This window comes from Lentzea sp. NBRC 105346 (genome assembly GCF_030269605.1).
GTDB lineage: Bacteria > Actinomycetota > Actinomycetes > Mycobacteriales > Pseudonocardiaceae > Lentzea.
In genome coordinates, this window is record NZ_BSTQ01000002.1 from 575,925 (window position 1) to 633,595 (window position 57,671).

A 57,671-nucleotide genomic window follows, 5' to 3' on the forward strand; every position below is an offset into this window, starting at 1 on the left:
CTGGCCGACGAGCCGGTCCGCGTCCGGTGCCGCGCGCCGCCACTGCCGGCACAGCGAGGGATCCGGCTCGACGGCGATCATCAGGTCGGCGGCCGGCGCGAACAGTTCGATCGACTGCTGACCCGACACCGCGACGCCGACGGGCACCCGGTGCTCGGGCAGGTCCCACAGCTTCGCCGAGTCGACCCGGAAGTGCGTGCCCACGAAGTCGACGTGCCCGCCGTCGAACAGCCGGGCGATGATCTCCAGCGCCTCGCCGAGCATCTCGTGCCGGACGTTCACCGGCGGCCACCCACGGCCGACGACGTGCTCGTTGAGGTTCTCGCCCGCACCCAGCCCGAGCGTGAACCTGTTGTCCGACAACAGTTGCACGGTCGCGGCCTGCTGTGCGACCACGGTCGGGTGGTAGCGCATCGTCGGGCACGTCACGTACGTCATCAGCCCGACCCGTTCGGTCGCCCGCGCCACCGCGCCGAGCGTCGCCCACGCGTTCGGCGAGTGCCCCTGCTCGGTCAGCCACGGGAAGTAGTGGTCGCTCATGACCTCGAAGTCGAAGCCGGCCTCCTCCGCGCGCACCGCGTGCTCCACCAGCTCACGCGGTCCGGCCTGTTCGGTCATCAGGGTGTAGCCGATCACTTCAACGCCTCCTCGATACAGTCACGGCGACCAGTGCGCCGAACAGCAGGCCGCCGAGCACGTCCGTGGGCCAGTGGACCCGTGTCCGCAGGCGGCTGTAGGCCACCAGGAGCACCAACGGCGTCACGAACGCGCCCGCCGGCCGGTCCTCCATCGCGACCGCGGTGCCGAACGCGGCCGCCACGACCGCGTGTTTCGACGGGAACGAAGGCGAGTGCGGATGCTCGGGCGTCGCCCGGCGCGCGGGCATGCCCGCGGCAGGCGGCCGGCGGCGGCCGACGACCCGGCTCAGCAGGTGGCCGAGCGGCATTGCCACGGCGCCCGCGACGAGACCGCTTCTGGCGGCCTTCTTCTTGCCGAACCACGCGAGCAGTCCGGCGACCGGTAACCACAGCGCGCCTCCGCGGGCCACGACGCCGGTCGCGACCACGATCGCGGGCGGCCGTTCGGCGGGCAGCGCTTCGCTGTCCTCCATGGACAGCTCGTCCACGTCGTTCATGGTCTTCGAGTACCCAGAAGTGCCGTTAAGGCCACCTTGACTGCGTTGAGCGCAGTAAAGGTGGCCTTAACGGCACTCACGGCCAGGAGGGTTCCTCGGCGTGGGCGACCACCAGTTCGCGGAGCTCGGCGCCCCAGGGCTGGCGCAGCGCGAACAGGATCGCGTCGGCCACCCGTTCCGGCGGATTCAGCTTGGCGGTATCACCCGGCTTGTACTGCTCGGCCCGATCGTCGAAGAAACTCGTCCGCATTCCGCCGGGGATCACGAGCGTGACCCCGACCCGGCCGGCGGTCTCCACCGCCAGCGCCCGCGTGAAGCCGACGACGCCGAACTTCGAGGCGCAGTACGCCGTCGCGTCGCTCACGGCACGCAACCCGAGGGTCGACGCGACGGTCACCACCCGTCCGCGGTCGAGGAACGGCAACGCGGCCCGCACCACCGCGGCCGTGCCGAGCAGGTTCACCCGCACGACCTGTTCCCACTCCTCGGCGGGCACGTCGGCGAGCGTTCCGCACCGGTCGATCCCGGCCGCGGTCACCACGGCGTCCAAGCCGTCCCCGGCCAGGGTTCGCACCGCGCGTTCGGCCGCGCGCCCGTCGGCCAGGTCGACCAACTCGAACTTCCCCACCCGCGGCGCCACCTTGTCCAGCACCAGCGGCGTGCCGCCGGCCTCGTGCACCGCCTCGGCCACGGCCGCCCCCAGCCCGGACGCACCCCCGGTGACCAGCACCCTCATCAGCCCCTCCTCGCCAGGATCTCGGTCGTCGAACGGCCGGAGTGGTACGGCACGACGACCGTCCGGCCACCCCAGCGGCGCACCACCGGCGCCTCGGACAGCAGTTCGGCGGAGTAGTCACCGCCCTTCACCCACACGTCCGGGCGCAGCTCGCCCAGCACGCGTTGCGGGGTGTCCTCGCAGAACACCACCACGTCGTCCACGCACGCCAGGGCGCGCAACACCTCCGCGCGGTCGGCCTGCCCGTTCACCGGGCGACTCGGCCCCTTCAACCGGCGCACCGACGCGTCGGAGTTGAGGCACACCACCAGGCAGTCGCCCAGGGCGCGGGCGGCCTGCAGCATGCGGACGTGCCCGCTGTGCAGGACGTCGAAACAACCTCCGGTAGCGACCACGGTTCCACCCCGCGCGCGCACTGCGTCCACAGTGGACTGTTGCGCGGCACGCATCCCCGACACGCCACCGTCCGCCAGGAACCGCGCGGCCGCCCGCACGGCGTCAGCCACCGCCTCGTCGGCCGCGGCACCCGCACCCAGGCGGGCCGCCACCGTCACGGCGAACCGGTCGCCCGCACCGCACGGGTCCGGCGCGGACACCGCGGGCGCGGGCACGGCCACCGGCGTCCCTCCACAGTGGAGCAACGCACCCCCGGCGCCGAGCGTCACCACGACCGCTTTCGCCCGCCACGTCCGCAGCAGCTCGTCCGCCGCCTCGAACGGGTCGGCCCGGCCGCTGAACGCCGTGGCCTCCGCACGGTTCGGCGTGACCAGACGCGCACCTTCCACCGGTGCGGGACCACGCGGGTGCGGGTCCCACACCACCGGCACCCGGCGCAGCACCTGGCGCAACCGCTCGTCCCGGAGGAGTCCGCGCCCGTAGTCCGACGCCAGCACGAGGTCCGCGGACAGCACCGCGTCGAGCATCTCGTCGGTCACCTCGGGCAGCCCAGGGCCGCCACCGCGGTCGAGCCGCGCCAGCGACGTCCCGCCGCAGCGCAGCCGGGTCTTCACCGAGGTCGGTGCGGTGGAAGTGCCATACACACCAGGGATATCGGCCAACAGCGAGCGGATCCGTTCGCCGTCGGCGTCGTCGGCGATCGCGCTGACGAGCGTCACGTCCAGGCCGTCGCCGCGGGCCATCGTCGCCGCCAGGGCCGCGCCGCCGGGCCGGGCGTGCTCGGCCGACACGTCGAGCACGGGCGCGGGCGCGTCCGGGCAGAGCCGGTCGGCGGTGCCCACTACGTCGACATCCAGCAACGCGTCCCCCACCACGACGAGCTTCCACCCGTTCGGGGGGCGCGAAGGTAGGACTCGGGGGGCGGGAACGTAGGACTCGCGGCTCGTCATGAGGCGTTCCTCGCCGTCAGAGGCAGGGCGGCCTCGAAGGCCTCGCACACCGCGTGCACCGCCACCAGCTGCGCCTCCTGGACGTTGCACGGTTCGCCGGGCAGGGCCAGCACGTCGTCGGCCAAGTCCGCCAGCGGGTTGGGCAGCGGGCCGGTCATCGCCCACACGTGCGCACCGGCCAGCCGGGCCGCCTGCGCTGCTTTCAGGAGGTTCTCGCTGCGGCCGCTCGTCGACAGCAGCATCACGACGTCGCGGGGTCTCGCGTGCGCCGCGATCTGGCGCGCGAACACCTGGGCGTAGCCGTAGTCGTTGGCGATCGCCGTGACGCTGGAGGTCTCGGCGCACAGGGCGATCGCGGCGAACGGGGCCCGGTCGTCGCGGTAACGGCCGACCAGCTCGGCGGTCAGGTGCTGGGCTTCGGCGGCGGATCCGCCGTTGCCCGCGGCGAGCAACCGGCCGCCATCGACGAGGCGGCGGGCCAGCGTCGCACCCCAGCGGGTGATGCGAGGTGCCTGGGCTCGGAGTGCGGAAAGGGTGTGGTCGAGGCCATTGAGGTGGGTTTCGACCGTCATCGCGCCACCGCCAGGTTCTCCTCGGCGCAGACCCGTTCGTAGAGCAGCTCGGTTCGCTTGGCGACCTCGGCCCACGTGTACCGGGCGGAGATCCGGTCCTCCCCCGCGACCGCGAAGGCATGCCGCAGCGACGCGTCGGTCAGGAGCTTCCGCAGCTTGCGCACCAGCCGTTTCACGTCCCGGGGCGGCGTCAGCAACCCGGTCACCCCGTCGACGACCGTGTCGGTCAACCCGCCGACCGCCGACGCGACAACCGGCACACCGCACGCCATGGCCTCCAGCGGCACGATGCCGAACGGTTCGTACCACGGCACGCAGGCCACCACGTCGGCCGAGCGCAACAACCGGGGCATGTCCGGCCGGGCGACCTGGCCGATCAGGTGGACGCGGTCCCGCACCCCGCACTCCGCGGCCAGCCCGGCCAACCGGCCCGCCTCCGGGTCGGCCGAGAGGTCCGGCGGGCCGCCGGCGATCACGAGTTCGGTGCCGGGTAACGACGGCAGCGCGGCGATGAGATCCGCGAAACCCTTGCGCGGCACCAGTCTGCCGACGGACACGATGCGATGCCGCGCGCCCCGCGCGGCCACGGGACCGACCGAGTGGAACAGGTCGGGATCCACGCCACACGGCACAACGGCGATGCGCGTCCGCGGCAACCCCATGCGGCCCAGCTCCTCCACCTCGTCCGCACAGGTGGCCGCGATGAGCGACGCCTTGCGGCCTACCAGCCGCTCGATGGCGATGCGGTCACGCGGGCTGGTGTCCTGGTCGCCCTGGTAGCGGCGCTTCACCGTGCCCAGCGCGTGATAGGTCTGCACGACCGGGACGCCGGTGCGTTGCGCCGCCAGCACCGAGGCGAGACCGGACATCCAGAAGTGCGAATGAGCGACGTCCGGCGGCCGCGCCGCCCATTCACCCGCCAGGAACTGGGCGAACTCGCCCATGTGCGGCAGCAGTTCGTCCTTCGGCAGGGGTTCAGCGGGTCCGGCGGGCACGTGCACGACCTCGTAGCCCTCCGGGGCGGTAACTCGGTCGGGCAGGCCGGGATCATCTCGGCGCGTGTAGACGGTCACCTCGTGCTGTCTGCGCACCAGGGCGGCTGACAACGAAGCCACATGCACGTTCTGCCCACCGGCGTCGACGCCGCCCAGTCCCGCCAGCGGGCTCGCGTGCTCGGACACCATCGAGATCCTCATGCCGTCACCTCCGTGAGCAACCCGTCCCAGCCACGCAGGAACGAATCGAGTCCGTATCGGGCCAGCGCGAACTCGCGGGCCCGTTTTCCCTTCTCCCGCGCGAGTGCCGGGTCGGCGATCAGCTCCTCGGCCGCCCGCACCAGTTCGGTCACGTCCGTCGACACCGCGCCCGCTTCGGGCGGCACGGCGCGCACCGCCTCCGTGCACGCCAGCGCGACCACCGGCATGCCGAGGTGCATCGCCTCGATCAGCGACAGGCCCAGCGACGTCCAGCGCGCCGGGTGCACGTAGACCCGCCGGCGCGCGAGTTCCCGATGCAACGTCGGGAGATCGTGGTCGCCCAGCCCGCCGATCGCCTCGGTCTTCATGCCGAACACGTCGATCGGCTCGAACCGCGGCAACAGGTCCGTGCCGACCACGCGGCCACGCCGCACCGGGTCGTTGATCACGGCCGCCGCGCGCGGCAGTTCGCCGGTGTAGAGCGGGCCCGGGTCGACCACGCCGTGCTCGATCACGACCGTCCGGGTCGTCCCGCAGTCCCACATCAGGTCGTTGAAGTGCGTGACGTGCACCAGGGTTCCGTCCCAGTCGGCCATCGGATGTCGTTGTCCGGGCGCGCTGGGCGTGTTGTGCTCCAGGTAGATGACGGGAAGGCCGCTGACCACCTGGTCCGGGTGCTGCGCCACCATCACATCAGCGTCCACTTCGGACAGACACACTTCGTCAGCCCGCCAAGGGCGCCCGGCCAGTCCGATGCCGTCCGGCGGGCCCGGGATCAGGTAGTCGTGCCCGCCCTGGACGAACGAGTGCGTCCACGAACCGTGGACGTGCCACAGCAGAATCCTCACGCCGTCACCTCCGCAACGGCCGTGACGACCTGGGCGGGTTCGACCAGATCCAGGCACGGGTGTCCGGGAACAGGACAGTCACGCGCACGGGAGTCTCGGCACGGCGCGTTCTGGTCACCGAGCAGCACATGCCGCCCGTGCGGCGCCCACCGCGCGGCCGGGACGACCGGTGAGAACAGCGACACGACCGGCGTGCCGACCGCGGCCGCGAGGTGCGCGGGCCCGGTGTTGCCGACGACGACGGCCTCGGCGGCGGCGAGCACGCCGGCCAGCTCGCGGAACGTCGTGCGGCCGCCGAGGTCGATCCCGCACGCCCCGGCGACGTGCCCGGTCAGCTCGGTCTCGCCCGGCCCGCCGGTCACCACGACCCGGTGGCCGGCCGCGGTCAGCGCGACGACCGCCTTGGCCCAGCGGTCCTCCGACCACGTCCGCGACGGAGCCGTCGCGCCGGGGTGGACGACCACGTACCGGCCGTTCACCGGGGACGCGGGTGGTGTCTTGACAGCGAGACGCCCGTCGTCGCCGGCGGGCAGCTCGAATCCCACGGCCTGTGCGACCTGTAATGCCCGTTGTGCTTCCGGGATGTCCGGATCGTCCGTGAGCCGGACGTCCAGCAGGGAACCGGGATAGTCGATCGACCGCGCCGCGATCCGCGGAACACCGGCGAGCCGCAGCACCAGCGCGAGCGGCAGCGGGCTCTGGTGGAACGACGTGAGCACCAATGCCACGTCGGCCCGAATTCCGCGCAACCACGCGGTCACGGCGTCGACGTCGCGCACCTCGGGCGCCGGGTTGGCGATCCACGGGCATTCCCACTCGAGGACACGGCCGACGCCGGGCAGCAGCTCAGCGGCCTGCACACCGGCCGGACCGCACAGCAGGACCACCTCACCGGCCGCTGCGGCCGCGCGGATCGCAGGGCCGGCCAGCAGGACGTCGCCGTCACTGTCGAGTCGGGCAACCAAGGTCCTCACCGCAACAACCCCAACGCCGCGCGCAGGTCGGGTGCGGTGTGCCGGGCCCGGCCGACCTCCTCGGGCAACGTTTCGGCCGTCGGCACCAGGACGGCGGACGCTCCCGCAGCATGTGCCGCCACCAGGTCGGCTTCGATGTCGCCGACCACCACGGTGCGTTCCGGCGCCACGCCCAGAGCGGCACAGGCCGCGTGCACCAGGCCCGGCGCGGGTTTGCGGCACGCACACCCGTCTTCGGGAAGATGGGGGCAGATTTGCCAAGTGCCGAACCGGCCGAGCAGTTCCTCGACGCGCATGTTGACGGCGTCGACCTGGGCTCGGGTGAGCACACCCCGGCCGATGCCGGACTGGTTGCTCACCACACCCGTGCGAACTCCGTGTCCGCGCAGGTCGCGCAGCACCTCGCCGGCGCCGGGCATCGGTTCGACGAGTGCCGGGTCACCGTTGTAGGGCACATTTTTGATCAACGTGCCGTCGCGGTCGAACAGCACCGCGTGCGGGGGTCGGTCCATAGAGGAGATCTAGCCGTGAGAAACGGCTTGAAACACTTCTCGGAGAATCGCTTCGCAGCGTGACGCCTCGGTGTGGTTTCCACCTGCACTGATGGGTACCCGACCGCCATGACCGCCATCGACGTGCACAGCCCGCTGGATGGTCAGCTCATCGGCTGGCTACCGACCGCGACCGACTCCGACGTCTCCGCTGCCGTGGCCGCCGCTCGCGCGGCGCAACCGGGATGGGCGGCCACCCCCGCCGCGGAACGGGGCGGCGTGTTGCGCGCGGCGGCCGAGGAGCTGCGAGAACGCGCGGGTGACCTGGCGACCGTGGTGGAGAACGAGACGGGCCGTCCGTTCGCGTCCGCACGAGACGGCGTTATGGCCGGTGTGTCCACCTTGTTGCAGTATGCGGAGCTCGGCCCGCTCCACTGTGGACGATCGCTGCAGGGCTCCGCGATCGACTTCATGATCCCCGAACCCCGTGGTGTCGTCGTCGCGCTGACGCCGTGGAACGACCCGGTCGCGGTGGCGTGCGGACTGCTGGGCGCCGCACTGGTCACCGGCAACGCCGTGGTGCACAAGCCGAGCGAACGCTGCCCGCACACCGGTCTGCTGCTGGACACCGTGCTGCGCCCGCACTTCCCGGACGGCGTGCTGCAGACGTTGCTCGGCGACGGCGGCGTCGGTGAGTCGCTGGCACGCCAGGACGTCGACGTCGTCGCACACGTCGGGAGCACCGCCACGGGCCGCGCGATCGCGCGGGCGTCGAACGCCAAGCTGTTGCTGGAGAACGGTGGCAACGACCCGCTGCTCGTCGACGCCGGCGTGGATCCGTCGTGGGCGGCGGAGCAGGCGGCGCTCGGCGCGTTCACCAACGCGGGCCAGCTCTGCACGTCGGTGGAACGGATCTACGTGCACTCCGATGTCGCCGAGGCGTTCGTGGAGGCCCTGTGCGATCGCGCCCGCGAGTGGAACGACGACCCGCAGCCGCTGGTGGACCTGCGCCATCGCGACCTCGTCCAGGCCCATGTCGCCGATGCCCGGGAGAAAGGCGCGAAAGCGCTGGTGGGCGGCGAGGTTCCGGACGGGCGGGGCGCGTTCTACCCCGCGACGGTGCTCACCGGATGTACGCCGGAGATGCGTGTGATGTGCGAGGAGACCTTCGGCCCGGTGGCCCCGGTACGCGTGGTCTCCTCGTTTGACGAAGGTCTGACCGAAGCCTGTTCGGGCGAGTACGGACTTGCCGCCACGGTGCTGACCGGGTCGATGGAGCACGCGCAACGGGCGTGGCGCGCGCTGCCCGTCGGGACCGTGAAGATCAACGCGGTGTTCGGTGGCGCTCCCGGCGGTGCCGCCCAGCCGCGCGGCGCGTCCGGCACGGGGTTCGGCTACGGGCCCGAGCTGCTCGACGAGATGACGACCGTCAAGGTCGTGCACCTAGGCCCGTTGTGAAGTGCCCTGAAGGGCACCCTCAGGACGTCTGATGCCCTGAGGGTGCCCTTCAGGGCACTTTCCGGCCCGTTGTGACCAACCGGAATCCGGCCTCGGTGACCTTGTCCGCGGGCACCACGTTACGAGTGTCCACAATGGCCGGATCCGGCATTCCCGCGGCGAGCGCGGGCCAGTCCAGCTCCGCGAACTCCGGCCATTCGGTCAGCACGACGAGCACCTGCGCGTCCCGTGCCGCCGCTTCCGCCGAGTCCAGCACCGTGACCGGACCGACGTCGGCGTCCACACACGGGTCGTAGCCGGTCAGGGTCGCTCCCTCGGCGGCCAGCAGGTCCGCCACCGCGAGCGCCGGCGAGTCGCGCAGGTCGTCGGTTCCCGCCTTGAACGTCAGGCCCAGCAGTCCGATCCGGGCGCCGGCCAGCGTTCCCGCCACTGCGCGCACCTTCGCCACCACGCGGTGCAGCTGGTGGCTGTTGGTGCTGATCGCGGCGCGCAACACCGGGAAGTCGACGAGCGCGGCGTCCGCGGTGGAGAGCAGCGCGCGGGTGTCCTTCGGCAGGCAGGAACCGCCCCAGCCAGGTCCCGGCGCGAGACAGGAGGAGCCGATCCGCTCGTCGAGGCACATGCCCTCGGTGACGCCGTCGATGTCCGCGCCGACCTCCTCGCACAGCTCGGCGAGCGTGTTGACGTACGACAGCTTGAGCGCGAGGAAGCAGTTGCTCGCGTACTTCACCAGCTCGGCGCTGGCGTTGTCGGTGATCACCACGGGCGCCCCGGTCGCCGCGTAGAGCCTGGCCACCCGCCGGGCGACCGGCTCGTCCGCCGCGCCGACCACGACCCGTTGCGGGCGCAGGAAGTCCTCGACGGCGAACCCCTTTCGCAGGAACTCGGGGTTCGACACCACACCGGGGTAGCGCGCGGTCGTACCGACCGGCACGGTCGACTTCACCACCAGCACGGCGTCCGAGTCCCCGGCCTCGTGCAGCACCGCCGACACCGCCGAGAGGTCGGCGCGGCCGTCGGGCCCGCACGGCGTGGGCACGCACACGAACACCAAGTCCACATCGGACAGTGCGGCGCGGTTGCCGGTGACGAACCGCAGGCGACCGGCCCGCCGGCCCTCGACGACCAGGTCGCGCAGCCCCGGTTCGTGCGCGCCGATCTCGGCCGCGTTCAGGGCCCGGACCTTGTCCGCGTCGACGTCCGCGCAGATCACGTCATGTCCGAGGTGCGCGAAGCACGCCGCCGTCGTCAGGCCGACGTAGCCCGCGCCGATGACACCGATTCGCGGCACAGCACACCTCCCACGGCTTCGAGGACCTCGTCCACGGTGATCTCCAGCAGGCCCGGATCCGGCGATCTGGCGAACGTGTCGCCGGTGCGGCCGTGCCACAGCACCCGGTGCGGGCCCGAGAGGGGACCCCACAGCTTCGGTGACACCGGCCCGAACAACACGACCGACGGCGTGCCGTAAGCGGTCGCGACGTGCGCTACCCCGGTGTCACCGCAGATGACGAGCCGTGCCGTCGCCACGAGGTCGAGCAGCTCCGCCAGGCTTCCGACGAACGGGTCCCGCACGATCCTCCGCGCGAGCGGCACCTCGCCGGGGCTCGCGGTCACGACCACGTTCGGCAGCTCGCGCGCCACCGCCGCGAACCGGTCGGCGGGCCAGCGCCGCGACCCGTGGCTCGCGCCGGGGTGAATGACGATGCGGTCGGTCCGGGCGCCGACCGCGGGCAAACACAGGTCTTCGGGGTCGCACCGGATGCCGTATCCCTCCAGCAGGTCGCACCAGCGCAGCACCTCGTGCCGGTTCTCGCGCCAGACGTCGTAGGTGATGAGCCTGCGCGGCCCGGTCGCGAGCAGCCGCGCGACGCTCTGCGGGCCCCGGCCGTGCAGGTTCACGGCAAGGCCCGGCCGGTCGAAGTCGATGGGCGCCAGCGCCTCCGTGGGCAGCAGCCGGTCGACGGCGTCGATCCGTTCGACGACGTCCGCCAGCCAGGCGGGCGCGGCTAGCGTGATCTCCGCGTCCGGGAACGCCCGGCGCAGCCCGCGCAACGCGGGCACGGCCGTCAGCAGGTCGCCGAGGCCCAGCGCGCGCAACACCAGGATCCTCATCGCCGCACCCCCCGGAACCGCAGCTCGCCCCGGATCCGGTGCGCGCACGCCGCGGGCGGGATCGCGACGCTGGTGACCAGCATCCGCGCCAGCTCGTCGCGCGTCCGCGGGCCGGGCTCGATCCGTTCCGCCGCGAACCACGCGGTCAGCAACGCCCACACCAGCCCGAACCCGATCGCCTCACGCCGCCGGAACACTCCACAAAGGACTGCCAGTAACGCGGCTGTCGTCGTCACCGCGTGGATACGCAGTCTCCCCCGGTGCCCGCCGATGCGGTCCCGCCAGCCCGGACCCGCCAGGCGGCGCAGCAACGCGTCGTCGGCGTTGCCCCGCTGCTGGCGCAGGCTGGCCAGGAACCCGGCCTCGCGCACGGGGTGCGTCGTCACCCGTGAGCCGGCACAGATCCGGTACCCCAGGTCGCATACGCGCAGGGCCAGCTCCGCGTCCTCGCGGTAGGCCCTGGGAAAACGTTCGTCGAACCCGCCGGTCCGGCCGAGAACCTTCCGGCGGTAGGCCATGTCGGCGGTGATCCACCTGGCGGAGGCCAGCCCCGCGGTGCCGCGTTCCCAGTCGGTCGGGCGCCGATCCGTGGGCAGCGGCACGACGATCCGCGCCTGGCTCGCCACCACGTCGGGGCCCAGCCCGTCCAGGTCCTCCGCCAGCCGTGCCTTCCAGTCGTCCGGTGGCACCACGTCGTCGTCCAGGAACGCCACCCACTCGCTGCGAGCGGCGAGCCACCCGGTGTTGCGGGCGGCCGCCGGTCCGCGACCACCCGAGCGCAGCACGCGGGCCTTGACCCCCAACGGTTCCGGATGCGGGCGGTCGTCGACGACGATCACCTCGTCCGGCGGTGGGCCCTCGCCGCGCGCCAGGGCGTCCAGCACGACGTGCAGACTCGGGCGGCCAACGGTCGGGATCACCACGGTATAACTCATCGGCGCACCACGAACGGCCCGATGGCGAGCAGGTCGACCGGCGCGGAACCGAAGCACTCCAACGCATCGCGGGGAGAGTCGACCATCGGCCGGCCCGCGGTGTTCAGGCTCGTGTTCACCACGACCGGCACCCCGGTGCGCACGTCGAACTCGCGCAGCATCCGTTCCAGCAGCGGGTCGTCCGCCACGGTCTGCACGCGCGCGGTGCCGTCCACGTGCACGACGGCCGGGATCCGCTCTCGCCACTCCGGACGGACATCGTGCACGAAAAGCATGTAGGGGCTGGGAATCGGGCCGCGCGTGAACAGGTCCGCGGCGCGCTCCTCCAGCACCATCGGCGCGATGGGCCGGAACTGTTCGCGCCCCTTCACATCGTTGAGCCGGGTCAGGTTCTCCGGATAGCAAGGGTTCGCCAGCAGCGACCGCCGGCCCAGCGCCCGCGGACCGTACTCGCTGCGCCCCTGGAACCAGGCCACGATCTTGTTCCCGGCCAGCGCCTCCGCCACCTCGACGGCGACGTCGGCCGGTTTCTCGTACGGCACCGCGGCGGTCCGCAGCACGGACTCGATCTCGTCGTCGGAGAAGCCCCGCCCGAGGTCGGGACCGGGCATCGGGCTCACCGGTTCCTGTTGCACGGCAACGTGCAACGCGGCCCCCAATGCGGTGCCCGCATCGCCCGCGGCCGGCTGGACCCATACCTCGTCGAACGGCCCCTCGGCGAAGATCCGCGTGTTCGCGACGCAGTTCAGCGCCACGCCGCCGGCGAGCGTGAGGCGCCGCTCCCCCGTGGTCCGGTGCAGCCACCGCACGAGGTTCAGCAGTACCTCCTCGACGCGGACCTGCACGCTGGCCGCGAGCTCGGCGTGTTCACGGGTCATCTCGTCTTCGGGCGCGCGCTGCTTGGCGAGGGTGTTCCAGTCGATCGGCCGCACCTGGAACCCGCCGTTCCCGTCGGCGAAGATGTGCTGACGCATCAGTTCCAGGTGCACCGGCTCGGCGTGCGAGGCGAGCGCCATCACCTTGTACTCGTCGCTGGACCGCAGGAACCCGAGGTGCTCGGTCAGCTCCTCGTACAGCAGCCCGAGCGAGTGCGGCAGGCGTTGCGTCGCGAACGTGGTCAGTGACTGGTCGACGTACCGTCCGGCGAGGTACGACCCGCACTCACCGCGCCCGTCCGCGACGAGCACCGCGCAGGTCCCGCCGAACGGCGCGGCGAGCCCGGTCGACGCCGCGTGCGCGACGTGGTGCGGCACGTACCTGAAGATCTCCGGATCGAGGCCGGGCAACGCGCTGGCGAGGAACTGCGGCGCGCGCATGGCATACATCGTGCGCACGGCCTCCCACGGCGCGTAGTCGTCATCGACGAGCGAGGGGTCGTAGGAATAGGCGACGGCGTCGAGGTCGCCGGGGGTGAGCCCGGCGTGTTCCAGGCACCATCGCGCGGACAGTTCGGGTAACTCCCACGTGGAGAATGGCACGGGACGTTTGCCGTGCTTGCGCCGGGAGAACCGTTCCTCCTCGGCGGCCGCGACGACGCGTCCGTCCACCACGAGCGCCGCAGCCGGATCGTGGAACACCGCATTGATACCGAGAACCCGCATGGACAGCGGCTACCCGGCGAAGTGCCCGGCAAACGAGCGGCGCAGCCCTTCGTCCAACGAGATCACCGGCTCCCACCCCAGCACCCGGCGTGCCAGCCGGATGTCCGGCCTGCGTCGTTTCGGGTCGTCCGTCATGGACGGCAGGTGCCGGATCGGCGATGAGCTGCCGGTGAAGTCGACGATCTTGCGGGCCACCTCCAGCACGGTGACCTCGTGCGGGTTGCCGAGGTTGATCGGGCCGGGATGATCGCTGCGCGCCATCGCGAGCAGTCCGCGGACGAGGTCGTCGACGTGGCACAGCGATCGCGTCTGGCTCCCGTCGCCGTGCACGGTCAGCGGTTCGCCGGTCAACGCCTGCCGCAGGAACGTCGGGATCATCCGACCGTCGTCCGTCCGCATCCGCGGCCCGTAGGTGTTGAAGATCCGCACGATTCCGGTGTCCGTACCGTGTTCGGTGCGGAACGCCGTGGTCATCGCCTCGCCGAACCGTTTCGCCTCGTCGTAGACGCTGCGCGGGCCGATCGGGTTCACGTTGCCCCAGTACGTCTCGCGCTGCGGATGCTCCAGCGGATCCCCGTACACCTCGCTCGTGGACGCGACGACGACGCGCGCTCCCTTGCGCCGCGCCAGTTCCAGTGCGTGGTAGGTGCCGAAACCGCCCGTGCGCAACGTGTCCACGGGCATTCGCAGGTAGTCGACGGGTGACGCGGGACAGGCCAGGTGCAGCACCAGGTCCACGGAGCCGAGCACGTCTATCGGCCGGGACACGTCCGCCGTCACCAGCCCCACGCCATCCGGCAGATTGTCGCGCACGCCGGTGCGGAAGTCGTCCACGCACACGACCCGCTCGCCGTCACGCAACAACGCCTCGCACACGTGCGATCCGAGAAAGCCCGCTCCACCGGTGACCACAACCCGCTCCATACCGGTTGAGCTACCCGGCGACCCGAAGTTTGAACACGCTGGTTCGTGGGAAGACGGATCTTGAGGCCGAGGGAGGACATCATGGCGGTAACTGGGGTGCGCACGCTGATCCCGGCACGGATCGACCGGCTCCCGTGGTCGAGTTTCCACACCAGGATGGTCGTGGCGCTGGGGGTCGCCTGGATCCTCGACGGCCTCGAGATCACGGTGGCCAGCGCGGTCGCCGACACCCTGACCAAGCCCGAGACCCTCGCCATGTCCTCGGCCGCGGTCGGGCTCCTGGCCACGGTGTATCTGGTCGGCGAGGTCGTCGGCGCGTTGTACTTCGGCAACCTGTCGGACCGCCTCGGCCGGCGCAACCTGTTCATGCTGACACTGGCCGTCTACCTGGTCGGCAGCGGCCTGACGGCGTTGACCCTCGGCAACGGTCCCGGCTGGGTCATCTTTCTCTACCTGACCAGGTTCATCGCGGGCATGGGCATCGGCGGCGAGTACGCGGCGATCAACTCCGCGATCGACGAGCTGATCCCGGCCCGCTACCGCGGCCGCGTCGACATCGCGGTCAACGGGACCTATTGGGCGGGAGCGGTCCTCGGCACGCTCGGCTCGTTCATCCTGCTCAACAAGATGGACCTCTCCCTGGGCTGGCGGCTCGGGTTCCTAATCGGTCCCGTGCTCGGTCTAGTGATCCTCCTAGTGCGACGCAACCTGCCGGAGAGCCCGCGGTGGCAGATCATGCACGGCCGCAACGACGAGGCCGAGAAGTCGATCTCCCAGATCGAGCGCGAGGTCGAGGACGCCGGCGTCACGCTGCCGCCCGTCGACGAACGCAAGGCCATCGAGGTCGCGCCCGCGGAGCAGATCGGTTACGTGGCACTGGCCAGGGTGTTGTTCCGCGAGTACCCGTCCCGCGCGATCCTGGGCGCCTCGCTGATGATCAGCCAGTCGTTCCTCTACAACGCGATCTTCTTCACCTACACGCTCGTGCTGGGCAAGTTCTACGGCGTCTCCTCCGAGGCCACCCCGCTGTACCTGATCGCGTTCGCACTCGGCAACCTGATCGGCCCGTTCACCATCGGGCACCTGTTCGACACCATCGGCCGGCGCGCCATGCTGTTCAGCACCTACGTCATCTCCGGGGTGCTGCTCGGGCTCACGGCCGTCCTTTTCTACGCAGGTGCGCTCAACGCGGTCACGCAGACCATCGCCTGGTGCGTCATCTTCTTCTTCGCGTCCGCCGGCGCCAGCGCCGCCTACCTGACCGTCAGCGAGATCTTCCCGCTGGAGGTGCGGGCCAAGGCCATCGCGGTGTTCTTCGCGATCGCCCAGTGCTTCGGCGCGCTCGGTCCGGTGATCTACGGGGCGCTTATTGGGACGGGCGATCACCCGGTTCGGCTTTTCGTCGGTTACCTTTTGGGGGCGGCCGTCATGATCGCCGGTGGACTGGTGGCCCGGTTCCTCGCCGTGGACGCCGAAGGCAAGTCACTCGAGGACATCGCACTTCCGCTGTCCGCAACCGGGCGGCAGGGACGCACGCGGGCGGAGGGATCGGCCTCGCCGTTCTCGACGTGATCTCCGGCCTATCGAGACACCGGGTTTCGGCGTGACTCGTAACTGCGGATAGCACGGATGTCTGTCACCCCTTGATCGGTAACTCTGTGAGCGAATCACGGTGCGACCGAGAAGGTGACTCGTATGTCCGATGTGGACAACCGTCGGCTGCCCCTCTCCGCTGCACAGCGCGGTATCTGGTTCGCCCAGCAGCTGGATCCGGCGAACCCGACCTACGACAACGCGCAGTACCTGGACATCCGCGGCCCGGTGAACATCGGGCTGCTGCGGGAGGCGGTCCGCCGGACGGTGCTCGAGGTCGACTCCTGCCACTGCCGGTTCACCGAGGACGCCGACGGGGTGTGGCAGACCGTCGTGCGCGACCACGACTGGGCTCCCGAGATCGTCCACACCGAGGAACCCCACGCGTGGATGCGCGAGCAGCTCACCGAGACCTTCGACCTGGCCGGCGGGCCATTGATCAGCTTCGCCATCCTGCCGGTCGACGCCGGTCGCACGTTGCTCTACCTGCGCACCCACCACCTGGTCACGGACGGGTTCGGCGGCGCGCTGCTCGTCCGTCGCATCACGGAGATCTACACGGCGCTGGAGAACGGCACAGACTACCCGCCGACCGAGTCCGGGTCCCTGCAGCGGGTCCTGGAGGACGACGCCGCCTACCAGAGCTCGGAACAGTACACAAAGGACCGCGAGTTCTGGCGCAACGAGCTCCGCGACCTGCCGGAGTTCACCGGACGGCATGCCCCCGCGTCACACACCTTCCTCCGCCACACCCATCACCTGGCGGCCGAGACGGCGGCGTCACTGCGCCGACTCGCCCGTGAGTGCCGGGTGGGGTTGTCCGCGGTGCTGATCGCCGCACTCGGGGTCCAGCTGCACCGAGCCACCGGCGAGACGGACCTGATGATCGGGCTGCCCGTCCCGGCCCGCAAGGGCTCGGCGGTGCGCGACACCATCCTCATGATGGCGAACGAACTGCCGTTGCGGCTGCGCGCCCGGCCCGAGACCACCGTGCGCGAGCTCGCCGCCCACGCCGCCGGGCAGGCACGGAAGCTGTTGCAGCACCAGCGGTATCGCAACGACTGGGTGCAACGCGATCTCGGTGCGCTCGGCGCACGGCTGTACGGCCCCGTCATCAACATCATGTCGTTCGACTACGACCTGCCCATGGGCAACTGCACGATGACCGTGCACAACCTGTCCAACAGCGCGGTCGAGGACCTCGGCATCTCGGTGTACGACAACGCCGACGGCTCGCTGCGCATCGACTTCAACGCCAACCCGGCGCTCTACAGTCCCGACGACAACCTCGCCACCCTGCACCGCTTCGTCACCGTCCTCGACTCCATGGCGCGGAACCCGGACCGCGCGATCGGCTGCGTCGACGTCATCACGGCGGAAGAGGAGACGCACGCCCTCGAACGGGCGCAGGGCACGAGGTCAGAACTTCCCGCAGTCACCGTGCCCGAGTTGTTCGAGGCGCAGGTTGCGCGCACCCCTCACGCTCTCGCGCTCGTGTGCGGAGACGCCCAACTGTCCTATCAGGACCTGAACGACCAGGCGGACGCGCTCGCACGACACCTGGCCGCGCTGGGCGCCGGACCCGAACGCGTGGTCGCGCTGATGCTGCCCCGCGACGCGGACTTCGTCGTCGCGATGCTCGCCGTTTTCAAGACCGGCGCCGCCTACGTGCCGATCGACCCAGACCTGCCCGCCGACCGCATCGCGTTCCTGCTGGGCGACACCGACCCAGTGGTCACGCTCACCGAACTGCCGGAAACCCTTCAACCCGGAGAAGTTCGCGGGCCGGCACCGGAGAACCCGGCCTACGTCATCTACACCTCGGGGTCGACCGGCACACCGAAGGGTGTCGTGGTCCCGCACCGGGCGCTCACCGCGCTCTTCCACGCCCACCAAGAGCAGCTCTTCGGGCCACACGTCGGACCGGTCGCGGTCACCGCGAGCTTCTCGTTCGACACCTCGCTGGACGGTCTGCTGTGGATGATCGCCGGACATCCGCTGCACGTGCCGACCGACGACGTTCGCCGCGATCCGCGCGCGGTCGTGGACTACGTGCGCGAACACGGCATCGACTTCCTGGACGTCACGCCGAGCTACGCCGACCAACTGGTCGCCGCCGGGCTGCTGGACGGGCGCGCACCCTCGGTGCTCATGCTCGGCGGCGAGCCGGTGCCCGCGAACCTGTGGAACCGGCTGCGCGACCACGGCATCACCGCCCACAACTACTACGGGCCCACCGAGACCACCATCGACGCGACGTCGATCCCGGTGCACGACAGCGAGCAGCCGGCCATCGGGCGGCCGCTGCCGAACCTCACCACCCACGTGCTGGACCGCGGCCTGCGGCCGGTGCCGCGCGGTGTCGCCGGTGAGCTGTACATCGCAGGCCCGCAGCTAGCTCGCGGTTACCTGAACCGGCCGGGCCTGACCGCACAACGGTTCGTGGCGTGCCCGTTCGGAAACGGCAGGATGTACCGCACCGGCGACCTCGCCCGGTGGAACGACAATGACCAGCTGGAGTACCTCGGCCGCACCGACGACCAGGTCAAGGTGCGTGGCTTCCGGATCGAGCTCGGTGAGATCGAGGCGGCGATCCCCGGCCAGGCGGCGGTCGTCGTCAGGAACGACCGGCTCATTGCCTACGTCGTAGGCGACACCAGCGGACTGCGGGAGCACCTGGCCGCCACCCTGCCTAGCCACATGGTGCCCGCCGCTATCGTCGAACTCGACGCACTGCCGTTGACCCGCAACGGAAAGCTCGACCGATCAGCATTGCCGGATCCCGAGTACATCGCGCAAAGCCAAGCGCCACGCACCCCGCAGGAACAGGTCCTCTGCGAGCTGTTCGCCGAAGTCCTCGGCCTCGACCAGGTCGGCGTCGACGACGGCTTCTTCGACCTTGGCGGCCACTCCCTGCTCGCCACCAGGCTCGTCAGCCGCATCCGCACGGTCCTCGGCGTCGAGGTACCGATCCGGTTCGTCTTCGAGGCACCCACCGTCCGTGCCCTCACCGGTTTACTCGGCAACACCGGCACCGCGCGCCCGGCGTTGACCGCGCGCCAACGGCCGGAGCGCCTGGAACTGTCGTTCGCCCAACGACGGCTGTGGTTCCTCAACCGGTTCGAGGACAACGCCACCTACCACATGCCGCTGCTCTTGCGGCTGTCCGGCGAGCTCGACCGCGAGGCGCTGCAGGCCGCACTCAAGGACGTCGTGCGGCGGCACGAGGCACTGCGTACCCGGTACCCGGAGATCGACGGCCGGCCCCACCAGATCGTCACCGACGACTATCCCGTTCTGTCCGAAATGGACAGCGTGGAAGAGGCCGCTGCCAAGGGGTTCGATCTCGCGAACGAACTACCGATCCGGGCCTCGTTGTCGTCTACCAGCCCGACCGAGCACGCGCTGCTCCTTCTCGTGCACCACATCGCGGGCGACGGCTGGTCACTGGCACCGCTGGCCCGCGACCTCTCCGAGGCCTACCAGGCACGACTCGCGGGTATGTCCCCGGACTGGACCCCGCTGCCCGTCCAGTACGCCGACTACACCCTCTGGCAGCACGAGCTGCTGGGTGCCGAGGAAGATCCGGACAGCGTTGCGGCCCAGCAGATCCGCTACTGGCGGGAACAGCTGGCCGACCTGCCCGACGAGATCGCCCTGCCGGCCCGGCCACGCCCCGCGGAGACCAACAACCAGGGCGCGGCGATCACGGTCGACCTGGATGACGCCAAACTCGCCAAGCTGGCCCACGACACCGGCACCACCCGGTTCATGATCATGCACGCGGCCGTGTCGGCACTGCTGACGCGGCTGGGAGCGGGCACCGACATACCGCTCGGCAGCCCGATCGCCGGCCGCACCGACGAAGCGCTCGACGACCTCGTCGGCTTCTTCGTCAACACCCTCGTGATCCGCACCAGCACCGCGGGCAACCCCACGTTCCGCGAACTCCTCAACCGAGTCCGCGACACCATCCTCAACGCCCACGCCCACCAGGACCTGCCGTTCGAACGCCTGGTGGAGATCCTCAACCCGCCGCGGTCGCTCGCCAGGCACCCGCTGTTCCAGGTCATGCTCGCGGTCGAGAACGACGGTGACGCGAACATCGCCCTGCCGGGACTCGACGCCACCGTCGTCCCGGTCGACCTGGGCACGACGCCGTTCGACCTCTCGATCACCGTCGACGGCCCGGCCTGCACCGTCCAGTACCGCACGGACCTGTTCGACCACGACACCACGCGGTCGATCCTCGACCGCCTCGTCCGGCTGCTCGACGTCGTGACCGCGAACCCGGACCTGCCGATCGGCCACGCCGACATCCTCACCGACGGCGAACGTCAGCAAGTCAGCGACAACTCCAGCGGCCCCAGGCACGACCTGCCGTCCACCACCCTGCCGCAGCTCTTCGAGCTCCAGGCCGCCCGCACCCCGCATGCGGAAGCGGTCGTCTGCGCGGACACCCGACTGTCCTATCAGGACCTGAACGAGCGGGCCAACCGGCTGGCCCACCGGCTGATCGAGCAGGGGGCGGGCCCGGAACAGGTCGTGGCGCTGCGGCTCGACCGCTCGGCCGACCAGGTGGTGGCGCTGCTGGCCGTGCTCAAGACCGGCGCCGCCTACCTCCCGGTGGACACCGACCTCCCTGCCGACCGGATCGACTTCCTCCTGCGCGACGCGGCCCCGGCCCACGTGCTGACCGAGATCGGCGACCTCACGCCATATCCGGCGACCAACCCGGACGTCGTGATCGACCCGTCGAGCGCGGCGTACGTCATCTACACCTCGGGCTCCACCGGCCGCCCCAAGGGCGTCGTCGTCGAGCACCGCGGCGTCATCAACCTGCTGCACAACCACCACAACACGCTCGTCACCCCAGACGACATTCCCTTCGCCCTCACCGCGTCGTTCTCGTTCGACACGTCGTGGGAGGGCCTGCTGTGGATGTTCGCCGGCCATCCGCTGCACGTCCTCACCGACGAGGTGCGGCGGGACGCGCAGGCAGTCGTCGACTATGTGCGCGCCAACGACATCGGCGTTCTTGACGTCCCCGCGTCCTACGCCGAACAGCTCCTGTCGGTGGGACTCCTGGACAGCCCGCTGAAGGTCCTGATGCTCGGCGGCGAGGCCGTCGGCGCCGCACTGTGGCGTGAGCTGCGCGAACACCCCGAGACGATCAGCTACAACTACTACGGCCCCACCGAGGCCACCGTCGACACGGTGGCGCTGGCGTTGCGAGACAGCGTGCAGCCGGTCATCGGCCGGCCGCTGCGCAACACAACGGTCCACGTCCTGGACGACAACCTGCGCCACGTCCCGCCGGGCGTGCCCGGCGAGCTGTACCTCACCGGCGCGCAGCTCGCCCGCGGCTACCTGAACCGACCGGGCCTGACCGCACAACGGTTCCCGGCGAACCCGTTCGGCAACGGCCGCATGTACCGCACCGGCGACTTGGTGCGCTGGAACGACCGGGGCCACCTCGAGTACCTCGGCCGCACCGACGACCAGGTCAAGATCCGCGGTTACCGCGTCGAGCTCGGCGAGATCGAGGCGGCGATCCCCGGCCAGGCCGCGGTCATCGTCAGGAACGACCGGCTCATCGCCTACGTCGTCGGTGACACCAGCGGACTGCGCGAACACCTGGCCGCCACCCTGCCGAGCCACATGGTTCCCGCCGCGATCGTCGAACTCGACGCGTTGCCGTTGACCCGCAACGGGAAACTCGACCGTGCCGCACTACCCGAACCCGAGTTCACCACCGAAGGCCAGGCGCCACGCACGCCGCGGGAACAGGTCCTCTGCCAAGTGTTCTCCGAGGTCCTGAACGTCGAGCGGGTCGGCATCGACGACGGCTTCTTCGACCTGGGCGGCCACTCCCTGCTCGCCACCAGGCTGGTCAGCCGGATCCGGACGACGCTGCACGCCGAGGTGTCCGTCCGGGCCATCTTCGACACCCCGACGGTCCGCGGGCTGGCGGCGGCACTGGACGACACCCCGGCCCGGCCCGCGCTCACCCCGGCCGAGCGGCCCGAGCGAATCCCGCTGTCGTCCGCGCAGCAACGCCTGTGGTTCCTCAACCGCCTCGGCGACGACGCCGCCTACAACATGGCGCTGGTACTGCGGCTGTCCGGCGAACTGCACGTCGCCGCGCTCGAAGCCGCGCTCAACGACGTCGTGGCACGTCACGAGACGCTGCGCACCCGCTACCCGGACGTCGACGGCACGCCGTACCAGCTGATCGGCACCGATATCGTGCAACTGTCCCTTGTAGACGATCTCGACGAGATCGTCACCAAACGGTTCGATCTCGCAACGGAACCGCCGATCCGCTTCGCCCTGACGACCACGAGTCCGACCGAGCACGCACTGCTCCTGGTGGTGCATCACATCGCGGGCGACGGCTGGTCAGTCGCTCCCCTGGCCGAAGACCTGTCGGCCGCCTACACCGCCCGGCTCGCGGGCACCGCCCCGGCCTGGACCCCGCTGCCCGTCCAGTACGCGGACTACGCCCTGTGGCAACGCGGCGTGCTCGGCGACGAGCACGACCCGGACAGCGTTGCGGCACAACAGGTCCGCTACTGGCGCGAGCAGCTCGCCGATCTCCCTGACGAGCTCAACCTGCCGTCCCGGCCACGACCAGCGCACCCCGGCAGCCGCGGCGCCCTGATCCCGATCGACCTGGGCGCACAGCGGTACGGGCGGATCGAGGCGTTGGCGCGCACCACGGGCACCACGGTGTTCATGATCGTGCAGGCCGCGGTCGCCACCCTGCTCACGCGGCACGGCGCGGGCACGGACATCCCGCTCGGCACGCCGATCGCCGGGCGCACCGACGAAGCACTCGACGACCTCATCGGCTGCTTCGTCAACACCCTGGTCCTGCGCACCGACACTAGCGGCAACCCCACGTTCCGCGAACTGCTCGCCCGAGTCCGCGACACCACCCTCGACGCCCACGCCCACCAGGACCTGCCCTTCGAACGGCTCGTCGAGATCCTCAACCCGCCGCGCACGCCGTCCCGGCACCCGCTGTTCCAGGTCATGCTGACCATGGACAACACCGCCGACGGCATCCCGAACCTGCCGGGACTGGACGTCACGGCCGAGGGCAAGGTGGTCGACGCGGCCAAGTTCGACCTGTCGATCACCCTGCGGGACGGCGAGGGCTGGATCGAGTACCGCACCGACCTGTTCGACCACGACATGGTCGAGAGCCTGCTCGCGCGGCTGGTCCGGCTGCTCGACGCCGCCACGGCCGACCCCGACGCGCGGATCTTCGGCGTGGATCTCCTCACCGCCGACGAGCGGACGGACACACTGGCCCGGTCCCGCGGGCCGCAGCGGCCCGTGCCCGCCGCAACGGTCGTCGACCTGTTCGAAGCCCAGGTCGCCCGCACCCCGGACGCGATCGCGCTGGTGCACAACCAGGAAAGTCTGTCCTATCAGGACCTGAACGCGCGGGCCAACCGCCTGGCAAGGTCGCTCGTCGCCAAGGGCGCGGGACCCGAACGCCTTGTCGCGCTACTCATGTCCAACTCGGCCGACGCCGTCGTCGCCTGCCTCGCCGTGCTCAAGACGGGTGCCGCGTACCTGCCGATCGACCCGGACGCCCCGGCCGAGCGGATCGAGTACACCCTCGCCGACGCGGCACCGGTGTGCGTGCTGACCAGCGCGGACACCGACGAGCAGGACGCCTCCGAACTAAAGACCCACATCGACCCGTCGACCCCGGCGTATGTGATCTATACGAGTGGGTCCACGGGCCGGCCCAAGGGCGTCGTGGTCGAACACCGCAGCGTCGTCGACTACCTCACGTGGTGCGCGGACGCCTATCCCGCGGCGACGGGCCGCACGCTCGTGCACTCGCCGATCACGTTCGACCTCACGGTCACCGGCCTGTACACCACGCTCACCACGGGCGGCTGCGTGGAACTGGGCAAGATCGACGACGCCGGCGAGGAGATCGCGTTCCTCAAGGCCACCCCGAGCCACCTGCCGCTGCTGACCGCGTACCGCTCCCCCACCGACCTGCTGATCCTCGGCGGCGAACAGCTGCGCGGCGAGGCTCTCACCGAGTGGCGCGCACAGCACCCCGGCGTCACCGTGATCAACGCCTACGGCCCGACCGAGGCGACCGTCAACGTCACGCAGTACACCGTGCCGGACGTCGTGGCGCCAGGTCCGGTGCCGATCGGCACGCCGTTCCCCAACACGGCGGTCTACGTGCTGGACGAGGCGCTGAACCTCGCCCCGGCCGGGGTGACCGGCGAGCTCTACCTCGCGGGCGCCGCGCTGGCCCGCGGCTACCTCAACCAGCCGGGCCTGACCGCGCAACGGTTCGTGGCGTGCCCGTTCAGTGAAAGCAGGATGTACCGCACCGGCGACCTCGCCCGGTGGAACCACGACGGACAGCTCGAGTTCGTCGGCCGCGCCGACGACCAGGTCAAGATCCGCGGCTTCCGCGTCGAGCTCGGCGAGATCGAGGCGGCGATCCCCGGCCACGCCGCGGTCATCGTCCGCGACGACCGGCTCATCGCATACGTCGTCGGCGAGACCGAGGGCTTGCGGCAACGGCTGGCCGACCGGTTGCCGAGCCACATGGTGCCCGCCGCGTTCGTGCGCCTCGACGCGCTGCCGTTGACGCGCAACGGAAAGCTCGACCGCAAGGCGCTGCCCGACCCGGAGTACACCGCGCGCGGCCGGGGACCTCGCACGCCACGGGAGCAGATCCTCTGCCGGTTGTTCGCCGAAGTGCTCGGGATCGACCACGTCGGCGTCGACGACGACTTCTTCGACCTCGGCGGGCATTCGCTGCTCGCGACCAGGCTGGTCAGCCGGATCCGCACCACGCTGAAGGTCGAGGTGCCGCTGCGCGCGGTCTTCGAGCGGCCCACGGTCGAGGGGCTCGCCAAGCTGGTCCTGGACACCGCTCGCCCGGCGCTGGTCCCGGCGAACCGGCCCGAGCGCCTACCGTTGTCCTACGCGCAGCAACGCCTGTGGTTCCTCAACCGCCTCGACAACGACGCCACCTACAACATGCCGCTGTTCGTGCGGCTGTCCGGCGAACTCGACCGCGACGCACTACAGGAGGCGCTCGCCGACGTCGTGCGACGGCACGAAAGCCTGCGCACGCTGTTCCCCGATGTCGACGGCAAGCCGTATCAGCTGATCGTCGACGACGTTCCGCGACTGTCCTTTGTGGACACCATTGACCTGGCGAAGGACGCGGCTGAAGCGGCGAACACCGGGTTCGACCTCGCGGCGGAACTGCCGATCCGGGCCACCCTGTTCGCGACCGGCCCGGCCGAGCACGCACTGCTGCTCCTGGTCCACCACATCGCGGGCGACGGCTGGTCCCTCGCACCACTGGCCCGCGATCTCGCGCACGCCTACACCGCGCGACGGGACGGCACCGCACCCGACTGGGCTCCCCTGCCCGTCCAGTACGCCGACTACACCCTGTGGCAACGCGAGGTCCTCGGCACCGAGAACGACCCGGAAAGCCTGCTGTCCCAGCAGATCCGGTACTGGCGCGCCCAGCTCGCCGACCTCCCCGACGAGCTCGCGCTGCCCACCGACCGCCCGCGGCCCGCCGAAGCCAGCAACGAGAGCGCGACCGTCACCGTCGAGGTGCACGCGAAGCTCGCCGAGCTGGCCCGAGACACCGGCACGACCGTGTTCATGGTCGTGCAGGCCGCGGTGTCGGCCCTGCTGACCCGGCTCGGTGCGGGCACCGACATCCCATTGGGCACCCCGATCGCCGGGCGCACCGACGAAGCGCTCGACGACCTCGTCGGCTTCTTCGTCAACACCCTGGTGCTGCGCACCAACACTCAGGGCAACCCCACGTTCCGCGAACTGCTCACCAGGGTGCGCGAGATCGACCTGGCCGCATACGCGCACCAGGACCTGCCGTTCGAACGGCTCGTCGACGTCCTCAACCCGGCCCGCTCGCAGACCAGGCACCCGCTGTTCCAGGTCATGCTGGTCGTGCAGAACTTCGCGCGGCCGGAGCTGGAGCTGCCCGGCCTGGACGTCGGCGCGCCGCTGCTCCCGGCGAACACCACCCCGTTCGACCTGATGTTCCGGCTGGAGGGCACGGCACTCGACGTCCAGTACCGCACCGACCTGTTCGACCAGGACACCGTCCGGTCGATCGCCGACCGGCTCGTCCGGCTGCTCGACACCGTCGCCGCGGATCCCGACGTGCCCTTCGGTGCCGTCGAGCTGCTCACCCCGGCCGAACGCGCGGGGCTGCTCACCTGGTCCGCAGGCCGTCCGCTCGCCCCGCTGGGCGTCACGCTGCCCGCACTGCTGGAGGCGCAGGCCGCTCGCACCCCGCACGCGGTCGCCGTGCGGTGCGGCGCCGCCGAACTGTCCTATGCGGAGCTCAACGCGCGGGCGAACCGGCTGGCGCGGTGGTTGATCGCGCACGGCGCGGGACCGGACCGGCTCGTGGCGGTGAGCCTGCCGCGCACGGCCGAGCTGCTGGTCGCGCTGCTCGCCGTGCTCAAGTCGGGCAGCGCCTACCTGCCGCTGGACCCGGAGTATCCAGCGGAGCGGATCGACTACATGCTCGCCGACGCCGCTCCAGCGCACGTGCTCACCGCGCTCGCCGAGACCGGCGAGTATTCCGACTCCGACGTGACGGATGCCGACCGGATCAGCCCGCTGACGCCCGCACACGCCGCCTACGCCATCTACACCTCCGGCTCGACCGGCCGGCCCAAGGGCGTGGTGATCACGCACGACAGCGTGGTGGACCTGCTGCGGTGGGCGGTCGAGGACTTCGGCCCCGACCGGCTGCGCAAGGTTCTCGCAACGGCGTCGCTGAACTTCGACCCGTCGGTGTTCGAGCTGTTCGCGCCGCTGGCGTGCGGCGGCACGGTCGAGCTGGTGCGCGACCTGCTGGCGCTGACCGAGCTGCCCGGCGGGCGGTGGCGGGGCAGCATGATCCTGGCACTGCCATCGGCGTGGTCGCGGGTGCTGGCGCACGGCGGGGTCACCATCGCCGCCGACGACGTGGTCTTCGGCGGCGAAGGCCTGACGCTGCCGACCGCTCGGATGATCCGGACCGCGGTGGGCGCCACCAGGATCACCAACGCCTACGGCCCGACCGAGGCCTGCATGACCGCCACCGCGTGGTACGGCGAAGACGCGGTCACCCACGCGCCGCCGATCGGCGGGCCGCTGCCCGGCAAGCGCACCTACGTACTCGACGGCGACCTCCAACTCGTGCCGCGCGGCGTGCCGGGCGAGCTGTACATCGCGGGTTCCGGGCTGGCGCGCGGGTATCTGCACCGGCCGGCGCTGACCGCGGAACGGTTCGTGGCGTGCCCGTTCGAACGCGGTCGCATGTACCGGACCGGCGATGTCGTGCGGTGGAACGCGTCCGGTGATCTCGAGTACCTGGGCCGCGCCGACGACCAGGTCAAGATCCGCGGGTTCCGCATCGAACCTGGTGAGGTCGAGGCCGCCCTCATCGGCCACGACCACGTCCAGCGGGCGGCCGTGGTCGTGCGCGAGGACCGGCCAGGCGACCGGCGGCTGGTCGGCTACGTCGTCACCTCGAAACCGTGTGCGCCCACCGAGCTGCGGGACTTCGCCGCGGCCCGGCTGCCCGTCCACCTGGTGCCGTCGGCGATCGTCGTGCTGGACGACTTCCCGTTGTCCCCCAACGGAAAGCTGGACCAGCGCGCGCTGCCCGCACCGGAGTTCGAGATCGTCGCCGAGGCGCCGCGAACTCCACGCGAGGAGCTGGTGTGCCGCCTGTTCGCCGACGTGCTCGGGCTGCCCGCGGTCTCCCCGCGCGACGGCTTCTTCGCGCTGGGCGGCGACAGCATCCTGGCGATCCAGCTCGTCAGCCGGGCCCGCAAGGCGGGGGTGCACTTCACACCACGGGACGTGTTCGCGTACCAGACCCCGGCCGCGCTCGCCAGGGTCCGCGAGCAGGAGGTGCTCGTCGAGCGGGACGATCCCATCGGCCCGGTGCCCGCCACGCCGATCATGCGATGGCTGGCCGACATCGGCGGTCCCGCCGACCACTTCCACCAGTCGGTGCTGCTCGTCGTCCCGCCCGGTATCCGCAAGGAACACCTGGTCGGCGCACTGCAGGCCGTGCTCGACCACCACGACATCCTGCGATCCAGGACGACCGAGGACGGGCTGGAAGTGTTGCCGCGCGGCGCAGTCCGCGCGGAAGACGTGCTCCGGCGTGTCCCCAGGCTTGATCGGGAGCTCGCCGAAGAGACCAAGAAGGCTCTGGATCCGGCCGGTGGAGCCATGATTCGGGCGCTGTGGGTCGACGCCGGGCCCGAGCATCCGGGCCGGTTGCTGCTGTGCGCGCACCACTTCGCGGTCGACGGCGTGTCCTGGCGGATCCTGCTGCCGGACCTGCTGGCCGCGCACGACGCCCTCGCGGCCGGAGCGGTGCCCGAGCTCGAACCGGTCGGCACGTCGTTCCGGACGTGGGTCGCGCAGCAGGTCGCCGTGGCCGCCAAGCGCGGCGCGGAACTCCAGGTGTGGCAACACGAGGACGCGCCGCTCATCGCCCGGCCGCTCGACCCGGCGGTCGATGTGGCGGCCACCGCGCGGCGCCTGACGCTCACCCTGCCCGCCGCGGTCACCACCCCGCTGCTCACGACCGTCCCCGCCGCGTGCCACGCCCGCGTCACCGACGTCCTGATCGCCGCACTGGCGCTGGCGGTCGCCGGGTGGCGGCGCACCACGGACGTGCTGCTGGAGGTCGAGGGCCACGGCCGCGAGGACATCGGCACCGGTGCCGACCTGTCCCGCACGGTCGGCTGGTTCACCAGCGTCTATCCCGTGCGGCTGGACGTGGCCACGGCACCGGGGAACGTGCTCAAGCACGTCAAGGAACAGCTCCGGGCGTTGCCGGACAACGGGATCGGCTACGGAATGCTGCGCTACCTCAACCCGGACACGGCCGAGGTGCTGGCCGCACAGCCACGGCCGCAGATCGGGTTCAACTACCTCGGCCGGGTCGGCTCCTCGATGTCCGGCTGGGACATCGCCGACGAGGACGACGTGCTGGCCGATGGCGCCGACGAGCGGATGCCGCTGCCGCACGTGATCGCGGTCAACGCCTCCACTGTGGACGGTGAGCTGTCCGCGACCTGGACCTGGGCGGGCGAGGTGCTCACCGAGGCGGCCGCGCGGGACCTGGCCGAGCGGTGGTTCCGCGCGCTCGAACTGCTCGCGGAGCAGCCGGGCGGCGGGCACACGCCGAGCGACTTCCCGCTGACCGCGGTGACCCAGCGCGACATCGACCGGTTCGAGACCTCACCGCACGGCATGGCGGACGTGCTGCCGCTCGCGCCGCTGCAGGAGGGCCTGCTCTTCCACAGCCTCTACGACCAGGACTCGCCGGACGTCTACCTGCTGCACATGGTTCTTGAGCTCGAAGGACCGCTGGACGCGGCCGCGCTGCGGGCCGCCGGGCAGGGGTTGCTGGACCGGCACGCGAACCTGCGGGTGTCGTTCGAGCAGACCGAGGCCGGCGACCCGGTTCAGGTCGTCGCCGAGCACGTCGCGTTGCCGTGGCGGGAGATCGACCTCACCGGGCAGCCGGACTCGGAGTGGGAGCGTGTGGTGCGGGAGACCCGTACCCAGCGGCTCGACCTCTCCGAGCCGCCGCTGCTGCGCGGCACGCTGGTCCGGCTCGCGCCCGACCGGCACCGGTTCCTGTTGAGCGCGCATCACATCCTGCTCGACGGCTGGTCCATGCCGGTGCTGTTGACCGAGCTGTTCACGTTGTACGGCCGGAAGAACAGCCTGCCCGCGGTCACGCCGTACCGCGACTACCTGGTGTGGCTCGCCGGGCAGGACCACGAGCTGGCGCGCGCGGCGTGGACGAGGTCGTTGGCGGGCCTCGAGGAACCCACCCGGATCACCCGCACCGCGCCGGGTCTCGTGCCGGTCGCCGGGCAACGGGTGATCGTCGAGGCGTCCGAGGAACTCACCGACGCGCTGACCGCGCTGGCCCGCAAGCTCGGCGTCACGCTCAACACCGTTCTGCAGTGCGCATGGGGTCTGCTGCTCGCGAGCCTCACCGGGCGCGACGACGTGGTCTTCGGCGCGACCGTGAGCGGGCGTCCCGCGCAGCTCGCGGGCGCCGAGACGATGCTTGGCCTGTTCATCAACACGCTGCCGGTCCGGATGCGGATCCGGCCCGGCGACTCGGTGGCCGCCCTGCTCCGACGGGTGCAGGAGGAGCAGTCCGAACTGCTGCCGCACCACCACTTCCCGCTCGCGCGGCTGCATCGGATCACCGGCCTGACCGAGCTGTTCGACACCACGATGGTGTTCGAGAACTACCCGCTCGACAGCGAGGCGCTCGAGGAGGCGATCACCGGGATCCATGTCACCGACGCGCACGGGTTCGACTCCAACCACTACCCGCTCAACCTCACCGTCATGCCGGACAAGCGGCTGGGGCTGAAGCTCGGGTACCAGCCCACGCTGCTCGACCACGAGACCGTCACCGCGCACGCGCACCGGCTGCTGGCCGTCCTGGCGGCCTTCGTCGCCGATCCCGAGCGCAGCGCCCGCGGCGTCGAGCTGTTCGCGCCCGGTGAGCGGGACCGGCTGCTCGCGGCGTCGCGCGGACCGGTCCGCGCGGTACCGGACTCGACGCTGCCCGCGTTGTTCGAGGCACAGGTCGAACGGACTCCGGACGCCATCGCGCTGATCGTGGGTGATACCCAACTGTCCTATCAGGACCTGAACCGGCGGGCGAACCGGTTGGCGCACCACCTGATCGGCCGTGGTGTCGGCCCGGACCAGCTGGTCGCGCTGCGGTTGCCGCGGTCGGCCGATCTGGTCGTGGCGTGCCTGGCAGTGCTCAAGGCGGGCGCGGCGTACCTGCCGATCGAGGCCGACCACCCGGCCGACCGGATCGCGTTCACGCTCGCCGACGCACAACCGGTTCTCGTGCTGGATTCCGTTGCCGGCGCCGGAGGTCCGGACACGAACCCAGCCGTCGAGTTCTCTTCGCACACCGCCGCGTACGTGATCTACACGTCCGGGTCGACCGGCCGCCCGAAGGGCGTCGTGGTGTCCCACCACAACGTCGTCAACTACCTGGCGTGGTGCCTGGAGGCGTACCCCGGCGTCCGCGACAGCGCGCTCGTGCACTCCCCGGTGTCGTTCGACCTCACCGTGACCGGGCTGTACGCGCCGCTCATCTCCGGCGGCACCGTGCACCTCGGCGAGCTGGCCGAAGGGGCGTACAGCTTCATCAAGGCGACGCCCAGCCACCTGCCGCTGCTGACCGCGTTGCCCGAGCGGTGCTCGCCGACCGGTCAGCTCGTCCTCGGCGGCGAACCGCTGCCCGGCGACCAGCTCGACGCGTGGCGGCGCCTGCACCCCGCGGTCGCGGTGGTCAACGAGTACGGGCCCACCGAGACCACCGTGGGGTGCAGCGAGTTCCGGATCGAGCCGGGTGCGGAGATCCCGCGGTCCGTGCTGCCGCTGGGGCTGCCGATCTGGAACACCGACATGTTCGTGCTGGGCGACCGGCTCACCCCGCGGCCCGCCGGCGTGACCGGCGAGCTGTACATCGCGGGACACCAGCTCGCCCGCGGCTACCTGAACCGGCCCGGTCTCACGGCGGAGCGGTTCGTCGCCAACCCGTTCGGCGGTCCGGGTGAACGCATGTACCGCACGGGTGACCTGGCGCGGTGGACCGTGTCCGGCGAGCTGGAGTTCGCGGGCCGCGTCGACCACCAGGTCAAGATCCGTGGCTACCGCGTGGAGCTCGGCGAGATCGAGGCGACGCTGGCGGCGCACCCTGCGGTCGCACAGGCCGTCGTGATCGTGCGCGACGACCGGCTGATCGCCTACGTCGTGCTCGGCGAGGCGTTGGATCCGTTGCTGCTGAAGGACTTTGTGACGGACCGGCTACCCGAGTACATGGTGCCGTCGGCGTTCGTCGAGCTGGACGAGCTGCCGTTGACGCGCAACGCGAAGCTGGACAAGGACGCCCTGCCCGCGCCGGGCGTCACGGTCAGCGGCCGCGCGCCGCGCTCGCCGCGGGAACAGATCCTGGCGCAGCTGTTCGCCGAGGCGCTGGGGTTGGACGAGGTCGGGATCGACGACGACTTCTTCGCCCTGGGCGGTCATTCGCTGATCGCGACCAAGCTGGTGAGCCGCATCCGCACGGTGATGCAGGCCGAACTGCCCATCCGCGCGGTGTTCGAGCACCCGACGGTCAGCCGGCTCTTCGCGCTGCTGGACGAGACCACGATCGCCCGGCCGACGCTGGTGCCGGTCGAGCGGCCCGAACGGGTTCCGCTGTCGTTCGCCCAGCAACGCCTGTGGTTCCTCAAGCGGTTCGAGACCAACGAGTCCACGTACAACATGCCGATCTTCCTGCGGCTGTCCGGGCCGATCGACGCGGACGCGCTGCAGGCCGCGCTGGCCGACGTGGTGGGGCGGCACGAGAGCCTGCGCACGCTGTACCGGGAAGAGGACGGCCGGCCGTACCAGCTCGTCGTGCCCGCCAGTCCAGTCCTGTCCACTATGGACGTTTCGAGCCACGAGCTGGACCGCGTCGTGGCCAAGATCGCCGCGGCAGGGTTCGACCTCGCCGAGGAGCTGCCGATCCGGGCGACGTTGTTCGCGCTGGGCGACGACGAGTTCGCGCTCCTGCTGCTGGTGCACCACATCGCGGGTGACGGCTGGTCGCTCGCACCGCTGGCCCGCGACCTGTCCCAGGCCTACACCGCCCGGCTCGGCGGCACCGCCCCCGAGTGGGAGTCGCTGCCCGTCCAGTACGCGGACTACAGCCTGTGGCAACGCGACGTCCTCGGTGACGAGAACGACCCGGAAAGCCTGCTGTCGCAGCAGATCCAGTACTGGCGGGCCCAGCTCGCCGACCTCCCGGACGAGCTGGCGCTGCCCACCGACCGGCCACGACCGGCCGTCGCCACCCATCACGGCGCGACGGTCACCACCGAGCTTCCCCAGGAGCTGCGCAAGAAGCTGGCCGCGCTCGCCCGCGGCACCGGCACCACCGAGTTCATGATCATGCACGCGGCGCTGGCCACCCTGTTGACGCGGCTGGGCGCGGGGACGGACATCCCGATCGGCAGCCCGGTCGCCGGGCGCACCGACTCGACGCTCGACGACCTGGTCGGGTTCTTCGTCAACACCCTGGTGCTGCGCACGAACACCGCGGGCGACCCGGCGTTCCGCGACCTGCTCGCCGGGGTGCGGGAGACGCATCTTTCCGCGCACGCCAACCAGGACCTGCCGTTCGACCGGCTGGTGGAGCTGCTCAACCCGAGGCGTTCGCTGGCCAGACATCCGCTGTTCCAGGTCATGCTGGTGGTGCAGAACTACGCCGACGGCGCGCTGGACCTGCCCGGTGTCGAGGTCGGGTCCTGCGAGCCGGTGCGGCTGGACACCACCAAGTTCGACCTGACCTTCACCCTCGACGGCACGTCGCTGGACCTGCAGTACCGCACCGACCTGTTCGACCAGGGCACCGCGCGGTCGATTCTCGACCGGCTCGTCCGCGTGCTCACCGCGGTGACCGCGCACCCGGACCGGCCCATCGGCCACATCGACGTCCTCACTACCGATGAACGGCAGAGCCTGCTCGCCCACGGCCGCGGACCGGTGTGCGCCGGGCCGCCTGCCACGCTCCCGGCGTTGTTCCGGGCCCAGGTCGCCCGCACCCCGGACGCGACCGCGGTGATCTGCGGCAACGCCCGACTGTCCTATCAGGACCTGTATGACCGGGCGAACCGGTTGGCGCACTGGCTGATCGCGCGGGGTGCGGGTCCGGAGCGGATCGTCGCCGTCATGCTGCCGCGGTCGGCCGACGCCGTCGTCGCCCAGCTGGCGATCGCGTTCGCCGGCGCCGCCTACCTGCCGATCGACCCGGACTACCCGCGGGAACGCATCGACTTCCTGCTGCAGGACGCGGCGCCGCGGGTGTTGCTGACCGAGCTGCCGGAGCTCTCCGGGCCGGTCGCTCCTCCGGTGACCACCCTGTGCCCGTCACATCCGGCATACGTGATCTACACGTCCGGATCCACCGGCCGGCCCAAGGGTGTCGTGGTGTCGCATGCCGGCCTGACGAACCTCGCGCGGGCGCAGGCCACGACGCTGGGTGTCCGGCCGGACAGCCGCGTGCTGCGGTTCGCGTCGGCGAGCTTCGACGCGTCGATCTGGGAACTGGCCATGACGTTGCTGACCGGTGCGACCCTCGTCGTCGCCCCTGCGGACCAGGTGCTACCGGGCGCTCCGCTGGCGGAACTGGCCGCGCGCCAGGAGATCACGCACGCGACGCTCCCGCCGGCCGCGCTGGCCGTGATGTCCCCGGACGACCTGCCGTCGGTCACCACGCTGGTCGTCGCGGGCGAGGCGAGTTCCGCTGAGCTGGTGGGCAAGTGGTCGCAGGGCCGCACGTTGTTCAACGCCTACGGCCCCACCGAGACGACCGTGTGCGCGACGATCAGCGCGCCGCTGACGGAGGCAGTGCCGCCCCCGATCGGCCGGCCGCTGGCGAACACCGGCGTGTACGTGCTGGACTCGGCATTGCGGCTGCTGCCACCCGGTGTGACCGGCGAGCTGTACGTGTCGGGCGCCCAGCTCGCACGGGGCTATCTCGCGCGGCCGGGCCTGACCGCGCAACGGTTCGTGGCGTGCCCGTTCGAACCGGGCCGGATGTACCGCACCGGTGACCTGGCGCGGTGGGACACTGCCGGACAGCTGCATTTCGTCGGCCGCGCCGACGACCAGGTCAAGATCCGCGGCTTCCGGATCGAACCGGGTGAGATCGAGGCGGCGATCCCGGGACAGGCCGCGGTGATCGTGCGCGACGACCGGCTCGTCGCGTACGTGGTCGGCGAGACCGAAGGGCTGCGGGAGCGCCTGGCCGCCTCGTTGCCGGGCCACATGGTGCCCGCCGCGATCGTCTCGCTGGACGCGTTCCCGTTGACCCCGAACGGAAAGCTCGATCGTCGCGCGCTGCCCGCGCCGGAGTACGCGTCCACCGGCCGGGAGCCCCGCACGCCGCAGGAGCACGAGCTGTGCCGGTTGTTCGCGGAGACGCTGGGACGGCCGTCGGTCACCATCGACGACGACTTCTTCGACCTGGGCGGGCATTCCCTGCTCGCCATGGGCCTGCTCAGCCGCATCCGCGACGAGCTCGGCACCGAGGTGTCGATCAGGTCGCTCTTCGCCACGCCGACCGTCGCCGGGCTGGTCGGGTTCCTGGGCACGGGCGGCCGGGACGACGCGCTCGCCGTCGTCCAGCCGCTGCGGGTGCAGGGCAACCGCCCGCCGCTGTTCTGCCTGCCCCCGGCGGGCGGGATGAGCTGGAGCTACGCCGGTCTGCTCCGGCACCTCGATCTCGACCAGCCCGTCTACGGCCTGCAGGCCGCCGGGTTGTCCGATCCCGCCGCGGTTCCGTCGAGCGTCGAGGACGACGTACTCATGTACCTCCACCACATCCAGCGGATCCAGCCCACCGGCCCGTACCAGCTGCTGGGCTGGTCGTACGGTGGCCTGCTGGCCCACGGCATCGCCGTCGAGCTGCAGCGCCGCGGCAAGGAGGTGGCGCTGGTGGCGCTGCTCGACTCGTATCCGCACGACGGGCCGTTCGAGGAGACTCCACCCGAGGGTGTGCTGGAGGCCCTGCTGGAAGCGGTCGGCGTACCCGCCGCCACGGACGTCACCACGGCAACGGCTTTGCTGCGCGAACATGGCGGATTCCCCTGGGAGGTCGAGGAATCCGACGTCGCCGCGTTCGTCGCCACGTACCAGCGGAGCAGCCGGCTCGCCCAGCACCACACCCCCGGCCTGTTCGACGGCGACATCCAGCTGTTCACCGCCAGGGGATCCACGCGTTCGGACGCCTGGCGCCACCACGTCACCGGCGAAATCCACTCGCACGCGATCGACGCGTCGCACCACCACATGACCCGCCCCGAACCACTCGCCCGCATCGGCGCCGTCCTTTTAGGAGCGACATGCTCACGATGACGTCCTTCGACGAGGTCCTGACCCTCACCGACGCGATCTCCGTCGAGAAGGTCGCCCACGAACTGTGCGCGGGCACCATCGACTCGGCCGCGTGGGTGGACACCGCCCGCGAGGCGTGGGACGACCTGCCGTCGTCCCTGCGCCGGGCGGTGCGCCGCTTCCGCAGGCACTCCGGCCCGCGCGGCGCGTTGCTGCTGCGCGGGCTGCCCGTCGACGAGACAGCACTGCCCCGCACACCGACCGTCGACGGCTCGGTCCAGCGCGTCGCCACCACCCCGGCGGCCGTGCTCATGCTGCTCGCGTGCGGTCTCGGCGACCCGATCGCGTACCGGCGGGAGAAGTCCGGCGCGCTCGTGCAGGACGTGGTTCCCGTGCCGGGCAAGGAGAACTTCCAGGGCAACGCCGGCTCGGTCATGCTGTCCTTCCACACCGAGAACGCCTTCCACCCGTACCGCCCGGACTACGTCGCGCTGCTGTGCCTGCGCCCCGACCACGACCGCCAGGCAGAGCTGCGCACCGCGTGCATCCGCGAGGTCTCACTTCCGTGCGACACCAAGGAAGTGCTGTTCAGCGCCGAGTTCCGCACCGACCCGCCCCCGTCGTTCGGCGGCGGCGACTCCACGGCGCCGCACCCGGTGCTGACGGGTTCCTGGGACGACCCCGACCTGCGGGTCGACCTCTCCGCGACCGCACCGCTCACCGCGCGGGCGGCGTCCGCCCTGGCGTCGCTACAGGAACACCTGACCCTCGCCGTGCGGACCGTGCGCCTCGTCCCCGGCGACCTGGCCATCGTCGACAACCGCGTGACCGTGCACGGGCGCAGCGAGTTCACCCCGCGCTACGACGGGCGGGACCGTTGGCTGCAACGGACTTTCGTCGCCACCGACCTGCGCCGGTCGCGCGGATGCCGGCCGTACGACGGGTACGTCGTCGAGGACTGACTCGATCTCATCGCGCTCATGAGTGACGCCGTGGAGGCCGCTCAGGTACTCCGCGGCCCGCCGCCTGCTCCAGCCGTGGGCGTCCATCAGGCCCAGGCCCAGCATCCGCAGGTACGGCTTCGACGGCGGGACGAGCGGCTCGAACCTCGACGGTGCCGTGAAGGTCAGCATCGGGTGGCCGTCGCGGGTGCCGAGGTGGAGCAGCGTCTCGTACCGGCCGTCGCCGAGCCTGGCCCGGCCGGTCGCCAGCACCTCGCTCAGGTCGAGGTCCGCGCCCGGTTCCCGGTACATCTCCTGTTCGCAGACGTCCGAGAACTGCCGGCTGGTGATCAGGTACGCGCGCATGTAGGCGGTGCCCGGCAGGTCGCGGTCGAAGAAGGCACGTCCGCCGAACCACACCGGGGACTCGGTGGCGAAGTAGACCCCGCCGTCCACCTCGACGCCCTCCGTCCGCCTCGGCGCCTGGGTGTCGCGGCATCCCGGATAGCAGCGGTTGGCGCCGTCCGGGGTGCCGCCCGCCAGGTAGCAGGCGAACCTCTCCGCGTGCATGTTCGACCCGTAGCTCACGTACCAGACCAGGTCCGTCATCGCGCCACCTCCACGCCGGATTGTTCAACAATCCAAGGGTAAGATTGTTCAACAGTTGAGCAATCCAACGATCGGTGGACATAGGGGATCTGAATCCCCGGCTAGCGAACGTGACGTTCGGGGACATAGATGCCCCTGAACGCAACGTTCGCTAGAGCGCCCCCGGCAGCCCCAGCAGGGTGAAGTGCTCCTCGCCGATGAACGACGTGATCTCGCAGATCCGGTCGTCCCGCAGGGTCAGCACGTTGATCGACCAGGCCAGGTACTCCTCGGCCCCGTCCCGCCGCAGATAGGCGGCCACCGCGGGCTGCCCGTTGGCCGAGACGAACCGATGCCGCCACGCCCCGCACGACGTCAGGGGCACGCGCACCGCGAAGTCCATCGCGGCGTCCAGCCCGGAGTACCACTCCGGCAACGGCGGCATCGACCACGTCACGTCCGACGCCAGCAGGGCCATGAGCGCGGAGGCGTCCCCGCGTTCCAGCGCGGAGGCGTACCCGGACACCACCTCCCGCAGCCGGGCGTCGTCGATCTTGCGCAACGTCTGCTGCTGCGACACCGAGGGCACCTTGGCAGCGATCACCTTGCGGGCACGGGCGATCGCCGAGTTGACCGACGTCGTGGAGGTGTCCATGACGGACGCGATCTCGGCGGCGGAGAAACCCAGCACCTCGAACAACACCAGGGCCGCGCGCTGGTTCGGCGGCAGGTGCTGCAGCGCGGCGACGAACGCCAGTTCCACCGACTCGCGCTGCTCGTAACTGTCGGACGGCGAGGTGGGGTACGGGCCCAGCCACGCAACTTCAGCGTCGTCGTCGAGGTCCATCGGCAGCACCCGGCGCCCGCGAACGGTGTCCAGGCAGGTGCGGGTGACTACGGTGTAGAGCCACGCGCGCAGTGAGCTACGGCCCTCGAACCGCGCGATGCCGCGCCACGCCCGCAGCAGCCCGTCCTGCAGGGCGTCGTCCGCGTCGTGGCTGGAGCCGAGCACGCGGTAGCAGTAGGCGTGCAGCTCCGGGCGCAGCGGCGCGACCAGCCGGCTGAACGCCGCGGAGTCGCCCGACCGGGCCAGCGCGAGATCTTCGCTCACGAGCGACGATTCTGCCCGACGCCGGGAGTCACAGGAGTAAGACCAAGGAGGAACACATGTACCACCAGACTCCCGACGCGAAGCTGTACTACGAGGTCAGGGGCTCCGGGCCGCTGATCGTGCTGGTCGGCGCGCCGATGGACGCCCAGTCGTTCGAGCCGCTCGCGGACGTGCTCGCAACCGACCACACAGTGCTCACCACCGACCCGCGCGGCATCAACCGCAGCATCGTCGACGACCGCGACCGGGACTCGACGCCGGAGCTGCGCGCCGACGACCTGGCCCGGCTGATCACGCACGTCGACGCGGGCCCCGCCGTGGTGCTCGGCTCCAGCGGCGGCGCGGTCAGCACGCTCGCGCTCGTGCAGCAGCGGCCCGACCTGGTGCACACCGCGATCGCGCACGAACCGCCGTTGAGCTCGCTGCTCGACGACCGAGCGGAGCTGCGGGCACAAAGCGAGGACATCATCGCCACCCACCTGTCCGGCGACGCGTTCGGCGCGGGCAAGAAGTTCCTGGCGCTGGCGAACATCCACCTGCCCGACGAGGTCGTCGAGCAGATCTTCGCCGGGGACCGCGACGAGCAGGCGATCGCGGACGCCGACTTCCAGCACGCGCACATGTTCATCCCGACCGCCTTCTGGGAGCCCGACCTCGACGCGCTGCGCAAGGCGCGCGTCATCGTCGGTATCGGTGAGGAGTCCGGCGGTCAGCTGTGTGAACGGACGTCGCAAGCGCTCGCGGACCGGCTGGGGATCGAGCCCACCCGGTTCCCCGGCGACCACATCGGGTTCGTCGGCGACCCGGAGGCGTTCGCGCGACGGCTGCGAGATGTGCTCTAAGTAGGCCGTGCGAGTCGGCATGCCGCCGGCGCTCACGCGAGTTGGGTCTTGAAGCGGAGCGAACGTGACGTTCACGGACAACTATGTCCCCAAACGTCACTTTCGCCGCGCACCACCACCGTGAGCTCTAAGCAGCGGGAGCGAACGGGCGCAGCTCCTGCAGACCGCCGTGCACGACGACGCACGTCGACTCGGGCACCTCTTCCCAGGCGCCGCGCAGGTCGCCGAGCGGTTCGGACACGACGAGCCGCGAGTCGTCCGAGAGGTCGTGCAGCTGGGGGTTGTCCGGATACTGCCGCCGCAGCGTCGAGACGTCGGTGCTGTGGAACAGGCTCCGCGACTTCCCCCGGCTCGAGTACCGGAACGCCCACGTGGTGGCGCCGTCGGTCGTCGCGACGGTCATCTGGATCGGGAACTGCACCCCGTTGCGGCGCCCGACCTCCTCGACGAACCCGACGGCGCGCGCGACCGCGGCGGGCGGGTCCTCGGTGAGGCCGAAGCCCACGGCGAGGAAGAACAGGATCTCGGAGTCCGTCGACCCCTCGATCAGCGTGTACAGCGAGGGGTCGACGGCCAGCGCCAGCTCGCGGCGTACCAGGGGGAACTTGGCGATCAGGCCGTTGTGCATCCACAACCAGTTGCGGTAGCGGAACGGGTGGCAGTTGGTCCGCTGCACCGCGGACCCGGTGGACGCGCGGATGTGCGCGAAGACCCGGTCGGCCGTGATCTGCGCGGACAGCTCGCGCAGGTTGCGGTCGTTCCACGCCGGCTCGGTGCTGAGGAACAGGCCTGGGATCTCGTTGGTGCCGTACCAGCCGAGGCCGAACCCGTCGCCGTTGACCGTGTCCACGCCCATGCGGGCGTGCTTGCTCTGCATGACGAGCGAATGCTCCGGCTTGTAGAGCAACTCGACCAGCCGGACCGGGGAACCGGAGTAGGCGAGCCACCGGCACATGGGGGGACCTCCTCAGCGCGATGGCACAGTGGAACACAGAGCCGTGCCCCGCGACGCCACCCGCGCCGGATGGGTTGGTTTGCGCCGACGCGGCCGTGTCGGGCACCATGGCCGACGTCGGTTCAGGTCCCCTGATGTGGTGATCTGCCTTGACAGCCCCGGATCCCGATCTCACGGAAGAACGTGCGTGACTGCTCCTCACCTTGTTCCACCCGACGGGCCCACCGTCCGTTTCGAGCGGCCGCACCGCGTCACGCGCCTGCGTGAGGACGACCGGCCGGCGGCTCCCGAGCCGCGGTCGGACCTGGCCGTCGTCGGGCCGCTCTCGGCGTTCGTGCTCGCGCTGACGATCTCGACGCTGGTGCTGGACAACCCCAACGCGCGCGTCACGGCCGCGGGTCTGGCGGCGCTCGCCATGATCGCCACGGTGCTCGTCATGTTCCGGGGCAAGCGGCCGAAGCCCGGCCGGCACGTGGCCGGCGACGACACCGTCCCGTTCAGGTAGGCAGGACCGCCCGCACCACCGAACCGGCGGGCGAGCTGATGATCACCAGGGTGCCGCCGAGCCGCGCCAGCCGGTCGCGCATCGACGAAAGTCCCATCCCCTCGGTCCCGCTGAAACCACAGCCGTCGTCGGCGACCTCGACCACGAGAGTCCCCGGCTGAGCTCCGAACCGGACTTCCACGGACCGCGCCGAAGCGTGCTTCACGCAGTTGTGCACGGCCTCCCGCACCACCCGGAACAGCTCGTCCTCGGTGGAATCGTCGAGGTCGAGCGGGGCCTGCGGTTCGATCACCCGCACGGCCGGGCCGCCGCGCCTGGCGACGGCCTCGGCGTGCTCGCGGATCGCCGCCACCAGCCCGGCCCGGCGCAGTCCGTCGGGCCGCAGCTGGAACAGCACCGACCGCATCTCGGCGTGCACCTCCTGGGCGAGGTCGCGCAGCAGCGCGATCCCGGTGCCGAGCGGGCCGTCGGGGGAACAGCCCTCCCGCGCCGCCGCCAGCTCGAGTGCGCGGGTGTGCATCGCCATCGAGAACAGCGACTGGCACACGGAGTCGTGCAGGTCGCGGGCAAGCCGTTCGCGTTCGTCCAGCACGGTCATCAGCCCACTCCGATCTTGCGGCGTTGATGCACCCAACTGTCGTCCGGGGGCGTTACGAAAACATCGGTAGCCCTACCGACTTCAGACCAGCAGGTGCAGCGACTCCAGGCCGCGCAACGCGGGATCCTGTCGGTATACCGGCGCCGGCTTGCCGGGGTTCAGCCGCAACCCCGGGAACCGCCGGGCGATCGTGCCGAACGCGATCTGCCCCTCGAGCCGCCCGAGCGCGGCCCCGATGCAGTAGTGGATGCCCGAGCCGAACGTCAGGTGCGTGACCGCCGAGGATCGGCGCAGGTCCAGCACGTCCGGGTCGGCGTACTGCGCCGGGTCGCGGTTCGCGGCCGCCAGCACCGGGAACAGCAGGTCACCCGCCTTGATCCGGCGACCGGCCAGGGTGAAGTCCTCGGTGGCGAGCTGCGCGGAGATGATGGCCGCCGGGCTGTCGTAGCGCAGCAGCTCGTCGGCCGCGGTCTCGGCGACCGACGGGTCCTCGCGCAGCAACGCGAACTGGCCTGGGTTGCGCAGCAGTGCCAGCAGGCCGTTGCCCAGGTAGTTCGCCGTGGTCTCCAGGCCCGCGTTGACCAGCGCGACGACGTTGTTGATCAGCTCGTCGTCGCCGGTCCACGTGCCGCGGGCACCGAAGAGGTCACCCTCCTCCACGCCGAGCAGGCCGGACAGCAGGTCGTCACCGGGCTTCGCCCGCCGTTCGTCGATCAGGTCGTACAGGTAGGCGACCAGCGAGTCCATCGCGGCGGACGACAGCCCGGCGACCTCGATCGGGTCGGCGCCGAACTGACCGGGTCCGAGCACGGCCATCACGTCGGTGGCCCAGCGGCTCAGCCGCGGCAGGTCCTCGCGCGGCAGGCCGACGAAGTCCACGATCACCCTGGCGGGCAACGGATACGCGAAGCCGGTCAGGAAGTCGCCGCCGCCCGCGCGTTCGAAGTCGTCGAGCAGCTCGTTCACTGTGGACTGGATGCGGTCGCGCCAGCCCTGGATGGCACGCGGGGTGAAGCTGCGGTTCATCAGCTGGCGCAGGCGCGTGTGCACCGGCCGGTTGGTGAACGGCAGCGACGAGTCCAGCCGCGCGACGAACGGGTTCATCGACTCGCGCACGTCCGCGGGCAGCCGCGCCAGCAGGGTGCCGGTCGTCGGACGGATCACCGTCGGCTTGCGCAGCACCTCGGTGACCTCGGCGTGCCGGGTGAGCACCCAGCCCTCCAGCGCCTCGTCGTAGTAGACGGGCGCCAGGTCGCGCAGCAGGTGGTAGAAGGGGTACGGGTCGGCGAGGAAGTCCGGGTTCATCGGGTTGATGTGGATCGACGCCTCGACGTTGAGCTGCGGCGGGGGCGGCGGCGCGGGGATCTTCTGCAACGTGGTGCGCAGTGCGTCGGCGAGCGACGTGAGCGCGGGCGGCACCAGTGCGTTGAAGTGGTCGCCGGGGACCTCGATGACCTCCAGCTCACCGACACCGACGTGCTCCCAGCCGTTGGCGGCGTCATCGAGGAAGAGCTCGATGTGGCGCTCTCCCTTGAGCACCTGGGGAAAGCCGCCGGCCGCCTTGATCAACGTGACGCGCAGGTCGCTGCGTGGCGGCTCGTACCGCACGATCGCCTCCACCTGCGCCTGGTAGACCCCCATGATGTTGGCGATGTGGTACTCCACCGGCAGGGTGCCGCTCGCGCCGAGGAACCGGCCGAGCTGCTCCCGTCGTTCGGCGGGGGTGAGCGTCTGGTCGACGCGGCGGCGGGGCGCGCCCTGGTCGCGGAACGCGTGCTGCCGGATCGTCCACAGCTCGTCGATCACGGCTTCCTCGTCCCACGGCGGCTCGCTCTGGCCGGGCACCGCGGGATAGGCGTCGATCATGATCACCCGGTCGACCTGCTCGCCGCGTTCGCGCAGCTGCCTGCCGACCTCGTAGGCCACGACGCCGCCGAACGAGTGCCCGCCGATGATGTACGGCCCGTACGGCTGGGTCAGCTTGATCTCGTCGATGTAGCGCTGCGCCAAGGTGGGCACGTCGTCCACCGGTTCCTCGGTGCCGTCGAAACCCGGTCCCTGCAGACCGTAGAACGGTTGCGCCTGCCCGAGCGCACGGGCCAGCGGCAGGAGGTAGTGGGCCGCGCCGACCGCGCCGCCGATGCAGAAGAACGGCCGCGGCGGCGTCAACGGCAGGGTCAGCGATGGCTGCTGCCGCGGAGGTTCGACGTCCTTCTGCGCCGCCAGATGTTCGGCGATCGCGTCCACTGTGGGCAGTTCGAGGAACAGCGTGTGCGGCACGCGGAACCCCAGCCAGTCCGACAGCGCGGCCTGCACCCCGGCCACCGCCAGCGACTCGAGCCCGAACGACGCCAGCGGCGCGTCGGAGCGGATCCAGTCCTCCGGCACGCGCAGCGCCTCGGCGATCTGTCTCACGAGCCAGCGGCGGATCTCTCTTGCGGTCTGCCTGCCGAACAACGCCCGGACGTAGGCGATGTTGCACTCGACGAGCTCGAACGCGGGCAGGCTGCCGACGTGGTACGTGCACCGCTCGCCCTGCATGGCCTCCAGCCGGTCCAGCACCCCGGACGCCAGCGCCTCGCTGCCGAAGTGCGGCATGAACCGCCACTGCCGCTGCAGATGCGTGGCCTCCACGCGGCCGCCCATCTCCGCGAAGTCCTCGCCGGGACCGTAGGAGTAGCAGGTGTAGACGTCGGTCTCCGGGTAGCGGTGGTGGAATGACACGCACTGTCCGGAATGCCCTCGCACCAACGAGAACGCGGACCGCGGCAGCCCGGTCGCGGTCGTGATCGTCGTGCGGTAGTCGAGGTAGCGCACCTGTGCCGCGAGCTCGAGCTCCGCCTCGGTGGCGTCGAGCGCGGGCAGGACCTGATCGATCGGCACGGTCAGCACGAGCCCGTCGAACCGCAGCTCGGTGCCGTCGACCCACACGCGCACCTCGTTGCCGGTACGCACGATCCGCTCGACTCGCACCCCGAGCCGCACGTCGCGCAGCTCGTCGGCGACGCGCTGCCACAGCGTGCCGAAGCCGCCTTTGACGGTGAACGCGCCCGCGTGCCCGAGCAGCTCCGGCGTGCTCGACAGCAGCCCGGTCAGCTCCGCGTACTTCACGAAGTACAGCGCGGGAATGTCCTGGCCGAGCAACCCGTATCCGGCCGCCGTGTACCCGGTGCCCAGTGACTCGGCGAGCCCGAACAGGGCGTGGTCGGCGAGCCACTCCGAGATCGGCGCGGCGAGCTCACGCGCCGAATGCGCCAGACCGGGTTCGCCGATGCGCGGGAACCGCGCGGCCCGCAGCCGGGCGTAGCGCTGGAAAACGTCCTGGCGCACCGAGCCGGGCGGTTCGGACTCGCCGGTCTCGGCATCGAACACGCGGTACGGCGTGATCGGCTCGGTCTCCAGGGCCAGTTCGGTGACCAGCTCGGCGAGGTTGACGTACGCCGTCGTGCACAGGTGCCCACCGAGGTCGTAGGCGTGGCCGTCGATGTCCACCGAGCCGCACTTGCCCGCGATCGTGTCGGCCGCCTCCAGCACGACGACGTCGTGCCCGGTGCGCTCCAGTTCGCGAGCGGCGGTCAGTCCGCTCACGCCCGCGCCGATGACGCAGAACTTCTTCATGTGGTGGCTCCTCGCGGTCGGCTGACACCAGGAACCGTCTCGCGCGCCCGCTTACCGAACATCCGTGTTGTTACCGATGTTTCGTCTCGCGACCGGCCCGAACCTATGGGGCCATGAACCTGGACAACGGCACTGTGGCCGAGCTCTACCGCATGCACGGGCAAGCGCTGCTGTCGTACCTGCGCCGCCGTGCGATCGTCGACTCGCACCTGGCAGAGGACATCGTGCAGGAGACCTTCCTGCGTGCCTGGCGCAATCCGGCCGTGGTGAAGAACAAGCCGGAGGCGTACCGGGCGTGGCTGATGACCGTCGCGCGCAACCTCCTCATCGACGCGCTGCGCCACCGGGCCAGACACCCGCGTGAGACCGGCGACGGTGAGCTCACCGGGATTCCGCTGCCCGGCACCGACATCCAGCGGTCCACCGACGCGCTCTCGTTGCGGCAGGCGATCCGTAACCTGACGCCGCGGCAGCGTGAGGTGATCGCCGAGATCTTCATCATGCAGCGCACGCATCCCGAGGTGGCCGAGGTGCTCGGTATCCCGCTCGGCACCGTGAAGTCACGGGCGAGCGGTGCGTTGTGCGCGCTGCGCCGGGAACTGGCCGCGCTGCGCCCCGAGGACCAGTTAGAGCTGGCCGGCTGAGCGCACCACGCGCCGTGAGCGGCGCGGTGCCGCGCTGCGCAGGGAGCTGACCGCGCCGCGGCCCGGCTACTTCTCTCCGGCCGAGCGCACCACCGCCGCCAGCGCCCGGTACTCGGCCACACTGTCGATCTTCCCCACCTCGAACCCGCGCGACCGCGCGTGGTCGAGCAGCGGACCGTGCGGCGCCACCCCGTGCCGCACCAGGTATCCGGCGTACCCGGCAGGCCACACCCACATCCCGTCGGTCCGCCACCCGTCCGGCAGATCCACTCCGGACTCCAGAAACCGCCGCAGCAGCGTCCGCACGAGCCCATCCACCTGCTCAGCCGAACACAACGCCGAGAGCGGCGGCGCAATCAGCGGCACGTCACGAACACCATCGGTCCACAGCAACGCGGCACCCATCCGAGCCCGGTAGTGGTACTCGGGCACGCGTACCCCGGCGCGCAGCACCTCGAGCAGCGCGTCACCCCCGACGACCGCGCGCAACCGCCGCCACGCGGCCATCGGATCCGCCACCGTCTCCGCCAGGTAGAGCTTGGTGCGCCACTCGTCGAGCCCGAGCGGAACGCGCCAGGTCCGCCACACTCCGCGCAATCCCGGCACGTCCCCGGCCAGCGTAACCACGGCCCGGTCAAGCGAATCACACCACGCATCGGCCAACTCGGGATCGGCCACCAGATCCAGCGGCCCGTCGACGAACGAGTAAGGCGGCACCGGCGTGCGAGGAAAGACGAGCATCGCGACGTCCTCCGCGGGCGCCCCGGCGGCGGCGAACAGGGTCAGAGCGACGTCGTAGCAGTCGGGCGGCACGGTGCAGCCGAACGCGGCCCGGCTGAACCGGACCAGTCTGCCCACCTCGGCCAGGTCACCGTCGGCGAGCCGGTCGCGGGCTCGCTCCAGCAGGTCGTCGGGCACCTGGCCCGCGAGGTGGGCGAGGAGCTCGGCCGCGGTGAGGTTCACGCGGACACGGTCCCCTGCCATGCGAGGCACAACATCGGTGAGATTACCGATGTTCGGCGACCGCCAGCTTCGCCACGTCGACCCGGCTGCGCAGGCCGAGCTTGGCCAGGATGTGCGACACGTGGGTGTCGACGGTGCGCCGGGACAGGAACAGCTGCTCGGCGATCATCCGGTTCGACCGCCCCTCGGCCACCAGGTGCGCGACCCTCGTCTCGGTGGCGGTCAGGCTCTGCCAGCCCGACGCCGGGCGGTTGCGCGGCTCCCGTGCGCCGGTACGCAGGCCGTGTTCGCGGAACGCCGCGCGCACGCGTTGCAGATCCCACACGGCGCCGAGCGACTCGTATCCCTCCAGCGCCACGGCCATCGCCCGCCGGGCCTGCTTCTGCTCACCCCGTGCGGCCCAGGCCAGGCCCGCGGACTCCCAGGCCTCCGCGGCACACGGCACCAGGCCGCGTTCGGCGTACGCCTCCGCCACGGACGCGAGCAGCTCGGGATCGTTGTCCAACAGCCCGCGGCAGTGGGGTACCAGCATGGACCGCACGCTCTCGGCCGCGTGCCCCATGCCGAACGCCGCCAGCTTCTCCGCGTCGGCGCGCCGGCCGCACTCCAGGGCGAGCCGCACCCCGTGTGCCGTCGGCATGTAGGCCGTCTGCCACAGGCCGCCCTCGACGGCGGCCAGGACCAGGTCGACCGCCGCGTCCCGGTCACCGGAGTGCTCCAGCACGAAGGACCGCACGATGACCGTCCACTCGGTCCGGTTGCTGCCCTGCGTCGACGTCCAGCGGGCCTTGCCCAGGATCTCGTCCACGGCCTCCAGGTACTGCTCGGCGGCGCGGACGTCGTCGCGGTGCAGCGCGGCCACCGCCGCGCGCTCGAAGCAGGCCGAGTAGGCCGGTTCGGGGGTCGCGGCGGCCACTTCGGACAGCATGTCGGTCCAGCCGCCGCTGTCGAACAGGCGCATCACGTCGCTGACCACGCACTGCTGGAGCCTGCGCTCGTTGCCCGTGCGTTCGGCGAGAGCGCGCAGGCGCACGGTCGTCGACCGCGCCTCGTCCCACCGGCACAGGGTCAGCAGCGCCAGCGAGCGGTCCGCCAGCAGCGACATGTACACGTCGAGCAGCTCCGGGTCGTCCACGACCAGCGCGAGCCCCTCGTCGCTATGGCGGAGCATGTCCTCGACCCGGCCCCGGTTGTACCCCGCCATCGCCAGCGTGTGGCACGCCGTCGCCGCGGCCCACGGGTCCGCGAGCCGCTGGGCCTGGGCCAGCGCCTCCTCGGCCAGCTCCGGCACACCGTCGCGGCGGTCGGAGAACGCGAGGTGGACCATGCCGCGCAGCACGAGGAGCCGCAGGCGTTGCTGTGGCGTCCAGTCCGGCTCGGAGTCGAGGCGGTCGAGCATCTCGAGCGCGTCGTGCGGCCGCCCGGCCACCTGCGCGCTGTCGATGATCGTCGTGCCGAGCTTGAGTCTCGTGTCGGCGTCCGCCTGCTGTGCGGCGTCCAGCGTCTGCCGGGCCAGCCGTTCGGCCTCCACTGGATCCCCGCCGCGCAGCAGGGCCGACACGAGCGGCGTCGCGATCCGCGCACGCCGGGCGTCGCTGAGCGGCAGCCGCCGCATCGCCCGCGTGAACAACGTTCGCGCCACGGCCGCGGACTGGTTGGCCAGTCCTTCGCCCTCGGCCACCAGCCAGTCGATCAGCCAGTCCGATGTGGACAGTTCACCGCCCAGTTCGACCGCGGCGAGCAGCTGCCGCGCCACCGTCGCCGGCGCCTGCCCGGCCTTGGCCAGCGCCCGGCCGACCTCCTGGTGCCACGCCGCGCGCACGCTGCCCGCCACCTGGTCGCACAACACGTCGCGCAGCAACGGATGCCGGAACTTCAGGCCCGTCTTCGTGGTGGCCAGCAGTCCGGCCGACTCCGCGCGGTCGAGCATGCCCGCCAGCTCCGCGACGGGCCGGCTCGACGCCACCGACAAGTCGGTGACGGTGAACTCGACGCCCAGCAGCGCCGCCATCCGCAACAGGTCGCGCACGTCGGGCGGCACGGAGTCGAACCGGGCCGAGATCACCGAGGTCAGCGAATCCGGGCGTTGACCGGACTCGACCTCCACCGTGCTGTGGCCGGACAGCGCTCCGTCGCGCATCAGCGCCCCGGCCAACTCGGTGAGGTACAAGGGATTGCCGCCCGCGGCGGAGACGAGCGCGGTCAACCGGTCGCCGGGCGTGCCGCCCACCAGTCCGGCGACCAGCTCGACGGAGTCCTGTGGCGACAACGGTTCCAGCTCGGCGAGCACACCCCGGCCAATCGCGGCCAGCTGCCCCGCCCGCCGCACGAGCGCACCGAGATCGGCCCGGTCCCCCGCCGGCCGCATCGACCCCACCACGAGCAGCGGCGACTGCTCGGCCAGCCGAGTGAGCCGGTTCCACAGCCGCACCGACGCCTCGTCCGCCCAGTGCAGGTCGTCGAACACCAGCACCACCGGCGTCCGCGTGCACAGCTCGTCGACCCAGCCGACGAGGATCTCCGACGCGGCGAGTGCCGGGTCCGAGATGCCCGCACCGCCGCGCAGCACCGCGTTGAGCTCCGCCTTGTGCGGGCCGGTGACCGCCTCGGCGAACGGCAGCAGCGGGAACACCTGGCTCAGTTCGTCGCCGGAGATCCAGATGACGCGATGGTCGCGGTCGCTCGCCCTGAACACCGCCCGCAGCAACGCGGACTTGCCCGCGCCCGCGTCGCCGACCGTGAGAGCGATGCCACCCTGACCTCGGGTAAGCGCTCCCACGAGTGACCGCAAGGCGGCGACCTCCGCGCGGCGCCCCACCAGCGACGGTGCGGCGCCGCCGCCAAGGTGATGAACGCTCGGCATGGGCGCAGCGTAGCCGGGTGCGTCGACGGCCGAACTACTGCGGTGCCTGACCTGCGGTAACACGGTGGGCCTCGGCGAGGTCGGTGAGCACCTCCACCTCCAGGTGGCGGTTCTGCAGCACCCGCGTGAGCTCCAGCGCCTCCTCGTGCACCGCGACTGCCCCTTCGGATCGGCCACAGGAGACCAGCACCCGCCCCAACGGGTCAGCGCTTGCGCCAACGTTGTCGCGGCGCAGCCGCGTCCAAAGCTCACTCCCCCGAACGCAGGGTCACAGGCCGAAAGCGCCGCCCTCGATCAGGATGACCAGGCCGATACCGATCAGCACGACCGGCAGGATCACGTGCCCCCAGCGCGACAGCACGGTCGCGACCGCAGGCCGGCCGGCCAGGAACCAGCCGATCGCGCACCACAGTGCGACACCGATCAGGAACACCACGACATAGCCGATCATGCCGGTGACCCCGACGACGGCGAATACGGGCACGTAGACGCCGATGTTGTCCCCGCCGTTGGCGAACGTCACGGCCGCGACCTGAAGGATCCCCACGCCCTGCTCGCCCACGACCTCGTCGTTCTCACCGTCACCGGCGCGGTGCGACCTCCACGTCCGCCACGCCGCCCGCAATCCCAGCGCCAGCGGCAGCAACCCCAGATACGGGATCACCGATTCCGGCAGCAGTCCCGCCCCCAGCGCACCGGCCACCGACGCCACCAGGATCGCGCCGAACCCGAGGTACTGGCCGATCACCACCCGCAGCGCGGCGGCGCGGGTGCCACCGGCCTGGCCGAAGAACACGGCCAGCACCAGCATGTCGTCGATGTTGGTCACCGCGAACATGCCCACGGCCTGCCCCAGCAGCCCCAGCTCCACCAGCGCCGGTCCTCTCCGATGACGATCACTCGCTCAGCGCCGCTGAACCTACCTTGCCGAGAGGACACGGCCTTCCGGTCCCGATTCCCTACCGAGGAGGGTGTTGGCCTGGGACCGCCAGTGCTTACGTGAACCCTGCAGACCGCCGCCCGCCGCCGAAGCCCAATTCGAGGAGGGCATATGTCATGGGATTACGTAACGGCCTGGTGATCGGGGCCGCGCTCGTCACCGCCCTGTCATCGGCACCCGGTGTGGCGACCGCAGCCGAGCGCGACGTGGCGACGAACGTCGTCGTGCCGTGGGACATCGCATTCCTGCCCGATCGTTCCGCGCTGGTCACCGAACGCATGTCCGCGCGCGTACTGTCCATCAAGGACGGTGTGACGCGCGAGGTGGCCCGCATTCCCGGTGTGACACCGGCGGGCGAAGGCGGCCTGCTGGGCATCGCCGTCTCGCCGAACTACGCCACCGACAGGTACGTCTTCGTCTACTACACGTCCCCTTCGGACAATCGCATCGCCCGGTTCCGCATCGGCGAGGCACCGCAGCCGATCGTGACCGGGATCCCGCGCGGCCAGCAGATCCACAACGGCGGCGGGCTGTCGTTCGGGCCGGACGGCCTGCTGTACGCCGGCACCGGCGACGCGGGCAACGGGTCCAACGCGCAGAACCCGAACTCGCTGGGCGGCAAGATCCTGCGCATGACGCCGGAAGGACGCCCGGCGCCGAACAACCCGACAGGATCGCTGGTCTACACACTGGGCCACCGCAACGTGCAGGGACTCGCGTGGGACGGCCAGGGCCGGATGTTCGCGGCCGAACTAGGCCAGAGCCGGCTCGACGAGCTGAACCGCATCCAGCCGGGCGGCAACTACGGCTGGCCCAACTGTGAAGGCCCCTGCAACGACCCCAGGTTCGTCAACCCCCTGCTGACCTGGTCCACGGCCCAGGCCTCGCCCAGCGGCCTGGCCTTCCGCAACGGCAACCTGTACATGGCGGCCCTGCGCGGTGCACGACTCTGGAAGATCCCGGTCAACGCCAACGGCAGCGTCGGCCAGCCGCAGGCGCTGTTCTCCGGGCGCTACGGCCGGTTGCGCGCCGCGGCGGCCGCACCGGACGGCACGCTGTGGTTCTCGACGTCGAACCGCGACGGCCGCGGCACGCCGAACCCCGGTGACGACCGCATCGTCAGCACGACCAGCTGAACCACCGTCAAGGCCACCTTCACTGCATTCAGCGCAGTGAAGGTGGCCTTAACGGTCAGATCGACTCCAGATCCCGTTCGATCGCAGCCAGTTCCTCCGGCGTGCCCTGCACCTTGGGGCCCTTGAACCACTTCCGGGCCGAGGCGAACCACCAGATGCCCGCGAACCCCAGCACCACGAGCACCGCGATGGGCGTGTAGTTGAAGTTCTTCGCCGTCACCGGACTCGCCTGCGGCAGCATGAACAGCACGCTGATGAAGATCACCCACACCACCGCGATCCAACCGACGAGCGTGCTCCACCGGCCGAGGTGCCACGGCCCGCGCTGGAAGCGGTCACCCTGCAGCAGCCGCAGGAACGTCGGCAGCACGTAGGCGATGTAGAGCCCGATCACCGCGATCGACGTGACCGCCGCGTACGCCGTGGCGTTCCACAGGTACGGCAGGCCGAGCACGAACGCGCCGCCCGCGGCCAGCCAGATCGCGTTGGTGGGCGTACGGGTGCGCTTGTTGATCGCGTGCCAGAACCCCGACGCGGGCAGCGCGCCGTCCCGCGAGAACGCGTAGATCATCCGGGAGTTCGCCGTCACCGACGACATGCCGCAGAACAGCTGCGCGCCGATCGCGATGAGCAGCAACAGCTTTCCGCCCGTCAGGCCGAGCGCGTCGATGAAGATCTGCGCCGGCGGCACGCCGGTCGAGCTGCCCACCGCGCCGTCGTAGTCCTTGATGGCGAACGTGATGCCGACCAGCAGCACCCAGCCCGCGATCAACGAGACCACAATGGACATCACGATGCCGCGCGGCCCGCTGCGGGCGGCGTCGTGCGTCTCCTCGGTCATGTGCGCCGAGGCGTCGTAGCCGGTGAACGTGTACTGCGCGAGCAGCAGGCCGAGCAGGGCGACGTAGAACGTCGAGGACCAGCCGGTGTTGTTGACGAACGTCGTGAAGACGTAGTCGGCGGACTGGTGCTCGCTGGGCAGGATCGCCAGCGCGCCGACGATGACGAGCACGCCGATGACGTGCCACCACACGCTGATGTCGTTGAGCCGGGCCACCAGTTTGACGCCGAAGGTGTTCAGCAGCCCGTGCACCAGCAGCACAACACCGAAGATCAGGATCGTGTGCCCCGGCGTGGCGGTGTAGCCGAACTGCAGGTCCAGGAAGGCGTTGATGAAGAAGGCGGCACCGAAGTCGATGCCCGCGGTCACCGCGACCTGGCCGAGGAAGTTGAACCAGCCGGTGAACCACGACCACGCGGCGCCGTTGCTCGGCGCGAGCTTGGCGGCCCAGTAGTACAGCCCGCCGGCGGTCGGGAAGCTGGAGCACACCTCGGCCATGGCGAGCCCGACGAGCAGCGTCATCAGGCCGACGAACGGCCAGCCCCACACGATCAGCGCCGGGCCGCCCGTGTTCATCCCGAACCCGTACAGGGTGAGGCACCCCGACAGGATCGAGATGATCGTGAACGACACGGCGAAGTTGGAGAACCCGGACATGGTCCGGGACAGTTCCTGGGCGTAGCCCAGCTCGTGCAGGCGTTTCTCGTCGGCGGACAGGGGTGCCGCCGAACGGTCTACCGCATCGCTCATGCGTCCTCCTCAATGGGCCGGAACTGAACCATTGAGCTCGCCGTCGCATGGGCGTGTCAAGGGCGCGATCGACGATCGTTACAGCAGCGCGCCGATGAACGCGTCCGCGAGGAAGTCACGGAACCGCTCGACGCTCCACTTCTGACGAGTCACCATCAGCTCGTAGCGGGCCGGGTCGGTATCTCCACCGAGCTACCGGTCACCCGCATGGCGGCTGGTACGGATGCGTCCCGAACTGCGCCACCCACTCCTCACGCGTGATCGGCGTCCCCGCCACCTCACAGACCCGCCGCGCGGCCGCCTCGAGATCGGTGTCCCAGAACCGGATGGTGTGCTGGTTGTTCGCCACCGCGATGCGACGGCCGTCCGGGGTGAAGAACACGTTGGCCACGTTGGCGTCCGGACTGCGCAACACCGCACCCGGCGCGGGCTGCCGCGGGTCCGTGATGTCCCACAGCCGCGTGGAGCTGTCTCCGCTCGTGCTGATGAGGGAACGGTTGTCCGGACTGAACCACACGGACCGGATCGGTCCACTTTGGTCGGTCACGGTAGACAGCAACCCAGTATCGGCAACGTTCCACAGGCGTGCGGTGCGGTCGAGTCCGGACCCGGCGAGCAGCTTGCCGTCCGCGCTGAACGCGACCCCGGTGACGGCCTCGCGGAACCCGGTCAGCTTCGCGATCTGCCGGGGCGTGGAGCCGATGTCCCACAGCCGGACGGTCCGGTCGGTATTGCCCGAGGCCACCAGCCGGCTGTCCGGGCTGAACGCGATCGCGTTGACGTTGCGCACGTTGTCGGCGAGCGTCGCGAGTCTGACGGCCGCGCGGGGGTTCGTGACGTCCCACAGCACGAGGTCGCCCGCGTCGTCGCCGGTGGCCAGCCTCTTCCCGTCCGGGCTCCAGGCCAACCTGCTGACCGTCTCGCGGTAGCCGTCGAGCACAGCGAGCGGCGACGAGCTTTCGACGTCCCACAAGCGCACGGTGCGGTCGCGGGACGCCGTCGCCGCCGTCGAACCGGACGGATGGAACGCCACGGCGTGGACCGAGTCGGTGTGGCCGGTCAGCGTCGCCAGTGGCGTGAGTTTCTGCCAGTCGGTGCGCCACAGGCGAACCGTCGGGTCGAGGCTCGCCGTCGTCGCGACCAACCCGCTGGGCGGATGCGCGTAGATGCCCTGCAGCTCGGTCGCGTGCCCGGTCGGGTTGGACAGCGGCTGGTGCCACAGGTAGGCGCGGCCGGCGCTGCTGGAGCTCGCGAGCAGGCTGCCGTCGCGGCTGAACGCGACGTCGCGGACCCGGTTCGGCTGGGTGAGCCGGGCGATCTCCTGGCGCGCGGGCACGTCCATGATCCGGATGACGCCGTCGTTGCCGCCCAGCGCCAGCCGGGTGCCGTCCGCGGTGAACGCCAGGCCGCGCACCAGCACGTCCGGGCCGGGGAACGCGACCGCGGTGTCGGTCACCAGCGAGATCGCGTGCGTCTCGTCGGCCACCGCGAGCGTCCGTCCGTCCGGGCTGAACGCGAGTCCGCTCACCGGCCCTTTCGCCGTGAGAACCAGCTTGTCCTGCAAGAAGACCCGGCCGTCCGGTCCTGCGATGGCGAGCATGCCGGATGAGCTGAACGCGACGCCGGTCACCTCATGATCGGCAGCCAACCCCATGGAGACCGGCTCGCGCGGCCGCACATCCCACAGTTGCGCGGTCGGCCCGGCGGTGGCGAGCACGGTCGTGTCCGGGTTGAACGCGACGCCGTTCACCTTGGTACCGGGCAGGATCGTGGCGACCGGCCGAGGCGAGCCGGGTGAAGAGACGTCCCACAACCGCACGCCGTCGTACCCCGATACCGCGAGCAGCCGGCCGTCCAGACCGAACGCCACGTCCGTCACCCGGCCGGTGTTGGGCAGGGTCGCGACCTTCACCGGACCCGCCCACAGCTCGACGACCCCGTCCACGGCGCCGGTCGCGAGCAGGCCGCCGGAAGCGGTCAGAGCGATCGTGTCGATCTGGTCACCGGACCCGTGCAGCCGCGTGGGGTAAGGCGCGGCGAACGTGCTCAGCACCGCGCTGCGCGCCTCCGGCGTGTCCGCGATCCGGTAGGCCGCCAGGCCCACCTGACCGGCGAGCGACGGGTCCGACGCGAGCAGACCGACGGCGCGTTCCCCGGCCTGCCGTGACGTCGCCCGGTCCCGGTCCGCGACCGCCTGCCGCCACTGCACCACGGCCGCGGCACCGGCGATCGTCGTGAGCAGCACGAAAACCGTCAGCGCCGCCACGAGCTGCCGCAGCCGCCGGGTGCGGCGCCGGGCGGCGGTCTGCTCGGCGGCCTCCGCGTTCAGGCTCGCCGTGAGGAACCGCCGTTCCCTTGGTGTGAGGGCGTTCTCGTTCGCGGCCGCCCAGTCGCGGGCCGACGCGAGCCGCACCCCGCGGTACAGCGCACCGTCGTCGTACTGGACCGCCGCCCACGTGTCGGTCGCCTCGGTGAGCTGGCGGTGCAGCCGCAGCCCCTCGCGGTCGTCGGACAACCAGTCGCGCAGCCGCGGCCAGCTGCGGATCAACGCCTCGTGAGTGATCTCGACCGTGGTGTCGTCGATCGTGATCAACCGCGCGGCCGCGAGCCGTTCCAGCACGTGCACCGTGACATCGCCGTCGTCGAGGGTGTCGCGCGCGACGCGCCGCTTGGTGTCGGCCGTGCCCTCGCCGAGCGCGGTGAGCCGCAGGAAGATCTGCCGGGCGGCGGCCTGGCCCGCCGGGTCCAGCGTGCCGTAGACCTCCTCGCCGCTGCGGGTGATCGCGTGCTGGATGCCGCCCGCTTCCTCGTATCCCTCGATGGTCAGCCGCAGGCCGCGCCGCCGGCGCCACGTCTCCAGCATCGCGTGCGACACCAGCGGCAACGCGCCGGGCTGCCCGGCCGCCTCGGCCACCAGCCGCGCCACCAGCGCGGTGTCCAGCACGCAGCCCGCCCGCGCGGCGGGCTGGGTGATCGCCTCGCGCAGTTCGTCGGCATCCATCGGCCCGACCAGGACCTGGCTGTCCTGCAACGCCGCGACGAGCCGCGGGTACCGGCCGCAGTGGCCGTAGAAGTCCGCGCGCACCCCGATCACGACCCTGGTGCGGCTGGTCGCCGCCTCGGCCGCACCGACCAGTGCGTCGACGAACCACGCCCGCTCCTCGTCGTCACGGCAGAGCGTGAAGATCTCCTCGAACTGATCCACGACGAGCAGCACGTCTGACCCGGTCATCCGCAGGTGCAGATGCAGGTTGGCCGGATCGCTCAGCTCGACCCGCATCCGGCCGACGGGCTGGCCGGTGAGCCCCGCGAGCATGATCGCGCACTCTTCGCGCGGACTCGGTCCGGGCGTGAACACGACGACCCGCCCCTCGAAGCGGGCGGCGAGCCCGGCCCGGAGCAACGAGGACTTCCCCGAGCCGGACGCGCCGAACACCCCGAGGAACCGCCGCTCCCCCACTCGTTCGACGAGCTGCGCGACCAGCGCGTCCCGTCCGAAGAACCGGTCGGAATCGTCCACTTGGAACGCCGACAACCCCAGGTAGGGCGGCCGGCCGCCGTCGTCCAACGGCGGCCCGGCCAGCTCCGCGGATAGCTCACGCCACCGCTCGCGCCACTCGTCGACGTCTCCCCCGCACGCCTCCACATAGGCCAGCGTCACCGCGAGGCTCGGCAGCTTGCGCCCGCTCGCGGCGTCCGACAACACCGTCACCGAGTAGTGCGCCCGCGCGCTGAGCTCGCGATATGTCGGCTTGCCCGCCTTCTCCCGCAGCAACCGCAGGTCGGCCGCGAACATGCGCAGCGCGCTGTCCTCGGGCCCGAGGGGCCGTTCGGGTCGAGGCATGAGGGCTTCCCCGTTCTTCGTTCCGCTGAGCGGAACGGTAGCGGGCCCCCTCCGCCGAACGCCTCAGGACAGCTCGGCCGCCAGGACCGCGGCGGTCCGCGCGACGAGCTCCTCGTCCCGCGGCGCCTGCGGGTCCGGTTTCGTGGTCAGCACCGACAGGACGAGCGGCCCGCGACCGGGAGGCCACGTGATGCCGACGTCGTTGGCCGTGCCGTAGTCGCCGGAACCGGTCTTGTCGGCCAGCCGCCAGTCCGCGGGCAGTCCCTTGCGGAATCGGTTGAGACTGGTGGTGTTCGCGAGCAGCCACCCCATCACCCGCTCCCGATCCTGCGGCTGCAGCACCCGCCCGAGCGCGATCTTGGCGTACGTGCGGCCGATCGCCCTCGGTGTGGTCGTGTCGGTGATCCGCCACGGTTCGGCGGTGTTGAGCTCGGGCTCCCAGCGGTCGAGCCGCGTCACGAAGTCGCCGGTGTGGCGGCAGAACGACGTGACCTCGGTGGGCCCACCGAGCTCGCGCAGCAACAGGTTGCCCGCGCAGTTGTCACTGAACGAGATCGCCGCCGAGCACAGCTCCTCGATGGTCATCCCGTCGGCGACGTGGTACTTGGTCTTCGGC

33 protein-coding genes (2 of these 33 cut by a window edge) are annotated in these 57,671 nt (G+C 71.0%); 8 read left to right on the top strand and 25 right to left on the bottom strand.

From position 1 onward, the window contains the following. From QSK35_RS06585 to QSK35_RS06625, 9 genes are all read right to left on the bottom strand, one after another. Positions 1-618, bottom strand: the 5' portion of a protein-coding gene (locus QSK35_RS06585; protein ID WP_285743611.1) for a TIGR03557 family F420-dependent LLM class oxidoreductase. Its footprint begins 330 nt before the window's first position; only the first 618 of its 948 coding nucleotides appear in the window; the start codon lies at positions 616-618; the stop codon falls past the left edge of the window. A gap of 19 nt (positions 619-637) precedes the next feature. Continuing rightward, positions 638-1,135 carry a phosphatase PAP2 family protein gene (locus tag QSK35_RS06590; RefSeq protein ID WP_285743257.1) on the bottom strand — a complete coding sequence of 166 codons (498 nt, stop codon included), beginning with the start codon at positions 1,133-1,135 and terminating at the stop codon, positions 638-640. 76 nt (positions 1,136-1,211) lie between these two features. Continuing rightward, positions 1,212-1,871, bottom strand: a complete 660-nt coding sequence (locus tag QSK35_RS06595; protein ID WP_285743259.1) for an SDR family oxidoreductase — start codon at positions 1,869-1,871, stop codon at positions 1,212-1,214. After that, entirely contained in the window at positions 1,871-3,139 is a 1,269-nt protein-coding gene (rfaE2, locus tag QSK35_RS06600) for a D-glycero-beta-D-manno-heptose 1-phosphate adenylyltransferase (RefSeq protein WP_285743261.1), read from the bottom strand. The genes QSK35_RS06595 and rfaE2 overlap by 1 nt, the downstream gene beginning before the upstream one ends. A 74-nt stretch (positions 3,140-3,213) precedes the next feature. Further along, on the bottom strand, positions 3,214-3,789 hold the full coding sequence (locus tag QSK35_RS06605) for a D-sedoheptulose-7-phosphate isomerase (RefSeq protein WP_285743263.1): 576 nt from the start codon (positions 3,787-3,789) through the stop codon (positions 3,214-3,216). Continuing rightward, a complete protein-coding gene (locus tag QSK35_RS06610) occupies positions 3,786-4,985 on the bottom strand; it encodes a glycosyltransferase (RefSeq protein WP_285743266.1) in 1,200 nt (399 codons plus the stop codon). The genes QSK35_RS06605 and QSK35_RS06610 overlap by 4 nt, the downstream gene beginning before the upstream one ends. Beyond that, positions 4,982-5,833, bottom strand: coding sequence for a glycosyltransferase (locus QSK35_RS06615; RefSeq protein ID WP_285743268.1), 852 nt, complete (start codon positions 5,831-5,833; stop codon positions 4,982-4,984). Before QSK35_RS06615 ends, QSK35_RS06610 begins: the two co-directional genes overlap by 4 nt. Further along, on the bottom strand, positions 5,830-6,807 hold the full coding sequence (locus QSK35_RS06620; RefSeq protein WP_285743270.1) for a glycosyltransferase family 9 protein: 978 nt from the start codon (positions 6,805-6,807) through the stop codon (positions 5,830-5,832). The genes QSK35_RS06615 and QSK35_RS06620 overlap by 4 nt, the downstream gene beginning before the upstream one ends. Beyond that, on the bottom strand, positions 6,804-7,319 hold the full coding sequence (locus tag QSK35_RS06625) for a D-glycero-alpha-D-manno-heptose-1,7-bisphosphate 7-phosphatase (protein WP_352243356.1): 516 nt from the start codon (positions 7,317-7,319) through the stop codon (positions 6,804-6,806). Before QSK35_RS06625 ends, QSK35_RS06620 begins: the two co-directional genes overlap by 4 nt. 108 nt (positions 7,320-7,427) lie before the next feature. Between QSK35_RS06625 and QSK35_RS06630 the strand changes: the two genes are divergently transcribed. After that, a complete protein-coding gene (locus QSK35_RS06630) occupies positions 7,428-8,756 on the top strand; it encodes an aldehyde dehydrogenase family protein (RefSeq protein ID WP_285743271.1) in 1,329 nt (442 codons plus the stop codon). A gap of 49 nt (positions 8,757-8,805) precedes the next feature. Here QSK35_RS06630 and QSK35_RS06635 read toward each other — a convergent pair whose 3' ends face one another. The 5 genes from QSK35_RS06635 to QSK35_RS06655 are packed head-to-tail and all read right to left on the bottom strand — an operon-like array spanning position 8,806 to position 14,331. Beyond that, complete coding sequence (locus QSK35_RS06635) at positions 8,806-10,047, bottom strand: UDP-glucose dehydrogenase family protein (RefSeq protein WP_285743273.1); 1,242 nt, start codon at positions 10,045-10,047, stop codon at positions 8,806-8,808. Then, complete coding sequence (locus QSK35_RS06640; protein ID WP_285743274.1) at positions 10,005-10,871, bottom strand: glycosyltransferase family 9 protein; 867 nt, start codon at positions 10,869-10,871, stop codon at positions 10,005-10,007. Before QSK35_RS06640 ends, QSK35_RS06635 begins: the two co-directional genes overlap by 43 nt. Then, positions 10,868-11,806, bottom strand: coding sequence for a glycosyltransferase family 2 protein (locus QSK35_RS06645; RefSeq protein WP_352243359.1), 939 nt, complete (start codon positions 11,804-11,806; stop codon positions 10,868-10,870). The genes QSK35_RS06640 and QSK35_RS06645 overlap by 4 nt, the downstream gene beginning before the upstream one ends. Then, on the bottom strand, positions 11,803-13,407 hold the full coding sequence (locus QSK35_RS06650; protein WP_285743276.1) for a carbamoyltransferase family protein: 1,605 nt from the start codon (positions 13,405-13,407) through the stop codon (positions 11,803-11,805). Before QSK35_RS06650 ends, QSK35_RS06645 begins: the two co-directional genes overlap by 4 nt. Positions 13,408-13,416: 9 nt before the next feature. Then, positions 13,417-14,331: a UDP-glucuronic acid decarboxylase family protein gene (locus QSK35_RS06655; RefSeq protein ID WP_285743278.1), complete on the bottom strand. Its 915-nt coding sequence runs from the start codon at positions 14,329-14,331 to the stop codon at positions 13,417-13,419. 81 nt (positions 14,332-14,412) lie between these two features. Here QSK35_RS06655 and QSK35_RS06660 point away from each other — a divergent pair, with 81 nt between their 5' ends. The 3 genes from QSK35_RS06660 to QSK35_RS06670 all read left to right on the top strand — a co-directional run bounded on the left by QSK35_RS06660 (position 14,413) and on the right by QSK35_RS06670 (position 36,878). Continuing rightward, positions 14,413-15,903, top strand: coding sequence for an MFS transporter (locus tag QSK35_RS06660; protein WP_285743280.1), 1,491 nt, complete (start codon positions 14,413-14,415; stop codon positions 15,901-15,903). A 123-nt stretch (positions 15,904-16,026) separates the two neighbouring features. Further along, the gene (locus QSK35_RS06665; RefSeq protein WP_285743281.1) at positions 16,027-35,937 is read left to right on the top strand and encodes a non-ribosomal peptide synthase/polyketide synthase; all 19,911 of its coding nucleotides are present in this window, start codon (positions 16,027-16,029) and stop codon (positions 35,935-35,937) included. Then, the gene (locus QSK35_RS06670; protein WP_285743282.1) at positions 35,925-36,878 is read left to right on the top strand and encodes a TauD/TfdA family dioxygenase; all 954 of its coding nucleotides are present in this window, start codon (positions 35,925-35,927) and stop codon (positions 36,876-36,878) included. Before QSK35_RS06665 ends, QSK35_RS06670 begins: the two co-directional genes overlap by 13 nt. A 739-nt stretch (positions 36,879-37,617) precedes the next feature. Here QSK35_RS06670 and QSK35_RS06675 read toward each other — a convergent pair. Continuing rightward, positions 37,618-38,556: an RNA polymerase subunit sigma-70 gene (locus tag QSK35_RS06675; RefSeq protein ID WP_285743284.1), complete on the bottom strand. Its 939-nt coding sequence runs from the start codon at positions 38,554-38,556 to the stop codon at positions 37,618-37,620. Positions 38,557-38,612: 56 nt separating this feature from the next. Here QSK35_RS06675 and QSK35_RS06680 point away from each other — a divergent pair, with 56 nt between their 5' ends. Further along, positions 38,613-39,398: an alpha/beta fold hydrolase gene (locus QSK35_RS06680; RefSeq protein WP_285743286.1), complete on the top strand. Its 786-nt coding sequence runs from the start codon at positions 38,613-38,615 to the stop codon at positions 39,396-39,398. Positions 39,399-39,525: 127 nt separating this feature from the next. Here QSK35_RS06680 and QSK35_RS06685 read toward each other — a convergent pair whose 3' ends face one another. Further along, positions 39,526-40,353, bottom strand: coding sequence for a class II glutamine amidotransferase (locus QSK35_RS06685; protein WP_285743288.1), 828 nt, complete (start codon positions 40,351-40,353; stop codon positions 39,526-39,528). 187 nt (positions 40,354-40,540) lie between these two features. Here QSK35_RS06685 and QSK35_RS06690 point away from each other — a divergent pair, with 187 nt between their 5' ends. After that, positions 40,541-40,858 carry a hypothetical protein gene (locus tag QSK35_RS06690; protein ID WP_285743290.1) on the top strand — a complete coding sequence of 106 codons (318 nt, stop codon included), beginning with the start codon at positions 40,541-40,543 and terminating at the stop codon, positions 40,856-40,858. On the opposite strand, the gene QSK35_RS06695 is transcribed toward QSK35_RS06690, so the two are convergent. Next, entirely contained in the window at positions 40,851-41,456 is a 606-nt protein-coding gene (locus QSK35_RS06695; protein WP_285743292.1) for a sensor histidine kinase, read from the bottom strand. The genes QSK35_RS06690 and QSK35_RS06695 overlap by 8 nt on opposite strands. 81 nt (positions 41,457-41,537) lie before the next feature. Next, the gene (locus QSK35_RS06700) at positions 41,538-45,074 is read right to left on the bottom strand and encodes a cytochrome P450 (RefSeq protein ID WP_285743294.1); all 3,537 of its coding nucleotides are present in this window, start codon (positions 45,072-45,074) and stop codon (positions 41,538-41,540) included. Between the two features lie 113 nt (positions 45,075-45,187). Here QSK35_RS06700 and QSK35_RS06705 point away from each other — a divergent pair, with 113 nt between their 5' ends. Continuing rightward, positions 45,188-45,718 carry a sigma-70 family RNA polymerase sigma factor gene (locus QSK35_RS06705; RefSeq protein WP_285743296.1) on the top strand — a complete coding sequence of 177 codons (531 nt, stop codon included), beginning with the start codon at positions 45,188-45,190 and terminating at the stop codon, positions 45,716-45,718. Between the two features lie 66 nt (positions 45,719-45,784). On the opposite strand, the gene QSK35_RS06710 is transcribed toward QSK35_RS06705, so the two are convergent. The 4 genes from QSK35_RS06710 to QSK35_RS06725 all read right to left on the bottom strand — a co-directional run bounded on the left by QSK35_RS06710 (position 45,785) and on the right by QSK35_RS06725 (position 50,415). Beyond that, positions 45,785-46,681 (bottom strand): hypothetical protein, encoded by an 897-nt coding sequence (locus QSK35_RS06710; RefSeq protein ID WP_285743298.1) that lies wholly within the window; start codon positions 46,679-46,681, stop codon positions 45,785-45,787. Between the two features lie 43 nt (positions 46,682-46,724). Continuing rightward, on the bottom strand, positions 46,725-49,544 hold the full coding sequence (locus QSK35_RS06715; RefSeq protein ID WP_285743300.1) for an ATP-binding protein: 2,820 nt from the start codon (positions 49,542-49,544) through the stop codon (positions 46,725-46,727). A gap of 34 nt (positions 49,545-49,578) precedes the next feature. Next, entirely contained in the window at positions 49,579-49,734 is a 156-nt protein-coding gene (locus tag QSK35_RS06720; protein ID WP_285743301.1) for a hypothetical protein, read from the bottom strand. A gap of 78 nt (positions 49,735-49,812) precedes the next feature. Then, a complete protein-coding gene (locus tag QSK35_RS06725) occupies positions 49,813-50,415 on the bottom strand; it encodes a cadmium resistance transporter (protein WP_285743303.1) in 603 nt (200 codons plus the stop codon). A gap of 185 nt (positions 50,416-50,600) precedes the next feature. Between QSK35_RS06725 and QSK35_RS06730 the strand changes: the two genes are divergently transcribed. Beyond that, positions 50,601-51,620, top strand: coding sequence for a PQQ-dependent sugar dehydrogenase (locus QSK35_RS06730; protein WP_285743305.1), 1,020 nt, complete (start codon positions 50,601-50,603; stop codon positions 51,618-51,620). Between the two features lie 55 nt (positions 51,621-51,675). Here the strand turns inward: QSK35_RS06730 and QSK35_RS06735 are convergent, their stop codons facing one another. The 3 genes from QSK35_RS06735 to bla all read right to left on the bottom strand — a co-directional run. Continuing rightward, complete coding sequence (locus QSK35_RS06735) at positions 51,676-53,211, bottom strand: amino acid permease (protein WP_285743307.1); 1,536 nt, start codon at positions 53,209-53,211, stop codon at positions 51,676-51,678. A gap of 199 nt (positions 53,212-53,410) precedes the next feature. Continuing rightward, positions 53,411-57,055: an nSTAND1 domain-containing NTPase gene (locus QSK35_RS06740; RefSeq protein ID WP_285743309.1), complete on the bottom strand. Its 3,645-nt coding sequence runs from the start codon at positions 57,053-57,055 to the stop codon at positions 53,411-53,413. A 63-nt stretch (positions 57,056-57,118) separates the two neighbouring features. Next, a protein-coding gene (bla, locus tag QSK35_RS06745) for a class A beta-lactamase (RefSeq protein WP_285743311.1) crosses the window boundary here: on the bottom strand, positions 57,119-57,671 show its 3' portion. The gene runs 314 nt beyond the window's last position; the window shows 553 of its 867 coding nt (coding positions 315-867); its start codon lies off the right edge, out of view; the stop codon is at positions 57,119-57,121.

Bases quoted from the DNA above. Each gene is read 5' to 3' on its own strand.
- QSK35_RS06655 (WP_285743278.1), bottom strand. From the start codon at position 14,331: ATGGAGCGGGTTGTGGTCACCGGTGGAGCGGGCTTTCTCGGATCGCAC.
- QSK35_RS06730 (WP_285743305.1), top strand. From the start codon at position 50,601: ATGGGATTACGTAACGGCCTGGTGATCGGGGCCGCGCTCGTCACCGCC.
- QSK35_RS06650 (WP_285743276.1), bottom strand. From the start codon at position 13,407: ATGCGGGTTCTCGGTATCAATGCGGTGTTCCACGATCCGGCTGCGGCG.
- QSK35_RS06700 (WP_285743294.1), bottom strand. From the start codon at position 45,074: ATGAAGAAGTTCTGCGTCATCGGCGCGGGCGTGAGCGGACTGACCGCC.
- QSK35_RS06740 (WP_285743309.1), bottom strand. From the start codon at position 57,055: ATGCCTCGACCCGAACGGCCCCTCGGGCCCGAGGACAGCGCGCTGCGC.
- QSK35_RS06665 (WP_285743281.1), top strand. From the start codon at position 16,027: ATGTCCGATGTGGACAACCGTCGGCTGCCCCTCTCCGCTGCACAGCGC.
- QSK35_RS06705 (WP_285743296.1), top strand. From the start codon at position 45,188: ATGAACCTGGACAACGGCACTGTGGCCGAGCTCTACCGCATGCACGGG.
- QSK35_RS06685 (WP_285743288.1), bottom strand. From the start codon at position 40,353: ATGTGCCGGTGGCTCGCCTACTCCGGTTCCCCGGTCCGGCTGGTCGAG.
- QSK35_RS06605 (WP_285743263.1), bottom strand. From the start codon at position 3,789: ATGACGGTCGAAACCCACCTCAATGGCCTCGACCACACCCTTTCCGCA.
- QSK35_RS06670 (WP_285743282.1), top strand. From the start codon at position 35,925: ATGCTCACGATGACGTCCTTCGACGAGGTCCTGACCCTCACCGACGCG.
- QSK35_RS06640 (WP_285743274.1), bottom strand. From the start codon at position 10,871: ATGAGGATCCTGGTGTTGCGCGCGCTGGGCCTCGGCGACCTGCTGACG.
- QSK35_RS06695 (WP_285743292.1), bottom strand. From the start codon at position 41,456: ATGACCGTGCTGGACGAACGCGAACGGCTTGCCCGCGACCTGCACGAC.
- QSK35_RS06715 (WP_285743300.1), bottom strand. From the start codon at position 49,544: ATGCCGAGCGTTCATCACCTTGGCGGCGGCGCCGCACCGTCGCTGGTG.
- QSK35_RS06595 (WP_285743259.1), bottom strand. From the start codon at position 1,871: ATGAGGGTGCTGGTCACCGGGGGTGCGTCCGGGCTGGGGGCGGCCGTG.
- QSK35_RS06610 (WP_285743266.1), bottom strand. From the start codon at position 4,985: ATGAGGATCTCGATGGTGTCCGAGCACGCGAGCCCGCTGGCGGGACTG.
- QSK35_RS06625 (WP_352243356.1), bottom strand. From the start codon at position 7,319: ATGGACCGACCCCCGCACGCGGTGCTGTTCGACCGCGACGGCACGTTG.
- QSK35_RS06660 (WP_285743280.1), top strand. From the start codon at position 14,413: ATGGCGGTAACTGGGGTGCGCACGCTGATCCCGGCACGGATCGACCGG.
- QSK35_RS06645 (WP_352243359.1), bottom strand. From the start codon at position 11,806: ATGAGTTATACCGTGGTGATCCCGACCGTTGGCCGCCCGAGTCTGCAC.
- QSK35_RS06590 (WP_285743257.1), bottom strand. From the start codon at position 1,135: ATGAACGACGTGGACGAGCTGTCCATGGAGGACAGCGAAGCGCTGCCC.
- QSK35_RS06680 (WP_285743286.1), top strand. From the start codon at position 38,613: ATGTACCACCAGACTCCCGACGCGAAGCTGTACTACGAGGTCAGGGGC.
- QSK35_RS06630 (WP_285743271.1), top strand. From the start codon at position 7,428: ATGACCGCCATCGACGTGCACAGCCCGCTGGATGGTCAGCTCATCGGC.
- QSK35_RS06735 (WP_285743307.1), bottom strand. From the start codon at position 53,211: ATGAGCGATGCGGTAGACCGTTCGGCGGCACCCCTGTCCGCCGACGAG.